Source organism: Chryseosolibacter histidinae (assembly GCF_018598225.1).
Taxonomy (GTDB): Bacteria; Bacteroidota; Bacteroidia; order Cytophagales; family Cyclobacteriaceae; genus Chryseosolibacter; species Chryseosolibacter histidini.
The window spans coordinates 1-57,671 of the sequence record NZ_JAHESF010000038.1 but is presented as its reverse complement, the minus strand read 5'-3'; the positions used below and the strand labels follow the sequence as shown (position 1 = coordinate 57,671).

The window sequence follows — 57,671 nt, the reverse complement described above, 5'->3', positions numbered from 1 at the left end:
GCGGCTGTGATCTCAGATTATCAGAACTACCTTGAAAAGCAATGGCTGGAGCAATTAAGAAAGAAGTATCCCGTTAAGATCAGCAAAAAAGGCAAACAATTCATTTTACAACAACTGGTAAAAAATTGATCGTTACAGCTCATTCATTCATGCTCAGGAACATTATCATCATGATTGTTGCGGCGTTTTCGCTGGCCGGCTGCGATTTTATCAAGATGCGCAGTGACAACTCCAAGGACGACGAGAACCGGCAGCCGATTGCGCGTGTCAATAACGCCTTTCTGTATAAGGATGAGCTCTCGGGCATTGTGCCGGTGAGCGCCGCCAAAGAAGACAGCGCCGCCTGGGTTGAAGCCTACATTGACAGCTGGATCAGGAAACAGCTGCTCATCCAGGAAGCCACCCGCAAGATCAATATCAACGAGGCCGAAGTGGAGCGCAAGATCCTCGACTATCGTTACAGCATTATCGCCTATGAGTATCAGAGCTACTACATCAAGCAGAACCTGGATACCATGGTGTCGGCACCGGAAATAGAGGCCTACTATAAAGCCAATATCGACAACTTCATTCTCAAGCAGAATATCATCAGGGCGTCATTCATCAAGGTGCCCAAAAATGCGCCCAATGCCAAAAAGATCAAGGAATGGCTCTTTTCCAGCAATGAGGAGAGCAAAACGGCGCTTAAAACCTTCTGCCTGAGCTTTTCGGTGGCCTACCACATCTCCGATTCAACCTGGATGATCTTCGACGAGCTGGTGCGCAATTCGCCCCTGGTGGAGATCCCCAACAAAGTGCAGTTTTTAAAGAGCTACAATTATTACGAAACGGAGGATGAGAGCTATCTTTATTACCTGAAAGTAGACGAATACCGCATTTCGGATAATGTTTCTCCCATGGAATTCGTTAGGGATGAGATCACAAACATTATTTTAAATAAAAGAAAAGTAGAACTTGCCAAGAAATTGGAAGATGAGGTTTATAATCATGCGCTGGAACGTAAGGAATTTGAAATCATCAGCCGTTAGACCGTCATGGATGGGCACAATGCTGCCTGTATTGGTCTTTCTGGCATCATTTTCGGGCTTGCAGGCCCAGGACGAGAATGAGAATGGGTTTGTGGTAGACGAGGTGATCTCCAAGGTTGATAACCATATCGTGCTGCGATCAGACCTCGACCGGGCTTACCAGGATTACCTCACCCAGGGCGGCAGCCAGTCGCAGGAGGCAAAATGCCAGTATCTGGCCATGCTGATCCGCAACAAGCTGATGATGGCCAAGGCAGAGATCGACTCCGTAATGGTGCTCGATGCCGAAGTTGATGCCAATACACAGCGCCGGATGGAGCTCATCCTGGCACAATCCGGAAGAACGGCCAACGAGCTGGAAGAGATCTATGGCAAGCCGCTGGAACAGATCAGGACCGAGCTGCGCGATCAGATCCGCGAGCAGATGATCGTAGGCAAGATGGAAGGTACCATCACCGAAGGCCTCACTGTGACCCCTGCCGAAGTGAAGAAGTTCTTCAACCGCATTCCCAAAGACAGTCTTCCTTACTTTTCTGCTTCCGTCGAGGTAGCACAGATCGTGAAGATCGCCAAGAGCAGTCCCAAGCAAAAAGAGGCGGCACGCAACCAGCTGCTCGACATCCGTTCGCGCATCCTGGCGGGTGAAGATTTTGCAACCCTCGCTAAAAAATATTCAGATGATCCCAGCGTGTTGTCGAACAACGGTGACATGGGCTGGGTTGGAAGGGGACGTATGGTGCCTGAGTTCGAGGCCATGGCCTTCAGGCTGAAACCCAACGAGATCTCCAACCCTTTTGAATCGGAGTTCGGTTTCCACATCATGCAGCTGCTGGAGCGCAGGGGAAATGAATATCACTCCCGTCATATCCTCATCTCGCCGAAACCTTCAAACGACGATCTCAAACGTGCGTCGAACTTCCTCGACAGCCTTCGTACGAGCATCAAGAACGATAGTATCAAGTTCGAACAGGCTGCCAAACAGTTCTCTGACGACACGGAGACCAAAGGCAACGGCGGATTCTTTGTTGATGCCGACGGCGGCCAGCGTATTCCTATCGATGAGCTTGATCCTGTGGTGTTCTTCAAGATCGACTCCATGCAGGTAGGTGATATCTCCAAGCCGCTGGTATACCGCACCAACGATCAGAAGGATGCGGTGAGGATCCTGTTGTATAAGTCCCGCATCCCTCCCCACCAGGCTTCGTTGCAGGAAGACTACCATCGTATTCAGGTAGCCACCCTCAACGAAAAGAAGAACAAGATCCTGCAGAAGTGGTTTGACAAAGCCCGCCAGGATGTGTTCATCAACATCGACAAGAACTACGAGTTCTGTGGCATATTGGAGTGAGTGATCACGCCAGTCGTTTTGCCACTTCGTCCCAGTTCACCACATTCCACCAACTGTTGATGTAGTCGGCGCGTTTGTTCTGGTACTTCAGGTAATAGGCATGTTCCCACACGTCGAGCGCCAGTACAGGTGTTCCTGTAAGCTCGCCCTTGAGGTTCATCAGCGGATTGTCCTGGTTGGCGGTTGATCCGATCTTCAGCTTACCGTTTTCGTTGACGAGCCACGCCCATCCGGAACCGAAGCGGGTTGTTGCAGCTTGTGTAAATTGTTCCTTGAATTTATCGAACGATCCGAATGCGCCGTTGATGGCATCGGCTACCTTGCCCTGCGGAGCGCCACCGGCTTCGGGCTTCATCACCTGCCAGAAGAAATTGTGATTCCATGCACCGCCACCGTTGTTCCGCGCTTTCGCCGATAACTTGGAAGCGTTGCTGAAGAAATCTTTTTCGGTTCCGTAAGTGATCTTCTCCGCGGCGATCGCATCGTTTACATTTTTGATGTAGGCGGTGTGATGTTTGGTGTAATGGATCTCCATGGTCTGCGCATCGATGTGAGGCTCGAGTGCGTTGTATGCGTAAGGCAGCGCCACCTGCGAAAATTGAAGGGCCGCTCCCGGCGCAGCAACGTGTGTTGCACCTGCTGCAGCCTTTACTTCCTGCATCACAAAAGGAACCCCCGCTGTTGTCACAACGGCTGCTTTTAAGGTTTTTCCGATAAAATCTCTTCTTGTTGTTTTCATAAACGATCTATTAATTTTCCCTTTCGGGCTTGATTTTTAAATATGGCGAATTTAACCAAAAAATTTTAGCTTGCACGGGTCAAATCATCCCCATCCGAACATGAAAGAGATCCTATACGATGAAATACCTTCTCTTGATCTGGCTTCATTTTACGGCAATGATAAAAAGAAGAAAGAGGAGTTTGTAGCAGCGCTCGGTGCAGCCTACCACAACATCGGTTTTGTGGCCATCCGCAATCACTTCCTCAGCGATGATCTTCAGCAGAAGCTCTATGTGGCCATTAAAAAATTCTTCGCGCTGAAGGATGAGACGAAACAGAAATACGAACGTGCAGACCTTGCAGGACAACGCGGATATATCGGAAAAGGGAAGGAGCACGCCAAAGGAAGGAACACCGGCGACCTCAAGGAGTTTTATCATGTAGGCCAGGAGTTGGATGAGGCGGAGCTGCGCAAGGAGGGATATCCCGCCAATATCTGGCCCGATGAAGTGCCCGAGCTCAAACAGATCTCCGTTGATGTTTACAGGGCGCTGGAGAAGACCGGCACGTACATGCTGCGGGCCATAGCGTTGTACCTGGAGTTGCCTGAAAATTATTTCGACGACAAGATCAAAAATGGCAACAGCATTCTGCGGCCCATTCACTATTACCCCATTGAAAATCCCGATGCTGTTCCTGCCGATGCAGTGCGTGCGGCGGAGCATGGCGACATCAACCTGATCACCCTGCTGATGGGTGCCAGCGCCGATGGATTGCAGGTGCTGCGCCGCGATGGCAAGTGGATCCCCATTACAGCGTTGCCTGATCAGCTCGTGGTGAATGTAGGCGACATGCTGGAGCGCCTCACCAACAAAACGCTCAAATCGACTATCCACCGCGTTGTGAACCCGCCACGGCACCTGATGAACACACCGCGTTATTCGATACCGTTCTTCATGCACCCACGATCGGAGATGAGCCTGGCTGCCTTGCCGGGAACCGTGAACAAAGAGAATCCGAAAAAGTGGGATGACATCACCGCCGGAGAATTCCTGGATCAACGCCTCGCCGAGATCGGGCTGAAGAAAAAATAAATATCCATCAACAGGTCTTGATCAAACACGTCAGATATTACCTGTTTCTGAAGGATGTCCTGATGCTGGCCGTTACTACGTTCGGAGGGCCACAGGCACATCTCTCGCACTTTCAGAAAGTGCTGGTAGACAAACGTAAATACCTGTCGTCAGAAGACCTGATGGAGATCAACTCATTGTGCCAGATCCTTCCCGGGCCAGCCTCCACACAAACACTCACTGCCATCGGGTTCAAGATCGGCGGACCCAACCTTGCGTATCTGACTTTACTGGCCTGGATCATTCCTGCTGTAGCGGTGATGACTGGCGCGGCCATCGGCCTCTCTTACATGGATGAGAAGCTCATCATCGAGCTCACACGTTTCATCAGGCCCATGGCGGTAGGTTTTGTGAGCTACGGCGCCTATATGATCAGCCTCAAAACGGTGACCACCCGAACGGGAATTGCGCTGATGATCCTGGCTGCGGTGATCTCGTACTTCGCACAAACGCCTTTTATATTTCCCATCATCCTGATCATCGCCGGTCTCATCACGTCACTGAAGTTCAGGTCACAGCCCAGGGAAGAGAAGCAAAAGCTCACGATCGACTGGTCTAACTTTCTGCTGTGGGCGGGTGTGCTTATCTTCGCCGCGGCACTCGGTGGCATTACCAAGGCGCTGCCAGTGAAGTTGTTCGAGAACTTCTATCGAAACGGAAGCCTCGTGTTTGGCGGAGGACAGGTGCTGGCGCCGTTGCTCTATACCGAGTTTGTACAGTACGCCAAGCCTTTGCATCACCCTACTTCGCATGACGAGTTCCTTTCGGGATACGCTCTTGCGCAAGCCATCCCAGGGCCGGTGTTCTCTTTCAGCGCTTATATCGGGGCCCTTTCAATGCGCGACTATGGCATCGGTGGCGAGATCCTCGGGGCCATTGTATCGGCGCTCGGTATTTTTCTGCCGGGCACGTTCTTGATCTTTTTTGTGATCCGTTTCTGGGAGAGCCTGAAGAAGTACCGTGCCGTGCGCGCATCGCTGGAAGGCATCACCGCAGCCAGTGCGGGGCTGGTAGCAGCGTCAGCCATCATCATGTTCCAACCCCTCGAAAATACATTCCTGAATTTTGGCGTCACCATCGGCACCTTCGCCCTCCTGGTCTTCACGAAGATACCTTCGCCCGTGATTATTTTGCTGGGACTCGTTTTGGGGTTCGTGTTCGGAAAATAGTTGACAGTTGACAACCCCGATATTCATCGGGGGCAATTGACAATGCTTAGAGTCAACGTCTCAAATTCGAATTAGAAAACAGAAGTGAAAGTCGACACCATCCGTTGTCAACTGTTCATTTGTCAATTGTCAACTTACTTCCTGCTTCCGTAAAAGAGCGTGAAGAACAACGTGGGATAGATGGCGTAGTTCTCGGCGGTGGGTACCATCACTATTTTGCTTGTATAGGCATCGAGCAGGAACCCGGCTTCAAATCCGGTAACCTGGCTCTTGATAGTGCCCAGCTCAAAGTTGATGGCTGCTTTGGCGTTGGCGCCGAGTTTGATCTTGGATTCGCCGAGGCCTTCGAACAGCCTGCCGGGTCCATAGATGTCAGAGGGTTGTGTGTGTTTTTTAGGATCGTATTGCTCACGAATGGTGACAAAGTCAGATGATCCGCGAAGCTCGATGTAGTACGGAGCAACGATACCGATTGTGGGGCCAATGGCAGATACAAACTTGATCTCAACGCCCTGTTGTGGCGCCTTTTTGAACAGGATCAGGTCCCTGCCGTACTGCAGCCTTATGGCATACAGGTAGTTACTTTTGCCATAAAGGAAAAAATTGCCTGTGCTGGTGGAATTTTCGCGTGATTCCTGCGGGTGCTTCACGTTCATGAGCTCGAGACCGTAAGTTTCCAGAAGGCGATCGTTGATCTTGCGTGCTTTTTTGAACACAAATCCTCCGATCAGTCCTCCGTAGGTATTTTTATTGATACCCCACGTGAACTCGGATTCATAGTCGTAGCTGTCTTGTGTTTGCGCAGATGCGCTGAGCGCAAAGGCACTTAAGAGCACAAAAATTGCGGAAATCCTGATTTGACCCTTCATCCTGGCCTGAAACTTAGAAGACTAAATTTAAATTTTTTTACTTCGGTAACACAAGGATATAACGTAAAAAGTTATTCCCGTGGTTCTGCGAAACGGGCTTTATTGTTAGGGATCCTGTGTATAACGGATACTTACTTTTCAATTATTTAATAGCGGATCTGATCTCCTGGTAATCGATCTCAAAATGAGAAAGATGCAAGACAGATCGCCCTTTGTCGATCAGCAGGATCTGGGGAGATTCGTGCTCAACCTCGAACTGCGTTGCCAGGGAATTCGAGATCTCGCGGTGGTTGAGCAGGTCGAGAAAATAAGGTTTTACGCGGGCCATCTCCTGGTCGTTCCAATGGCGTTCGAGCCGGTCAAGGGTGGTACGGCTGATGTTGCACCGGGTGCTGTGTTTGAATATTAAAACGGGCCTTTCGATAGATTCTTCCTTGATCACCTGCAGCTGATCCAGCGCCTTCAGTTCATGCCATTTCATTCTCAAAATCCAATTAATCGTACCACAATCCCTGCTCGCCCCTGTCGTAGCGGGGTTTGCCACGCTTATCCTTCAGGTGATCAGGCAGGGTTTCATTTTTCCTGAATAAACGCGACCACCAAAGCTTAAAGTTCGTCAGCATGTCTTTTTCTTCATCAACATTGTTTTTGTTGATCTTGACAAACTGCGCGTCCGGGTGAAGTTGTCGCTTCCCGAACAGCTCGAACTTGCGCATTTTAATGTTGCCCTGGTAGTCGGTGGCCCGGGCAAATGCTTTGCCCACCTCCCTTACTTTCAGCGCACCCTCAGCGCTGCCGGGATTTTTAACATACTTGTAGGCCCTCATGCCCAGCGCGTACTGGCTGGCTTCCCTGGTGGCTTTGCTCGGCTTCAGGCCCGGTATACTTCCTTCAGGGGCATTCTTGCGGGTGCCGTACTCCGGTCTTTTCACTTTCACCTGCAGGCCGTCTACATCATAGGTTGTGCGCGGTCTCATTTTCAGCGGTGCATCTTCTGCCGCATTGGGATTCTGCACGTACTTCCGCTTCAGCTTGATGGCGCCCGTATATTCTTCACCCTGGTCGTTCATCACCTTCATACCACCGCGAAGGTTGCCCGTGTAATTCCCCGCTTTTGCAGCAGCGGGTGAAGGTGTGCGCACGGCAATAGGTGTTTCACGGTTATTCCAGAGCTTCCCGCTCACGCTTCCGCCGCCTTTCAACGGCCTACGCGTTTTGATATTCCCCGTGTATTCTTCGCCCTGGTCGTTCATCACCCTGGTGCCAGCCCTTATGAAGCCGGTGTAATTGATATGCCATCCACCCATGCCTGGCTGACGCGCTGGTAGCGGTGTCTGCCGGTTGTTCCAGAGCTTTCCGCTCACGCTTCCACCGCCTTTCAGTGGCCTGCGTGTTTTGATGTGCCCGGTGTACTCTTCACCCTGGTCGTTCATTACCTTCACGCCCCTGATGTTGCCGGAGTAGCCGATGCCTCTTCCGCCGATACCCGGGGTGCGTGCCGGTATCGGTGTTTGCCTGTTGTTCCAGAGTCTACCGCTCACACTTCCACCGCCTTTCAACGGTCTCCTGGCCCTGAAGTGTCCTGTATATTCTTCACCCTGGTCGTTCATCACCTTTACGCCACCCCTGATGTCTCCGGGGTACTCTTCACCCTGGTTGTTGAATCCCCTTCTGCCAGCCCTGATGTTACCAGAATAGTTGACACCTCTTCCACCAATACCTGGTGTTCTCGCAGGAATGGGCTGTCGTCCGTTATTCCAGAGTCTGCCACTCACACTTCCGCCACCTTTCAGAGGCCTTCTGGTTTTAAGATTTCCGGTGTACTCCTCGCCCTGGTTGTTAAATCCTTTTCGCCCAGCCTTGAGGTTGCCGGAGTAGCCAACACCTTTTCCACCGATGCCGGGCGTCCTTGCCGGGATGGCCTGTCGTTTGTTGTTCCAGAGTCTGCCGCTCACACTTCCGCCACCTTTCAGAGGTCTTCTGGTTTTGAGGTTTCCGGTGTATTCTTCGCCCTGGTTGTTAAATCCTTTTCGTCCGGCCCTGAGGTTGCCGGAATAGCCGACACCTTTTCCGCCAATGCCGGGTCCTCTTGCGGGGATGGCTTGCCGCTTGTTATTCCAAAGTCTGCCACTCACACTTCCGCCACCTTTCAGCGCCCTCCTGCTTTTGAGCGCGCCTGTAAATCCTTCGCCCTGATCGCCCGGGAACCGCCTGCCCTGGATGTTGCCCGGGAACCGCTCGCCCTGGTAACGCATGCCCACCCTTCTTTTTTCAGGCGTCTGAATAGGCCTGCCTTCAAATCCTTTTTTGCTGGTATAATTCTTTCTGATCCGCCTTCCGCTCACATCGCCCGTCCAGGCTTTTCCGGATCGTGATCTTGTCGCAAATCCTCCACCGCCGCCCTGATAGGCACGATCACCCACCTGCTTCCTGACTTTGTGAGGCCTGGCTGTGGGATTGATCATTACGCGGGGCCGCTCGGTCTCAAAATTTTTCGTGCGCAGGGGATGGCCCGCAATATCGGTGGTAATGGCACGCTCGCCTTTTTTCTTCGGCCTTGGAAATCGCGCCCACATGTTGGTGCTTCTCCGGGCCATGAACGGTTTCGAAGCCGTACGCGGCGCGATCCTTCTTTTTTTACCGGGTCCTTTGTCGGCACTGCCCTGAGACAAGAAACCTCCGCCGCCACTGATACGGTTTGACCGCGCGCTTTTCGGCCGCCGTGCATAGTTGCCTACATAACGGTTTGATTGACTATAAACACCTCTGCCTGGTTGTGCGGAGATCCTTCCGGAAGAAGGAGAGATGTTGCGTCTTCTGTTACTGCGTGACAGTACGGAGCCGCCCGGCGATTGTGTGATGCCAGGCCGTTTGGTCTCAAAGTTCTTCGTGCGAAGCCTGCGCCCTGCGATATCTTTGGTATATGCCCTTTCACTTTTTTGTCTCGACTTGGGGAAGATAGCCCAGGCGTTGACACTCCGGCGTGCCGTGAACGATCGCGAGGCAGACCGTGTCACAACCCTTCTTTTTCTTCCCGGCTGGCGGTCTGCCGGTCGGGTAGGAGCGCGGCTTACAAACCGGCCCGACTGCGGGTAAACATTGCTTACCCTGCCCGTGGCCGATCGCGGTGTGATCCTGGCGGTGGTTTTGCTGACCCGTTTTCGCTCCGGGTCACCCTTGGTTTTTCGGGTGCTGTTATTATTCACATACCGGTCTGACTGCGGAAATACATTGCGCCGCCCTTCACCTTTGGGAGTTTTGGTGTGATTGTTCACGAACGGGCCCGACTGTGGGTACACATTGCGCGGTCTTTCGCTGGGGCGCGACCGGTAAACAGTACCCAAAGCACTGCCGGCACGTTCGCCTCCTTTTGATTTTTTGCGTGGCTTATAAGCTCTCAGGCTCGAGGTGGTGCCCCGTTTGGATTTGATACGTTTCGACTTCTGTTTGCCTGGCGTTTTGAACCTGGTTTCGCGGTTGGTGGTTGGCTTGTCACCCTTGGTATTCTGGGCAAGCGCGGGAATAGCCAGCACCAGCACAAGAATGCTTAAGCTGATGATCCTGATTGCCCGGTTTGCCATAGGGATATTAATAACGCTGCAAGCGACTCAAACTATATGCAGATAAACAGGCTAAGATAGCTAAAATTTCAGCAACTGCTCAATTCTTGCTTTAAGGCGTTCTTTGGGCAGGAAATTCTGTTCTAATGTGGGGGCAAAAGGGATCGGTGTATCCAGACTTGCTTCCCGCAGTACAGGGGCATCCAGATCGGTGAAACAATGCTCATTGATCCACGCGCTGATCTCCGCGCCGATGCCGCCCGTCAGTGTGTCTTCATGCAGGATCAGCACACGGTTGGTCTTCTTCACCGTGGTGGCAACCGCTTCCTGATCCCAGGGCAGCAATGTTCTCAGGTCAAGGATGTCGGCCTTAATGTGAGGCATGGTGCTCAATACCTCCGCAGCCCAGTGCACGCCCATGCCATAGGTGATGATGGAAAGGTCGTTGCCTTCTGTCACCAGGTTTGCCTTGCCTATTTCAACCGTGTAGTAGTCGTCCGGGATCACATCCTTGATGGAGCGGTACAGGAGCTTGTGCTCGAAATAGAGGTAAGGGTTGGGATCTTCCAGCGCGGCACAAAGCAGACCTTTGGCGTCATACGGGTTTGAAGGATAAACGATCTTCAGGCCTGGCGTATGGAAGAACCACGCTTCGTTGCTCTGTGAGTGAAAGGGACCCGCGGCGGTGCCTGCGCCTGTGGGCATGCGCACAACAACATCGGCATGCTGCCCCCAGCGCCAGTGTGCCTTTGCCAGGTTGTTCACGATCTGGTTGAAACCTTCCGTTACAAAATCAGCAAACTGCATCTCCACCATCGCCTTCATACCTTTGATGGAGAGGCCAAGCCCTGCACCTACAATGGCAGATTCACAGATGGGTGTGTTCCGCACGCGTGCTTTGCCGAACTTCTCAACAAATCCTTCGGTGATCTTGAAAACACCACCGTATTCGGCAATGTCCTGGCCCATCAGCACAAGGTTATCGAAACGTTCCATGCTCTGGCGAAGGCCGTCGCTGATGGCATCGATAAAACGTTTTTCGGTTTTTTTATCTGCCGCGGGTGTCACCACCTGTTGTGTGAACGGTGCATACACATCGTTGAACTCGCGCGCGGTGTCGGCCACCGGATGGGTTTCCTGGAAAGCGATATCGAGACCCGCTTCGATCTCCTGTTTTATTTTTTTGCGCACCGCTTCCACGTAAGCCTCGTCGATCACCTTCTCTTTCAACAGATACTGCTCGTAGTTTTCGAGAGGATCTTTTTTGGCCCACTGTTCCATCAGCTCTTTAGGAACGTATTTGGTGCCTGACGCCTCTTCGTGTCCGCGCATGCGGAATGTTCGGCACTCCACCAGCACCGGCCTCGGGTTCGCGCGGATGTTCTCCGTGAGCAGCCTGATGGTGTCGTATACTTCCAGGATATTGTTTCCGTCGATGCTGACAGCTTCAATGCCATAGCCGATGCCTTTGTCAGCGAAGCTCTCGCAGCGGAACTGCTCGTTGCTGGGGGTGGAGAGTCCGTAGCCGTTGTTTTCGATGATGAAGAGCACGGGCAGATCCCAGACGGCGGCCACGTTCACCGCTTCATGGAAATCGCCTTCGCTGGTGCCACCGTCGCCATTGAACACGGCGGTCACCTTCTTCTCATCTTTCAGTTTATAGGCCAGTGCTATACCGTCAGCCACACCGTTCTGGGGGCCGAGGTGTGAGATCATACCCACAATGTGGTGCTCGTTGTTGCCGAAATGGAAAGAGCGGTCGCGCCCTTTGGTATATCCCATCATGGTTCCCTGCCACTGGGCGAACAGCCTGTCGAAAGGCATGTTGCGCGACGTGAAAACACCCAGGTTGCGGTGCATGGGCAGGATGTACTCGTCAGGCTGCAGGGCATGGGTAAGGCCCACCGAAATAGCCTCCTGGCCGATGCCGCTGAACCACTTGCTGATGCGGTTCTGGCGCAGCAGGATCAGCATTTTTTCCTCGATCATCCTCGGCCTTAATAGTCCTTCGTAAAGCTGCTTCAGGAGCGCGTCGTTGTATTGTTTCCGGTTAAAAACCATATCCATAAAATTGCGCGGCAAGTTAAAATGTTTACCGATGCCAGCAGTATGGAAGATGCTGAAAAACCTTTCTATAAAGTGGAAAAAAGTGGCGTTATTTGAGGCCTTTATGATCCAGTTTGAAGAATTCACCCTTGATAACGGCCTGAAGGTCATTGTGCATGAAGACCCCACCGTGCAGATCGCCGTTCTGAATATTTTATACGATGTTGGCTCCCGCGACGAGCGCCCCGACAAAACGGGGTTCGCACACCTGTTCGAGCACCTGATGTTCGGAGGTTCGGTGAACATTCCCAACTATGACGAGCCGCTGCAGAAGGTGGGAGGAGAGAACAACGCGTTCACCAACACAGACATCACCAACTATTACCTCACGGTGCCGGCCGCCAATATCGAAACGGGGTTCTGGCTTGAGTCTGACCGTATGCTGAGCCTTTCGTTCGATCCGCAGGTGCTGGAAGTGCAGCGCAAGGTAGTGATCGAAGAATTCAAGCAGCGCTATCTCAATCAGCCTTACGGCGATGTGTGGCTCCGTCTTCGTCCGTTGTCTTACGCCGTGCATCCCTATCAGTGGGCAACCATCGGCAAGGAGATCAGCCACATCGAGAACGCCACCATGGACGACGTCAGGAATTTCTTCTTCAATCACTACGTGCCCAACAATGCCATTCTGGTGGTGGCCGGAAACGTGACCACAAGCCAGGTGAAGAAGCTTGCTGAAAAATGGTTCGGCCCCATTCCGGCGCAGCAGATCGCAAAACGTTCGCTGCCCGTGGAGCCGCAGCAGAAAACAAAACGTTTTCTGGAAGTGGACGCCAACGTGCCGGCCAGTGCATTTTACAAAGCTTACCACATGCCCGGCCGTTTTCACCAGGACTACTATGCCTCCGATCTGCTGAGCGACATCCTCAGCCGGGGCCAGTCGAGCCGGTTGTACCAGAAGCTGGTGAAGGAGAAGGAGATCTTCACCTCGATATCATCTTTTGTCATGGGCACTATAGACCCGGGATTGCTGGTGGTGAACGGCCGCGTGAAGAATGGCGTGAAGCTCAGCGACGCCGAAGCGGAAGTGAACGCCGTGATCAACGAGGTGGTGGCGAATGGTACAACGGAAGAAGAGCTGGAGAAGGTGAAGAACCAGGCGTATTCCACCATCGAGTTCGGTGAAGTTGAGGTGATGAACCGCGCTATGAACCTGGCTTTCGCCAAACTTTCTGGCGATGCCGGCATGGTGAACCGCGAAGGCTCAGACATCCAGGCGGTGACACTCGCTGACATCAAACGTGTTGCGCAGCAAACCCTGCGCGAAGAGAACTCGAATGTGATGTACTATCACGCAAAACGTTAAGCAAAAATGAAGATACGGGTAGGCATGGGCTTCGATGTGCATCAGCTGGAGAATGGCCGTGATTTTTTCCTTGGCGGGATCAAGCTGGTATCCGAAAAAGGTGCTGTGGGCCATTCAGATGCCGACGTGCTGATCCATGCCATCTGCGATGCGTTGCTGGGTGCCGCCAACATGCGCGACATCGGCTTCCACTTTTCCAACAAAGACGATCGCTGGAAAGGAATGGACAGTAAATTCTTCTTAAAAGAGGTTACACGCATGCTGCACGACAAAGGCTGGAAGATCGAGAACGTGGATTGTACACTCACGCTCGAGAAGCCGAAAGTGAACCCGCACATCGACGCCATGAAAAAAGTGCTCGCACCGCTGATGCAGATCACCGAAGAAGATGTTTCCATCAAGGCCACCACCAATGAAACATTGGGTTACGTTGGCCGCGAAGAAGGTGTGAACGCTTACGCTGTGGCCCTGATCTCGAAAGGATGAGCCAGGTCAGCATCATCACCACCACCGATGGCTCGCACTCGCTGCTGAACACTTCACTCAACGAGACCTATCACTCTGTCCACGGTGCGTTGCAGGAGTCGAAGCACGTGTTCGTCAGGCATGGACTGGACTTTTTTTGTGAGCGTTCATCCGTTGACTCCATCCATATTTTCGAAATGGGTTTCGGCACAGGTCTCAATGCGCTGCTCACGGCACAACGTGCGGCAGAAACGCAACGACACATTCACTACACTACGCTCGAAACTTTTCCCCTGGATCAGTCCATCTGGAAGCAGTTGAACTATGCAGATACCGATGAGGCGAAAGATCTTTTTCAGAGGATTCACGAGGCCGATTGGAATAAAGAGTCAGTAGTGACTCCGTTCTTCACACAATTGAAAATGGAAACCTCGCTGCAGCAGGCCACACTGACTCCAGCATTTTTTGATGTGGTGTACTACGATGCGTTTGCGCCCAACAAGCAGCCCGAGCTATGGGAAATGGAATTGCTCAGGAAAGTAGTGGAAGCCATGAAGACGGGCGGTATATTTGTGACCTATTGCGCCAAGGGGCAGCTGAAACGTGACCTGAAAAGCCTGCAACTGTCGGTTGAGACACTCGCCGGCCCGCCTGGAAAGAAAGAAATGGTCAGAGCGTTAAAAATTTGACTTGTGAACTTTAAAACAGTTGTAAAAATTTCAATCGTTTTCGCTTTAATTGAAAAATTTCAAAATCACGTTAACTGCAAACGTTGACGTTTTTTAAATTTTAAACTATTTTGAATCATTTCTGAAAAGATTCGAAAAATTCTGCTAAACTGGCAACTCGCCCCAATTTCCTTCTGTTTCTTTCCTAACTTCAAAAAATTGTTTGGTGACAAAAGACGCCTATTTTATCACCTATTCCCATTTTAAGAAGTAAAATGCAAACAACCACCACCAAAAGCTTGTACACGCCGGAGCTTGAGCACGATGCATGTGGTATCGGGTTCGTAGCCAATGTGAATGGTACAAAGTCTAACAACGTACTGCGAGATGCGCTGTCCATGCTCGAGAACATGGAACACCGTGGGGGCAGGGGCTGTAACGCCAAGACTGGAGACGGAGCCGGTGTGCTCATTCAGCTGCCTCATGATTTTTTTGTTGAAGAAGCCTTTCGCCTGGGCTTCGAGTTGCCCGCCGTAGGTAAGTACGGTGTGGGTATGGTATTCTTCCCACGCGATAAAAAGGTGCTCAATGCCTGCCGCGAAGCGCTGAAGAAGAACATCACCGCCCTCGGCCTCGAGCTGATCGGTTTCAGGGGCGTTCCCGTTGACCACAGCATACCAGGTCCCGGCGCCGCCGAAGTTGAACCTGTGATCGAACAGGTTTTTGTGAAAGCCAAGAACGATCTCTTTACTGAAGATGTGCTCGAAAGAAAACTCTTCGTGTTGCGCAATTCGGCTTCGCACAAGATCGCCAAAGATGTAAAAGGCAGCAACAGGGAGTTTTACATCACCAGCTTTTCTGCCAAGACCATCGTATACAAAGGGCAGCTTCGTACTGAACAGCTGCGCAAATATTTCTTCGACCTTCAGGATCCGCGTTTGCGCACGGCACTGGCCCTGGTGCACTCAAGGTTCTCTACCAATACTTTCCCCAACTGGAAACTTGCCCAGCCCTTCCGTTACATCGCGCATAATGGTGAGATCAACACCATTCGTGGTAACGTGAACAAAATGAAATCGAAGGAGGCCATGTTCAAATCCACACTCTTTACCGACGAGGAATTGAAGATGCTGCTGCCGATCACTGTTCCGGATGGATCTGACTCGGCCAACCTCGATGCGATGGTGGAGATGCTGGTGCTTTCGGGCCGCAGCATTCCCCACGTGATGATGATGCTTGTTCCCGAAGCATGGCAGGATAACAAGCTGATGGATCCGCACCGCAAGGCATTTTATAAATACCACGCTTCCATGATGGAACCCTGGGATGGTCCGGCCGCCCTGGTGTTTACCGATGGCATGCGCATTGGTGCCACGCTCGATCGTAACGGTCTGCGTCCGCTGAGATATTATGTAACCCGTTCGGGTCGTATGGTGATGGCCTCCGAAGCCGGCGCGTTGCCTGTTGATCCGAAAGATATTCTCGAAAAAGGCCGGATCACACCGGGTAAGATGATGCTGGTGGACCTGGAGCAGGGCAAAGTGTTTGACGACGAAAAAGTAAAACGCTCTGTTTACGAAGGCAAGCCCTACTTTAACTGGATCATCCAGAACCGCCTCAAGCTCAGGCTCGAGCCCGAGCAGGAGTGGTTTGAAGATAACTTCGATGAAAAAACGCTGGCACAACGCCAGAATGCTTACGGCTTTACGGACGAAGATATCAAAACCGTTCTCACGCCGCTGGCAGAAAAAGGATACGAGGCCATCGGTTCGATGGGTGACGATACGCCGCTGGCGGTGCTTTCAAAAGAGAGCCGTCACATCTCGAACTACTTCAAGCAGCACTTTGCACAGGTAAGCAATCCGCCGATCGATCCGATCCGCGAGCGCCTGGTGATGTCGCTCTTTACCAGGATAGGGCAAAGCCTGAACGTGCTGGAAGAAACACCGCAGCATACCGCGCAGATCCACATCTCGCAACCGGTGCTGCTCAACAGCGACCTCGAGAAACTGAAACATTTACCGGCTCACGGTTACGAATACGCCATCATCCGTTGTGCGTTCCTCGCCGACGGACAACCCGGCAGGCTCGAAGAAAGCCTGAACAGGATCTGTGCTGAAGCTGAAAAAGCAATCCGCGCAGGCAAAAAGATCATCGTGCTCTCTGACCGGAAGATCGGTCCTGAGTATGCACCGATCCCGTCGCTGCTTTCTATCGGAGCCGTGCATCAATCGCTCGTTGAAAAAAGGATCCGCACACATGCAGGCTTGCTCGTGGAAGCTGGCGATGTATGGGAAGTGCATCACTTCGCCACCATCATCGGGTTCGGCGCAAGTGCTATCAATCCGTACATGGCGTTGGAGACTATCCACTTCCTCAACAAGAGCGGTGCGCTGGGCACAGGTTTGACCGACGAAGATGCTTACCACAATTACCAGAAAGGTATCGGCAACGGTTTGCTCAAGGTAATGTCGAAGATGGGTATCAGCACACTGCAGTCATACCAGTCGGCACAGATCTTCGAGGCCCTGGGTCTTGGAAGCGAAGTGATCGACAAGTGTTTCCGCGGAACCATCAGCCGCATCGAAGGTTTGTCTTTCGACGACCTGGCCCGCGAAGTGCTGGTGCGTCACAACCTGGCATTCAAACAGGAAAGCAACTCACTTCCCGTGGGTGGTGTGTATCAGTGGAAGAGAAGGGGTGAGAAACACCTGTTCAGCCCTGAAGTGATCCACCTGCTGCAGCATTCTACGAAATCAAAGAACTACGCGCTATTCAAAAAATATACGGAGAAGATCAACGATCAGACCAAAGATTCATTTACCATCCGCGGACTGTTCGAGTTCAAGAAACGCAACTCCGTGCCCATCGAGGAGGTAGAGCCTGTTGAAGAGATCTTCAAACGTTTCGCCACGGGCGCGATGTCTTTCGGATCGATCTCGCACGAGGCGCACACCACATTGGCCATTGCCATGAACCGCATTGGCGGCAAGAGCAACAGCGGTGAAGGTGGAGAAGATGAAGTGCGTTTCGAGAAGAAAGCAAACGGCGACTGGGAGCGCTCTGCCATCAAGCAGGTTGCCTCCGGAAGGTTTGGTGTTACCAGCTACTACCTGAGCAATGCCGACGAGCTGCAGATCAAGATGGCGCAGGGTGCCAAGCCCGGCGAAGGTGGTCAGCTGCCAGGGCATAAAGTTGACGAGTGGATCGGACGTGTGCGTCACTCTACACCGGGTGTAGGATTGATCTCGCCGCCGCCACACCACGATATCTATTCGATCGAAGATCTTGCCCAGCTGATCTTTGACCTGAAAAATGCTAACCGCCAGGCGCGCATCAACGTGAAGCTCGTGTCGCAGGCCGGTGTCGGTACCGTTGCCGCAGGTGTTGCCAAAGCCAAGGCCGACGCCATCCTCATCTCCGGTGCAGACGGCGGAACGGGTGCATCGCCGATCAGCTCCATGCGCCACGCAGGTTTGCCGTGGGAGCTTGGGCTCGCAGAAGCACATCAGACACTGGTAAAAAATAACCTGAGAAGCCGCGTGGTAGTACAGACCGACGGACAGATCCGTACAGGTCGTGATATTGCCATCGCTGCATTGCTCGGTGCAGAAGAGTGGGGTGTTGCTACCGCAGCGCTTGTTGTGGAAGGTTGTATCATGATGCGCAAGTGTCACCTGAACACCTGCCCTGTAGGTATCGCCACACAAGATCCTGATCTGCGCAAGTTGTTCACCGGCGACCCTGATCACGTTGTGAATTTCTTCCACATGCTGGCCCAGGACCTGCGCGAGACTATGGCCGAGCTCGGCTTCCGCACCGTGAATGAAATGGTGGGGCGCACGGACGTGCTGCGCATGCGCCAGGACATCGACCACTGGAAGATCAAGAAGCTCGACCTTTCACCGGTTCTTCACCGCGAACCTGCCCGTGAGCACATCGGTGTTTACAAGCAGATCGAGCAGGATTTCGAGCTCGAAAAAGTGCTCGACTGGAAGCTGGTGGAAGCAGCGAAGGCAGCGCTCGAAGAAGGCGAGCCTGTGCAGGAGAAGTTCATTATCCGAAACACAGACCGTACTACCGGTGCACTGCTGTCGAACGAAATATCGAAACGATACAAAGGCAAAGGATTGCCTGAAGATACCATCCACTTCAACTTTAAAGGCTCCGCAGGCCAGAGCTTCGGTGCGTTTGTTGCGCCCGGCGTTCGCTTCGAGCTGGAGGGTGAAGCCAACGACTACTTCGGAAAAGGTCTCTCCGGTGGCAAGCTGATCGTTTATCCCGATAAGGAAGCAACCTTCAAGCCTGAAGACAACATCATCATCGGCAACGTGGCCTTCTATGGTGCTACCTCCGGTGAAGCTTACATCCGCGGCCAGGCCGGCGAACGTTTCTGCGTACGCAACTCGGGCATCAAGGCTGTGGTGGAAGGTGTTGGCGATCACGCCTGCGAATACATGACCGGTGGCCGCGTGGTAATTCTGGGTAAGACCGGAAGGAACTTCGCCGCGGGCATGAGCGGTGGTATCGCTTATGTTTTTGATCCGGAACATGCGCTCGAGAAACTCTGCAACAAAGACATGGTTGAGCTCGAGACGATGGCCGATGAAGACAAGGCCGAAGTGAGATCCATGATCGAGCGTCATTTCAACTACACTGGCAGCGACCCTGCCGAGTGGGTGCTCGAGAACTGGGACATCGCCGCCGAGCTTTTCGTAAAAGTGATGCCGAAAGATTACAAGGCTGTGCTGCAAAAGCAGAAAGCCCTCAACGGCACCGCTGTGAAAACGGAGAAGAAAGTAGCAGTTAAAGTCAGTTAAATCAGTTGACAATTGACAAATCCGATAGAAAGCTATCGGGCAATTGACAACCGTGAACAGTACACAACAAGTGATTTTAACACCCACCCATTGTTAACTGTTCATTTGTCTACTGTCAACTTAAAATTAGATAACGACGCAATAAAAATATCAGACACGCCTAATAAAACTAAACAACAATGGGCCAGATAGACGGGTTTATGAAATTTGAGCGGGAGATGCCTAAATCCCGCGATCCGAAAGAAAGATTAAAAGATTATAAAGAGATCTATACTCCGCTGGAGAAGGAGAAGGTAAAGAACAATGCCGCGCGTTGTATGGACTGCGGTGTTCCGTTCTGCCACAACGGTTGCCCGCTGGGAAATAACATTCCCGACTTCAACGATGCCGTTTACACGGGTAAGTGGGAGGAGGCGATCAAGATCCTGAGCAGCACCAACAACTTCCCCGAGTTCACGGGCAGGATCTGTCCTGCACCCTGTGAGGCAAGTTGTGTGCTCAGCATCAACAACAATCCTGTTACCATCGAGTACATCGAAAAGACCATTGCTGAAACGGCTTTCGAAAAAGGATACATCAAGGCCAATCCACCGAAGACAAGAACCGGCAAGCGTGTAGCCATCGTTGGCTCCGGACCGGCAGGCCTGGCGGCAGCGGCGCAGCTGAACAAGGCGGGTCACTGGGTTACTGTGTTCGAGCGCAGCGACCGGATCGGTGGACTGCTTCGTTACGGCATCCCTGACTTCAAGCTTGAAAAATCTGTGATCGACCGCAGGATCAGGCTCATGGAGCAGGAAGGCATCATCTTCAGGACCAACGCGCACGTTGGTGTGAACATCAGCGCGCAGCACCTGCAGAAAGAGTTTGATGCTGTGGTGATCTGTGGTGGTGCATCAGCCCCGCGCGATCTGCCCATTCCCGGAAGACATTTCAAAGGTGTTCACTTCGCCATGGATTTCCTGCCGCAGCAGAACAAACGCGTTGCCGGAGACAGGATCTTTTCAGGCGACATCCTGGCCACCAATAAAAATGTGCTCGTGATCGGCGGCGGTGACACCGGCTCCGACTGTGTTGGAACCTCTAACCGTCAGGAGGCGAAGACTGTTACACAGATCGAGCTGCTGGCCAAACCTCCCCTGAAGCGTTCGGAAAACAACCCATGGCCGCTGTGGCCGATGGTGCTCATGACCTCATCGTCGCACGACGAAGGTGTAGACCGCCAGTGGGCCATCCTCACCAAAGAATTCCTCGGCGACAACAACGGCCGTCTTACAGGCCTGAAGGTAGTGGATATCAAATGGGGCGTAAATGCACAGGGCAAGATGGGCTTCGAAGAGATTGCCGGTACAGAAAGGGTTCTGCCGTGTGAGCTGGCACTGCTGGCCATCGGTTTCACTGGCGCTGAAAAAGGCGGCATGGTAGACGAGCTTCAAGTAGCCCTCGATGAACGCGGCAACATCAAAACAGAAAATTATATGACCACCCAGGAAGGCATCTTTGCTGCCGGTGACATCCGCAGGGGCCAGTCGCTGGTGGTATGGGCCATCTCCGAAGGCCGTGAGGCTGCCAGGGCTGTAGATACGTGGCTGATGGGCAGTTCGGACCTCGAGGCGAAGGATGAGTCTTTTGTCAACCTCACCCCGGCCCTCTCCTAGGAGGAGAGGGTGCGGGACCTGCTGGGATCGTGCTTATTGAATAATTTTGTACCTGTTTCAAATAAGAAAGGTGTCCCCCTGGGGCACCTTTTGCATTTAATTCTGTTTAATCCTGAAAATCCTTTAAAATCCTGGTCCACTGAACTAATTTTGCGCGACTTTTATTTATAAGACGTGTCAAATAAAACAGTTAAAGTTGGAATGGTGCAGATGTCGTGCACTGCCAACCCGGATGAGAATCTGAAAAAAGCGATTGAGAAGGTGCGTGAAGCTGCGGCCAAGGGTGCGCAGATCGTTTGCCTGCAGGAGCTTTTTCGTTCCCTGTACTTCTGCGATGTGGAAGATTACGAGAACTTCAAACTGGCGGAACCTGTTCCGGGGCCGTCTACCGAAGCTTTGTCGAAAGTGGCAAAAGAGCTGGGTGTGGTGATCATTGCTTCGCTGTTCGAAAAACGGACCAATGGCATCTACCACAACACTACGGCCGTTCTGGATGCCGATGGTGCTTACCTGGGCAAATACCGGAAGATGCACATCCCTGACGACCCGTCTTATTACGAGAAATTCTACTTCACGCCGGGTGACCTCGGTTACAAGGTGTTCAATACCAAATTTGCTACCATCGGCGTGCTCATCTGCTGGGATCAGTGGTATCCGGAAGCTGCCCGCATCACCGCGCTCATGGGTGCGGAGATCCTGTTCTACCCTACGGCTATCGGCTGGGCAACGTCACAGGATGAGGAGACAAACTCCGAACAATACAATGCATGGCAGACCATCCAGCGCAGTCATGCTGTAGCCAACGGTGTGCACGTGGTGAGCGTGAACCGCGTAGGCTTCGAGCAGAACGGCGCCATGAAATTCTGGGGTGGCTCATTTGTTGCCAATCCCTTCGGCCGCGTGCTCTACCTCGCTTCGCACGATAAGGAAGAAGTGCATGTGATGGACCTCGACCTGCAGAAGACAGATCGTTACCGTACGCACTGGCCTTTCCTGCGCGACAGAAGGATCGACTCGTATCAGCCGATCACCAAACGGTACATCGACGAATGACCTCCCCCTGGCCCCCTCCTTGTGGAGGGGGAAATTGATCCTGTAAATCTTCAAATCTGCAATCCTGACTATGAACCCGAAACAGCTCGGTTACTATTTTCCTGCCGAATTTGCGAAACACACGGCCACCTGGTTAAGCTGGCCACACAAGGAAGCTTCGTGGCCGGGCAAGATCGAAACCATTTATCCCGTCTACGCCCAGTTCATCAAGCTGGTGGCGGAAGGAGAAAAGGTGAACATCAACGTGGTTGACGAGGCGATGAAACAAAAAGCGCTTCGTTACCTGCAGCAGGCCGGCGCGGATCTGAATAATGTTCAGTTCTTCCTTCATCCCACCAACGATGCGTGGTGCCGCGATCACGGTCCCGCGTTCCTCATCAACCCGAAGGCGGCACAGAAGAAAATGATCGTAGACTGGGGCTACAACGCCTGGGGTGGAAAATATCCGCCGTTCGACCTTGATGATAATATTCCCACACTGATCTCGAAACACTACAACATTCCCGTGGTGTATCCGGGCATTGTGATGGAGGGAGGCTCTGTTGAGTTCAACGGTACCGGTACTGTGCTCACCACCACCTCATGCCTGCTCAATGAGAACCGGAACCCGCACCTGAACCAGCAAGAGATCGAAGCGTACCTGCACAATTACTATGGTGTGGAAAACATCCTCTGGCTTGGCGATGGCATTGTGGGTGACGATACCGATGGCCACATCGATGACCTCACACGGTTTGTGAACCAGGATACCGTGGTGACAGTAGTAGAGCGCAGCAAACAGGACGAGAACTATGAGCCGTTGCAAGAGAACCTGAAGATGCTGAAGAAGCTGCGCCTCGAGAATGGCAAACAGATGAACATCGTGGAGCTGCCCATGCCCGCCGCCATTGTCTACGAAGACATGCGGTTGCCGGCTTCCTATGCCAACTTCTACATCAGCAATAAATACGTTGTAGTGCCTACGTTCAGAGACAAGAACGATGACAACGCCCTAAGCATCCTTCAACAATGTTTCCCCGATAGAAAAGTAGTAGGCCTTGATTCCTGGGATATTATCTGGGGACTTGGTTCGTTTCACTGTTTGAGTCAGCAGGAACCTGAGGTCAATTGACAGTTGACAACGTAACAATTGACAATGGTTGAGAATAGCGAAGCAACACACTGCTTTGAATCAGGCTATCTTGATTCTGTCATTCTGATAACTTATCCAGCAGAGCGCTGTAGTGATATAAGAATGACGTGTGCGTTTGTTTTCATTGCTTGCATTTAAAATTACGAATTCAGGAGGCTCCTATGGAGCCCTAGCGGATGAAATTGATCTTATTCTATAGACAGAACACTCATGCCGGAGTGAAATGCATTCTGCTCCGTTAGGAGCACCGGGCAGGTCTTCGAAGGAAGACTTCGCGTCAGCTCTTATTCAAAGTAAAAACTCCCTCCGGCGTTACAGCCACATCGATCGGAACATCCTGCGCGCTCATGCCTTCGATGGATTGTACGGGCGGGAAGAACGATAATCCGATCTTGCGACAAGTGATATTCGACAGGAACTTGTCGTAGAAACCCCTCCCGTAGCCTACACGGTTTCCTTTCCTGTCAAAGGCCAGCAACGGCACCAGCACAGCGTCGATCTTGTCGGTGGGTGTGGGAATACCCTGCTTCGGCTCCATGATGCCCCACGTATTTTTCTCGAGCTGGTCAGCATCTTCGAAGTAAAAACTTTCGATGGTGGAGGTCTGATTGTTGATCTTCGGAACGGAAAGCCGTATTTGTGGATGCTCGCGTTTGATGCGGTCAATGATCATCCAGGTGTTGATCTCCTTTTGCTTTTCAATGGGCAGAAAGGTATGCAGCACTTTGATGGAAGAGAGGTCAAGCGAAGTAAAAAAGTTATCCGTGAGGCGTTTGCTCAAACGCTGGAACTCTGCGTCGGAAAGCCCCAGTCTTTTTTGCAAATAAAGTTTTCTGCTCTGCTCTTTGGTCATGAAGGCGTATAGATTAATACGTTGAACCTGAAATCTAACGGATCAAAATTGCTGAGCAGCCCGCTGATGAACGCCTGGTCCTGCTGATAGAAGTTCAGGAAGTTGTCAGTGCGCTCCTGCAGGCTGCCATTGGGAAACAAAGCGTCTTTTACCGACTCGATCTGACGCAGCTTGTCAGACTGAAGTCTCTTCTCTGCGCGCAGCAGCTTTCGTTCGATCTTCTCGAGGCTGTTGAGCGCTCTTTTGCCTTCGGCGCCAACGAACGGGCCGAGGGTTTTGTCGATGGCCTCCCCCCGGCGCTGAAGTGCGCTGAAGAGCTCGCTGATGGCGGTGCGCTCATGGCCTACCGTGAGGTTGTGCCTGGAATGCTTCAGCACCCAGTGGTTGAAGAGGAAATTCTTTTCTTCAAACAGGTTGCTGAGCTCGAGCTCCGTCTTTTCGAATTTTCTATAGATGTGCTGCTCGATCACCATGGCAAAATTACGGGGCATCAGCATGGGGAACGGAACTTTGTGATGATCGAACACCGCTTTTAGCTGGAGCCAGTAGACCACTTCTGCCGGGCCACCCACATATGCCAGGTTGGGCAGGATATACTCCTGGTAAAGCGGCCTGAGAATAACATTGGGGCTGAACTTCTCCGGCTCGTTTTCGATCTGCCTGCGGATCTCCTCTTCGCTGAAGCTGAGCGAAGTTTCCAGCACGTGATAACGGTCGCCCTGCTTTTCGATGCGGCTTCTCAGGTTCTCGTCGAGATAAAAGAAATTGATATCGCGGCAGAACACCTGCGTTTTGTAACCAGACTCTTCAAGCTGTTTGTTGGTGTTGTCCACAAGCTTCAACGTGTTGCACCCGATCACATCATCAACCATCACATCGCGAAAGAGCGATTTCAGCTCCCGGTTATCGGGGTCGATCACCACCAGTCCTTCCGCACTGAACAATGCATTCACATAATGACGCACGGCATCGCTGAGCTTTTTATTTTTCAGGTAGGCGTCCCTGAAAATGCTTACGTCGCCCGGAAGTTGCTCCAGCAGCGTATCGAGACCTTTTGTGCTGAACCTTCCCACTGCGCCTTTCTGCCCGGTTTCCCAGACGTACTTTTTACCGTACAGGCGGAAATATTTTATCTCGTCATAGTCGTGATCTTCAGACGCCATCCAGTATACCGGTATAAAATCGTACCCGGGAAATTTTGCTTTCAGCTCGCGGCAGGTGTTGATCACCGTAACGATCTTATAAATAAAATACAGCGGGCCGGTGAAGATATTCAGCTGATGGCCGGTTGTCACCGTAAAGGTTCGCTCATCGGATAATGAGTGGATATTTTTTTTAACGGCATCGGATGTGGTGAGGCCAGCGTATTGCTTCTGCAGCACCGATACCAGGACCTGTGTTTGATGAGCGGAAAAAGTTTTGGATTTGTCGGCGATCTGATCTTTGAAATTTTCGATCCGCGGAAAGCGGTTGTAAAAAGGCTGAAGGTTGTTTTTCTGATCGATGTAGTCTAAAAAAAAGGACGAGAAAGCTCTGGTATCGCCAAGCGGGATTTTCTTCAGCTGCATGTTAACAGGTATAGGTGGTGGAGATTCTGAAAACCATAAACCGAATAACGGTAAATTTATTGAGAAGGTTTAGAGAATTATACGGACGTTACTGCACCACAGTGCCTGTGAGATCGAACTCCGATGCACCCGTAATTTTGACGTTCACAAAATCACCGATCCTGAGGTAGTCCTGGCTCTCGATCATCACTTCGTTGTCAACTTCAGGTGAATCGAATTCTGTACGACCGATGAAGGTGCCGCCCTCTTTGCGGTCTACGATCACTTTCAGGGTTTGCCCGATGCGCGCGTGGTTGAGCTCATTCGAGATGTTCTCCTGAAGCTCCATCACCGCATCGGCGCGTTGCTGCTTCACTTCCTGCGGCACATCATCCGCCATGGTGTGAGAGTGTGTATTTTCTTCGTGTGAATAATTGAAGATGCCCAGCCTGTCGAACCTCGAGCGTTCGATGAAGGTCATGAGCTCGAGAAAATCATCTTCTGTTTCGCCGGGATGTCCCGCGATCATGGTGGTGCGGATGGCAATGCCCGGCACTTTTTCACGCATGGTGGCGAGAAGCTGTTCCGTTTTTTCGCGGGTGATGCCTCGCTTCATCAGCTGGAGCATGCGCGTTGAGCCGTGCTGCAGCGGTATGTCGAGGTACTTGCAGATGTTGGGGCGCTCGGCCATCACATCGAGCACATCGAGCGGGAAGCCGGAAGGGAATGCATAGTGCAGACGGATCCAGTCTACCCCTTCTACGTCAGACAACCTTTTCAGGAGGTCTGCCAGGTTGCGTTTCTTATACAGGTCGAGGCCGTAATAGGTCGAGTCCTGGGCGATGATCAGCAGCTCTTTTGTTCCGTTCTTCGCCAGGTTCTTCGCCTCCAGCACAAGCTCTTCCATAGGTCTTGAGATGTGCTTGCCCCGCATTAGTGGAATGGCGCAGAAAGAACACGGCCGGTCACAACCTTCCGATATTTTAAGATAGGCGAAATGACTGGGGTTGGTAAGGATGCGCTCGCCCACAAGCTCCTGCTTATAGTCGGCTTTGAAAACTTTCAGCAGGCGCGAAAGGTCACGTGTGCCGAACCAGGCGTCTACTTCAGGGATCTCTTTTTCGAGGTCGTCTTTGTAGCGCTGCGAGAGGCAGCCCGTTACATATACTTTATCAACCACACCTTCTTCCTTGGCATCCACATACCGGAGAATGGTATCGATGGATTCCTGCTTGGCATTGTCGATGAAACCGCAGGTATTGATCACCACTACGTTGGAATCGTCCTGTGCCGATTCGTGCACGGCGTCAATACCGTTGCCTTTGAGTTGGGTCAGCAGCACTTCAGAATCAACCAGGTTTTTAGAGCAACCGAGTGTTACGATATTGACTTTTGTCTTTCTGTTACCTTTTGTTTTCATCGCTCAGGATCCGCCGGGGTTTTTATCATCTCCCAACAAGGATCGAATCGTTATAATTCAATTTTTGAGGCCGTTTTCCCGTTTTTAGCGTGCTCTACGGGCCATCAACCCGCAAAGGTAATCCCATTCTGCCTGTGCCGGAAATACAGGGTCAAAAATAAACTGGCCTGGAATTTGGGCTTTCGCGGCATGCTTTATCTTTACGGCCGGAATTGATCATGGTAAAAAAGACTGGGTGGTTTTTGTTTTTTGTGGCGATGGCCGCCGCGTGTCTGGAAGAGCCGGAATGCTTCAGCCTCAACAATAACTTTGTTGGTATTGCCTTCAAAAAGCTTTCGAACAATACCCGGGATACCGTGGTTTTTACGGGCATTACTGCCGATGGAACCGACTTCGTCTGGCTGGCGGATACGGCGGCCATGACGGGCATTGACAGCCTCCGGTTGAATTACTTCAAGGACAGCACCGTCTTTCACTTCCAGAGCGGAAATGTTGCCTCCGAGCTTCACCTGAGCTACCTCACCCAGGCCCAGTTTGTATCCGAAGATTGCGGCCAGCGATTTGTGCTCTCCAATCTTAAAGTAACGAAAAGCAGCGGCTTTGATTCAGTGCGGGTGGTGGGCACTGTTCCCAAGAAGAAAGGGACTTCAGGCACCAACATCGAGATCTATCGTTGCCCTCTTACCAATCTTGCAAAGTTTACTTTTGTGTCGCCGGTGCAATTGAAGCAGATCACGGCCAATTACGCCCCGGGTGCGATCACCTATTCGGAAGAAGAACGCAGCGACGTCTATGTTCCGCTTGACAGCACGGCACAGACCTCCACCTTTGTGTTCAATTTCTTAGATGGATCCACCAGGACGCTGAAGGTTGACTATACGCGTACAGGAAGAAAACTCTTTAATGCCTGCGGCTGGCAAACCGTATTGTCAGGCCTCAAGGTCGATACCGTGGCGACAACGTTCACCGAGGCAACAGTAGGCAAAACCAATATCCAGGACCCACCCCTTACTAACATTGCGATCACTTTTTAGCATATTGATCCTGCTCACGGCTTTTGCAGCAACGGCGCAGCAAACGAAACCTGTTAAGCCGGTGCCTGCCGGCAAGCCCGCACCTGCCAAGCCTGCTGCCGATACCGTGAAACGCGATACAGTGAAGAACCGGTATCTGCCCACGGGTATTCGCTTCGGCACCGATGTGCTGGCCCTCGTGAAATCGAACGTGCAGGATGATTTTCAAGGCTGGGAAGTGAATGCCGATGTAGACTTCCATCGCTATTTCCTCGCTGTCGACTATGGTTCATGGGCCAGAACGTATCCTGAGGATTCTTCCAACTACAGCAACGATGGCACCTACTGGCGCGTGGGCGCGGATGTGAATTTTCTGACCAAGGATGTAGAGCGAAACATGTTCTTTCTTGGCCTGCGTTACGGACACTCCAAGTTCTCAGAGAGCCTGGGCGTGATCACAGCCGATCCGATCTATGGTCCTCTGACGAGGGATTATGTGAACACCGATATCACCGCGCGGTGGTACGAGCTCACTACCGGCTTGCGGGTAAAGATCTGGCAGATGATCTGGATGGGATATACAGCGCGTTTCAAGTTCGGCCTCAAGAGCAACGGTGCCACTGACATGCTTCCGCACGATGTGCCCGGCTATGGAAGAACAGACCGCGAAAGTTACTGGGGCTTCAATTATCAGATCTTCATCAGGCTTCCTTTTAGAAAGATGCCACCACTGCCTCCGGCAAAAAAGAAAAAATAGTTACCGGTTGCCGGTTGCCTGTTGCCGGTTCGATTCGGTGTAAAACTCTTTACGGTGTTATGTTCCTTAAGTGAATTGAAACTGTACGCTGAATACAAGGCACTGCACCAACCGGCCATCCGGTAACTGGCAACCGGCAACCCACTCAGTTTTTCTTAAACAACGAGTCTACAAATTCACTCTTGCTGAATACTTGCAGATCCTCCGCCTTTTCTCCCACGCCGATGTATTTTACGGGGATCTTGAATTCGTCGGAGATGCCTATTACAACGCCACCTTTGGCGGTGCCATCGAGCTTGGTGATGGCCAGGGCGGTAACTTCAGTGGCTTTGGTAAACTCTCTTGCCTGGATGGAAGCGTTTTGGCCCGTGCTTCCGTCGAGCACCAGCAGCACTTCATGCGGCGCATCGGGTACTACCTTTTGCATCACTCGTTTGATCTTGGTGAGCTCGTTCATGAGGTTCACCTTGGTGTGCAGGCGGCCCGCGGTGTCAACGATCACGATATCGGCATTGCGGTCAACACCTTCTTTCACGGCATCGAAAGCCACGGCTGAAGGATCGGTGTTCATACCTTTTGCAATTACCGGTACACCTACCCGCTCGCCCCACAGCTTGAGCTGATCTACGGCGGCAGCCCTGAAAGTATCGGCGGCACCCAACACTACATTTTTGCCTTTCTTTTTGAATTGTGACGACAGCTTGCCGATGGTGGTGGTTTTGCCTACACCATTGACGCCTACTACCATGATTACGTAAGGTTTAATGCCGGCGGGTGTATCGAAATCCTGTGCTTCGTCGGGGTTGCCCTCGTTGAGCAGGCTGGCTACTTCTTCTTTCAGGATGCGGTCGAGCTCGGAGGTGCTCATGTATTTGTCGCGTGCCACCCGCTGCTGTATGCGCTCGATGATCTTCAGGGTGGTTTCCACGCCAACATCCGAAGATACGAGCACTTCTTCGAGGTTGTCGAGCACTTCGTCATCCACCGTAGATTTTCCTACGAGCGCCTTGCCCAGCTTGGAAAAGAAACTGTCTTTTGACTTTTCGAGGCCCTTATCCAGGGTCTCCTTCTTCTCTTTGGAAAACAGTCCGAACAGTGCCATAGGAAATTGTCGATTAGATTTCAGATCTCAGATTTCTGACCTCATGATCTCAGATCGAGGGTCGAATCAAAGATCAGGAATTGTAAATCATAAAATTGTGCCACGCAGATATGAAAAAAGTCCCGCGGAGGGACTTTTCAAAATCTTTCTGGCCGGATAGACCGATTATTTTTTAGCCAGCGTATCTTTTACAAGTTCAGCAGGCACGATCTCTTCCCGGAAGGTGTAAGCACCGGTTTTTTCAGATTTTACGGCACGGATCACTTTTGCAAAGCTTTTTCCGTCACCTTTTTTCAGTGTAGCAACAACTTTCTTTGCCATGATTATTTAATTTCTTTGTGAACTGTATATTTCTTCAAAATAGAGTTGTACTTCTTCAGTTCCAACCTTTCTGTGGTGTTTTTACGGTTCTTGGTAGTGATGTAGCGGCTCATGCCGGGCTGGCCGGTAGCTTTGTGCTCCGTACATTCTAAGATCACCTGAACCCTGTTGCCTTTCTTTGCCATGATTCTTGAAATTTTTATTACAGTACCAGGTTGCCGTTGGCTCTGGCTTCTTTTAACACTGCAGTGATGCCATGCTTATTGATGGTCTTGATTGCCTTGGTAGACACTTTAAGAGTGATCCATTTATCTTCCTCAGGCACAAAAAAGCGCTTTTTCTGAAGGTTTGGATAGAATCTTCTCTTGGTCTTGTTGTTTGCGTGTGAAACCTTGTGACCAACCTGCGGCTTTTTTCCGGTAATTTGACAAACTCTCGCCATATCAGCTTAATTTTAGCCCTTCCGAAAAGGGACTGCAAATATCGATAAAATGCCCCCAATTATCCAACACAGGATCAGGATTTTTAGGATTTTCTGGATTCGCAGGATTGAAATACCTGATTTCAGGGCAAACGAGACGGGTTCCAAGACCTAAAATACTACTAAAACAGCTTTTTGATCAGTTCCTGGGGGTCGAGGTTGGTGAAATCATCTATTACCAGGTCGGTTTCGTGGAGCTCTTCGCGAGTGTGGGTGGTGGTGATGCCCACAACCTTGCAGCCTGCGCTTTTGCCGGCCTTCACGCCTGAAAGCGAATCTTCGAACACGATACAGTTGGCCGGTTCAAATTTTAAGGCAGCCGCTGTTCTCAGGTAGATCTCCGGGTCGGGTTTGCCTTTCGATACAAAAGACTCGTCCAGGATCACGGGAAAATATTTTCCGGTGCCCGTCTTCGACAACGTGAAATCCACGTTGGCCCGCGGGGCGGAGGTTGCGATAGCCCGCGGCAGCCCGAGCGCTTCGAGCTTTTGTAAAAAAGCCACCAGGCCGTCTACCGGTTTGATGTCATTCTTATAGATCTCCCGGAACAACGCTTCCTTCTCATCCGCATAAGCGCGCAACTTCTGCTCGTCAAGCGGCCCGAAAACATTCACGATCCAGTCTTTATTGGTGCGGCCATAAATCTTCTCACGCAGCTGCTCTTCGGTGAGATCGTAGCCGTACTTTTTGCAGAATTGTTTGAGGGAGATCTTATGAAATGGATTGCTGTCGATGATGACGCCGTCCATGTCGAAAATAAAACCAGGATCAGGATTTACAGGATTCAAGGATTAACAGGATTAAATACAAAGGCCGCAAACATAAATCAATTCAATTGGATTTTATCCTGCTCATCCTGTAAATCCTTTTAATCCTGGTCAATTAATCCTGCCCATCCAATAAATCCTTTAATCCCGGTCATTAATCCTGGCCACTGATTACCGATTACCGTTTACCTATTACCATTTACCTGTCACCACCTTAGTTCGTAATAACCAGTCGCTTTACCTGTGTGTTGTTGCCGACGGTGAACTTTAGCAGGTAGAGGCCGGCGGAGAGGGATGGGAGTTGATACTGGTAACGTTGGTGTGCTTGCAGGCGGGTGGGTTGGCTCAGCTGTTGCCCGAGGGGTGAAAGGATCTGAACGATGGCAGTTCTGTCTACTTTGATATTGAGAGTTTGCGTCTTTGATACGGGATTGGGATAGATCTCAACGACTGGCTCTTTGGGCAGGGCCTGTCCTTCGTCATTCTTCAGCACTGTGACGCCCCCCATCACATTTCCTGTAACGATGGCCGGCTTGGTTGAATTGAAAAGGTTGACAACGGTAGGCCATATACGCCCGCCCAGGTCTTGCTCCATGTAGGGATTCTGGTCCGTGATCAGGGGATTGAACACAACGCTGGTAGTGGCATCTTCTGCATCCGCATCGGAAGCGTTTCTGAAATCGCGCACGATCTTCAGTATGCCCGTCTGGTCTCCATATATAAGGTCCAGCGTTCCATCGGCATCCAGGTCGGCCACAGCGCACGCCGGGTTTTGCCGTAGCACCGATGAGGTGAGCCCGAGATAGGTGTCATCAACGAGCGTGAACCCGAACTGCCCCGGTGTGCCGTTGTTCTTCCAGTACTGAAGCGCGCCGTTGCCCCGCCCCACAAGCAGGTCTTCATATCCGTCTGAGTCGATGTCTACCACATTAATGTTCTCGCTGAACGTAAGGTCGAAGTTCATGTTCACAATGGGCTGATCGTTGAAATCAAAAACATCGCGGCCTTTGTTGAGGATGGCATACAGGTCAGTGACATTGTTGTTGAGCAGCGTTGCTGTGAACACAAGGTCTTGCGCGTTGTCGTTATTCACGTCGGCGAACTGCACCTTCATGTTGTAGAAGCTGGAGAAAGAAAGGAACAGGTAGTCTTTGGTGACGAGCCTGAACGCAGGCTCCGCGGGAGTTCCGATGTTCTCATAGAGGAAGATCGATGACCGCAGGGTTCCTGAGGTGTAGGAGCTGATGATCATATCAAAGTCGCCGTCACCGTCAAGATCAGCGAACGCGGGCACGGCATTGTCACCCACGTCGATCATGTGCTCCTGCAGGAAATTCCGCTTCACCAGACTGAATGCCGGGTTTGCCGTTGTGCCCGTGTTTTTGTAGAACAGGTTCGACTGTGTGTAATCCGCGGAGAGAAACTCCCGTGTAAAACCGTTGGGTGTTGCTATGAGATCTTTCGCGCCATCGAAATCAACATCCTCATAGTAGGCTCCGGGGTACACCACGATGTTCGCGGGCTGGATGGCAGGAAAAGTGGAGTACTTGTTGATGGCAGGGTTCTCAAGTGTGCCTTCGTTCACCAGCTGGAACAACTGTGTGCAGGTAGCTTCGGAGAAGATGAGGTCCAGCTGCTTGTCGCCATTAAGGTCGATGGACAGCAGGCTTTTGCCGCCAGCGTGTTTTACCCGACCGGCAGCGGGACAATCTTCGCCGTGGAGCGCTATCACACCGCAGCCACATTCCCTGAAATTGCCCCAGGTGCGCGTCTGCCGTTCAAAGTCGAGCGAGTCGCAGCTCCAGCCTTTTTCGATGCTCAGGTTCTTGTGAAATTCAACACCACTGCTGGCGTACTGGATGTTAAAAATATCGAGGTCGCCGTCGCCATCAGCGTCGATAATGGCGGGAACATCGTCAGACTGGATCTGAAGATTCACTTTCAGCACGCTGAAACCTTTAGAGAGCAGCACTTCCGTTTTGGAAGCACCGGGTCCGGCGTGGAACAGAAATTCTTTCCATGCGGGTGCGCCACCTTCAGGCGTTACATTGGTGTATACCCGCATGCCCAGCTGGTGGCCGGTGAAGATATCTTTTTTACCGTCGCAGTTGTGGTCGCGCAGCTGCAGCCAGTTGGAAATCTCTGCCGGAAAGAATACCTCGTATTCGGGCGCGTAGTGATATTGATTGTTCTGGTTGAGGAAGGTGATCACCTTGTCGGCCATGCGGTCGAAGAGCACAAGGTCGTCTTTGCCGTCATGGTTCAGGTCCATGGCGTTGTACTGGGCTGCGTTAAGGCCGCCAGCCCAGGGCATGGCCAGGGCATTCCCGTCGGTGCCCTGAACAACGATCTGCTGGTCCATCGTGTAGGTGAACTGTGCATGAGCCATCAGTGGCATAAGCAGAAAAACCAGAAGCGAAGATCTGATCATTAAAATTTTTCTTTCTTCGATAACGTTCACCGGGACCGAGCTGTTATCTTGCCTTAAAGATACGTGCCGGCGGCAATAATATTGTACCGGACTTCCATCTTATACTGCCATTTATGATAGAAATCGAAAAATTATACCAGAAATATTCCGAGCACAAAAAAATTTCTACCGACACACGCCAGATCACCCCTGATTCGGTATTCTTCGCCCTTCGTGGCGACAAGTTCAACGCCAACGAGTTTGCCGCAGAAGCCCTGAGCAAAGGCGCCCGGTATGCAGTGATAGACGAAGAGAAGTATCAGAAAGACGACCGCTTCATTCTTGTGCCCGATGTGCTGCAGGCACTTCAGAAGCTGGCCCGCTTTCACCGCGACCAGCTGACGATACCCGTGGTGGCACTCACCGGCTCTAACGGCAAAACCACGAGCAAGGAATTGCTCAACGCCGTGCTCAGCAAAAAATTCAGGACCTACGCCACCCGCGGCAACCTGAACAACCACATCGGTGTGCCGCTCACCATCCTGGCCATCGACACCACCGTTGAGGTTGCTGTGGTTGAAATGGGCGCCAACCACCTGGGCGAGATCGCGCTGCTGTGTGAGATCGCTAATCCCACGCATGGATTCATCACCAACATCGGCAAAGCACACATCGGAACTTTCGGTGGGTTCGACAACATTGTGCGGGGAAAGTCTGAGATCTTCCAGCACCTGATCACCCACAACGGCACCGCCTTCATCAACTCGCAGAATCCGCTGCTGGCCAACATGGCGAAGCGATTCAAGGAGCCGGTTTTTTATCCTGCGAAAGGAGACTACTATCAGGCGGAATTTATCAGCGCCGACCCGATGGTGAAGTTCAGGGCCGATAACGGAGACGTTGTGCAGACCAACCTCATCGGCGCTTATAATTTCGAGAACATGGCCGCGGCACTGTGCATCGGCAAATACTTCGGCGTTGAGGCGAAGCTCGCCAACCAGGCCGTGGCCGAATACGTGCCCGGCAATATGCGCTCACAGGTGGTGCAGAAGGGAAGCAACACCATCATCCTCGACGCCTACAATGCAAATCCCAGCTCGATGCAGGCCGCCATCGAGAACCTTGCTGCAATGAAGGCTTCAAAAAAAGTGCTCATCCTCGGCGATATGTTCGAGCTTGAAGGCGAAGCAGATAAAGAGCACCGGGCCATCGGAAAATTGATAAAGGAAAAAGGCTTCGAACATGTTTACTTATGCGGAACCCTCTTCAAATCGGCGCTGCATGAGATCCCCAACGCAAAATACTTCCCCAAGAAAGACGAGCTGGTGCAGGAGCTGAAGCAATATCCCGTGAGTGGCGCCACGGTTCTCGTCAAGGCGTCGCGTGGCATCGGTCTCGAGACCGTTGTAGAATATCTTTAAAATAACCCCACATATGAACTTCGAATTCATTTTAAAATTCCTCAAGGATCTCAGCAAGAACAACGACCGCACGTGGTTCGAAAAGAACAAGCCGCGTTACCTCGAAGCCAAGCAGGGCTTTGAAGACTTTATCACCGGGCTCCTGAAAGAGATGACAAAATTTGACGAAGGGCTTGCGGGTCTCGATCCCAAAAAACTTCCGTTCAGAATTTATCGCGACGTGCGTTTCAGCAAAGACAAAAGTCCATACAAGGTGAACATGGGGGCGGGCTTTTCGCCCAATGGCAAGCTGGTGCAGGAACCGGGCTATTACATTCACATCGAGCCCGGTAAAAGTTTTGTGGCCGGCGGTATCTATATGCCCGATGCAGCCAACCTTGCCAAGGTGCGCCAGGAGATCGACTACAATGCAGACAAGCTCATGAAGGTAATGAACAGCAAATCATTCAAGAAGCTGTTCAAGGGCTTCGATGATTTCGACAAGCTCAAAACCATGCCCAAGGGATACGCCAAAGACCATCCGCACATCGAGCTGCTGAAGCACAAAAGTTTTATTGTGTCGTATAATTACAGCGACAAAGATGTGACTGATAAAAAGTTCATGAAAACGGTGGCGGCCCATGCCAAAGAGATCAAACCGCTGAATGATTTTATAAGAGAGGCGATAGCTTGAGGAGTCCACGGTCCACAGTCGACGGTCCACGGCCGTTCAGTGCTCCCACTCTTGAGACCGGTATTCTGAGCGAAGCATGTGCGTAAGGCTGGCGCGCGCGAAGAATCCCCATATAAACAAAGTGCACAGCTTGAAACAGGTGTACGAATTAAGTACGCACTAACGTCCGGGGGATCCTTCGTTCACATGTTTTCCGTTGTATGAGATTCAGCTCAGGATACGGGTTCCAGAAGGGGGTACTGCTGTGGACTGTGACCGTGGTCTGTGGACTATTCAACGAATTCTCTTAACTCATTCGCCGAAAGAGGTTTACTCAACAGCTTTCTCACGTACTGATGCTCTCTTGCGCGGGTGATGTCGTGGTGGTCTAGCGTGGAGGAAAGCATCACGATGGTGGTTTTTTCCTTCAGCGGACTGTCAAGCTTTTCGAACTGTTCCAGGAACTCGAAGCCGTTCATTTGCGGCATCATGATATCGAGCAGGATGATGAGGTTATTTTCCTTTTTGTAAGCGTGTGAGCGCAGCCACTCCAGCGCCTGTTTTCCACCACTGACCTCGTGCACGTCTGTAATATCGAACGTCCGTTTGATCAGCATGCCTGACACGAGCCTGTCTATGTAGCTGTCGTCAATTACCAGAAAAGTCTTCTCAGCCTGCATAGGAGATCGAAAGCATGATATAAATTACAAAAAAGACAGAAAGTTGCCGGCAAGAAAAATAAAATCGACTAATCGCACAAATCGAGCTATATGGTAGGCGAAACGTTGTGATCATTGCTGGTCCCAGTCGAAATATTCGTCCTTTTGTAGCTCTACTTCCTTCTGTTTCTTCTTGCCTTTGGTCCTGAAGGCATCTTTCAGCTCCTGTACTTCTTTTTTCAGGTCGCTGATGATCTTTTTCTTCACGGCCTCCGTGTCGTAAGCGATGCGGTAATCATCGGTGGTGCCGGTGATCTTCAGGAACAGCCTGGTTTGCCCTTTCTGGTCGTCTTCCATGGCCAGCTCCGCTTCAGAATCTTTCGGTTTCTTCTTACGGAGGGGCGTCACGAGCCTGTAATCGATGTGCTGATCGAACGTGTGCGTGCCGCTGATGGTGATGTCGGTAACATTGCTGCGTACCGCCATCTGCGGGATATAGATGGTTTTGTTTTCGATGTGGATGTCGTTCTTAATGTCAGAAAAACGCAGCTTGCTCAATCCTTCATCGTCAAGGTAGCGGCTCAGTTTTTTCATAGGCTCGAAGTTGTTGAGCTCACCCTTGCGGATGGTGGCGCCGATGTCGGCGATCAGGGTCTCCGGGAACATTTTCAGGTGCTGATCTACCGTTACCTCCAGGTTCACATCGGCGGAAGCCTGGCCTTTCAGGTGTTTATCCTGGATGAAATCCTGTTTAAAATTTTCGAACACATAAAAGACGCTGTCTACATGGATGCCGTTGAATTTTGCCGTGGTAACAACGTCAATCGCCTTATTGTTCTGGGCGTCGATGATACCGGAGATCTGCAGGTCGCCACCCATGGTTCGCAGCGAAAGATTTCTTGACACGGCCATCTCGTTCTTCACAAGCAGATCGCCCTTTACCTGCCGTGCATGGAAGCGTTTGTATTGCAGCGACCGTACATCGCAGTTGAAGTTGAGGCTGATGTTCGGGGAGATGCTGAAGGTGTACTGCTGATCTTTGCCTTCTGTTGGATCGCCAAAGCTAATGGCAAACAATTGGTCGAGGTCTATGAAGTCAGCTTTCAAATCGGTCTCGATGCCGATGGGCTGGTTCTCGAAGAGCACAAAGGTGATGATGTTCTTGAAAAAACCATTCAGCATAAAGTCGGACCTGCCGAGCTTGCCCGAAACGTTGCTCAGCGCCAGGTCGTTGTTGCTGAACTGGAGATCGCCCGTAAGGTGCTGCAATGGAATTTTTTCTTTCCCGTAATCGAGATTGATATCCTGAAGCGCTACGGTTCCCTGGGTGGAAACACGCTGTGCGGTGGCCTTGTTCTTGAGCAGGCCGATCTTTCCTTCGAAGGCTACATCCACCAGCAGCGATCCGGTCACATTCTTCAGCGTTTCAATGGGGTAGAAGCTCAGCACAGCAGGCGCATCGACCTTGCCCTTGAAGTTGCAGATCACTTCCGGATCGACAAAGTCATTGATCACGAAGTTGGCCTTGAAGCTCTCGTCGTTGAGCTTGCCCGAAATGTTTTTCAGCACCAGCGACGCCTGCCTTACGTTGCCCAGGTCGCCACTGGCAAAAGAGCCTTCGATGCTTGCTTCTTCGATCCGCGATTTGTACTCAGGATGATAAAGCGTGGCGTTGTTAAATCCGAAATCGACGGAAACACCCGGACTTTTTGTTTTGCTGATCTCGCCCCTGAGCCGGCCGTTGAAGTATATAGCGCCTTTGCTCTGATACTTCTCAAGCTTTTCTGATAAAGCGCCTGGCAGCAGTGAGATCAGCGTCTGGATGTCGGTGTTCTCTCCCTTAGCCTGCAGGTTGATGAGGTTCTTCTCTTTCCAGGAATAGTCGCCCGTGATGGAGAAGGAAGCGCTTTTCAGCTTGAGCGACGAGGGCCTGATGGTGAGCGATTTGTTTTGATCGTCGTATGTAAGCTCGCTGGCGATGATGAACGACTTTCCGCCGAGGAAAGAATTTTGCTCAACCTGGATCTTTTCGGTAGTCAGTTGTCCGTCGGCCCGGATGTCGTAAAGATTGTCATGCGAATGGATGGAAGCCACCATGTTGGTGCTGGTGAAGGTGAAATCCTGCTTGAGGCGCATATCGAGATAGTGCACCCTGGTGTCGGTGAGGTCAACGTTCTTCAGCTCAAAGCTGATGCTGCTCTTGCCGGTAGTCTCACTTTTTTTTACGACCGTATAATTATTCTCTCCTTTGGCATTGATCTTCAGGTTGGTTTCGCTGCCGGTGATCTTCAGGCCGCTGATGGCATAAGTGCCTTGCCATACTTCGATGGGATTCATCTGGAAGGCGATGCGCCGCGCGGTGAGCAGCGGGTATTGCCCCTCGTGGCTGTCTTCCACATGCACGTCGGTGAGCACAATAGACATGAGCGGAAACTGCTGGAATACGGATACATCGATCTTGCCGATCTTCACGGGAGTGCTGAGCTGCTTGTTGGCTTCGCGGATAAAATGATTGATGATCCGCTCTTTGAACAGGAAAACAGATGCGACAAGGGCAACCACCAGCACGCCGGCAGTCAGCAATGTGTAAAAAAGTACCCTTCGAAGTGTTTTCAAGCTTAGCTAATGGTTTGGCAAAAATACAGGCAAAATTCAAACCAGCAGGGATTTGCCCGAAAAAACCCGCAGTCGGGGCAAACCGGCAGCCGAACAAGGGAATCCGGACTTTCGTATTATCTTTGTCAGGGCACCTTTGAAAGCCGCGATTTGAAAAAACTGGTTTCATCGTTATTCGTTGCACTCATTCTGCTGAATGTGATGGGGTATTACGGACTGTTTCTCGGTCTGCAATACAAGAACACCCGTGACCTGATCAGCCAGTTCGATGCCGGCACCTATAACGCTGACGAGGCCGAGGTGCTCAAGATCCCGTTTCGCGCGCCCAATGGCTATTCTTCAGAAACCTTTGAACGTGTGGATGGCGACTTCAAACGCAACGGCAAAGTATACCGCCTCATCAAACAACGCCTTTTCCGCGATACCTTTCACATCGTTTACATCAAAGACAAAGTGGGCACGGCCCTTAACGATGCCCTGGTTGATTATGTAAAAACCTTTAGCGACGAAACCTCCGACCAGGGCCAGCACGCCACGATCCTTCCGCTGTTCATCAAAGAATATTTTATACGCCCGTTCTCGTTGCAATCGTGGTCGCCGGGTTATGAACAGGCTGTGCGCAAGGAAAGCCACGTCTGTGTGCTCATCGACACATTCGAGACGTCCATCGTCCATCCGCCTGAGCGCGCTTAGATCCCTTCTTAAGTCTGTACAGACAAACCATAAGTTGCCAGGGCAACTTATACATCATTCATTTTGAGTTGTGAAATATGAGCGGACCCGAGAAATATCTCGTGTCTTTTATCTCATGTCTAACATCTCACATCTCATATCTCACTAAAGAATCAATCATGATTAACTTTCAAAAATATAACAACCTTTCGGGCTGGGCGGTATTTGTCATTACGCTTATTGTATACTGGATTACCATGGAGCCTACGGCGAGCTTCTGGGATTGCGGGGAGTTCATTGCGGCATCGTATAAACTTCAGGTGCCACATCCGCCGGGTGCACCTTTCTTTCTGCTCATTGGCAGGCTGTTTTCTTTTCTCTCGTTCGGCGATGTAACGGCGGTGGCCTACTGGATCAATTTCAGCAGTGTGCTTGCCGGCGCTTTCACGTCCATGTTCCTGTTCTGGTCCATCACCTTGTTGGGTCGCAGGCTGATGAAGATCAATACGCCGGAGGCGCTTACCGCAGACCAGGCGTTGGTGCTGGTAGGGGCAGGGTTGACCGGCGCGCTAGCCTATACGTTTGCCGACTCAGCGTGGTTTTCGGCAGCGGAAGCAGAGGTCTACTCCATATCGTCGTTCTTCACTGCCTTCGTGGTGTGGGCCATGCTCAAGTGGCAGGCTATGGAAGACGAGTCGCGGGCAAACCGTTGGCTGATCTTCATCTTTTACATGATGGGCCTCTCCATCGGCGTGCACCTGCTCAACCTTGTGGCTGTTCCTGCCCTGGCACTCATCTATTATTTTAAAAAGTACAAACCAGGTACGTGGGGCGTTGTGGCAACCTTGCTTACAGGCCTGCTGATCATCTTCACCATTTTCGAGCTCATCATCCCTGGTCTTCCGTCTGTGGCTGGCAACTTTGAGATCTTCTTTGTGAATACACTTGGGCTTCCTTTCGGCTCGGGTGCTTCTTTCTTCGGCATCATCATCCTGGCGATGCTGATCTACGGTATTTATTATACACAGCAAAAGCGGAAACCGCTGCTCAATACGGCACTGCTGGCATTGTCGTTTATCCTCATCGGCTACTCTTCTTATGCCATGGTGGTGATCCGCTCCAACGCCGATACGCCCATCAATGAGAACGAACCTTCGGATGTGATGCGTGTGGTGCGATATCTTAAGCGTGAGCAGTATGGCACGCGTCCATTGCTGTATGGTCAGTATTTTACGGCGCAGATGGAAGGTATTGAAGAGGGGGCGCCGGTGTACGCGAAAGGCAAAGACAAGTATGAGGTGGTTGACCACAAGCTTTCGGTGAAGTACCCGGCGAAAGATCAAACCATATTGCCACGCATCTGGAGCACGGAAGAGAGTCACCGCAAGACCTACCAGGATCTGCTGGGATTGCGCGCCGGGGAGAAGCCGAGCTTCACCGATAACCTGCGCTTCATGTTCACCCACCAGATCGGATGGATGTATGTGCGGTACTTCTTTTTCAACTTTGCCGGGCGCGAAAGTGACGATCAGAACGCCACGTGGCTGAGTCCGCGCCAGTGGTTCGAAGCGCTTCCGCCATCGCTGGCAGAGAACAGGGGCAGAAATAATTTTTTTATGATTCCCTTTGTGCTTGGGCTTGTGGGCATGTATTACCAGTCGGTGAAGAACACTAAAAACTTTCTGGCCATCGCGCTTTTGTTTTTGCTCACGGGTGTGGCGTTGGTGATCTACCTGAACTCTCCGCCGGTAGAGCCGCGGGAGCGCGATTATATTTATGTGGGATCGTATTACGCTTACTGCTTCTGGATCGGGTTTGCCGTGATCGCACTATCGGAGTGGCTTACAAAACTTTTCAAGTCAAGAAGGACGGCCGGTATTGCTGCAACCCTGATCTGCCTCTCGGCACCGCTGCTGATGGTGAAGGACGGATGGGATGATCACAATCGTGCGAAACGTTATTTTTCGGTTGACACGGCCATCAACGACCTGCAATCATGCGCGCCTGACTCGATTCTTTTCACGGGTGGTGATAACGACACCTTTCCACAATGGTATGTGCAGGATGTGGAAGGCGTTCGCACCGATGTTCGTGTGATCGTGTCGAGTTATTTCAACAGCGACTGGTATGTAGGGCAAGCCATGCGGCAGCGATACGAATCGAAGCCATTTCCTTTCACGCTCACCAGGCACAACTACCGAGAGGGTGGCCCCAACAATCCGTACCTGCCTTACTATGACATGAAGATCCCGAGCATGGACCTGAAAGATTACCTGGAGCTGCTCAAAAAAGAGCACAAGGCATTGCTGGTATATCCGTCGGCCAACGTAGTGCCCACGCGCGACATTGTGCTGAAGGTTGATGTTGAGAAAGTGCGTTCACTGGGCGTGGTTCCGAAAACGCTGGAGCACCTGATCGTACCCGAAATACACCTGCGCCTGAAGGAGAATGGCCTCGAGCTTAAGGATCTGGCCATGCTCGACGTGCTGGCAACGGCCGATTGGCAACGCCCTGTCTATGTCACGAATACTTCGTTGGCTCAGTTCAACGTAGACCTGACACCGTATGCAGTGCGCGAGGGCAATACGTACCGCATCCTGCCCGTGCTGAACTCTGACCCGCAGAACGACCTGGTGAACACGGAAGCCAGCTATGAGAACATGACAAAGAAGTTCCAGTTCAGGGGCCTGAACGATCCCGACATCTATTTTACCGACGATTACCGTCGCGCCGTTCAGAATCACCGAAACAACTTCAACTCCCTGGCCACAGCGCTGCTGATGGAAGGTGATACCACAAAAGCGAAGGAAGTGATATTGTTCAGTCTTGACAAGATGCCCGACCGCGGCGTTCGTTACGACATTACTCACCTGCAAACCTCGCAGCTGCTATTTGAGCTTGGCGAACGGGAAAAGGCAGTGGGGATAGCCGATACGTTAGCGGAACGTGCCGATCAGCTCATCACGTATTACCTGAACACCGGGCAATATGGCCAGAAGCTTCAGCTACAGATGGCCATTGTGAGAGAGGTTGCGCGGATCTACTATATATACGATGAAGGAGACCGTGCCCGTGCCGTTGAAAACATCTTTAACCGGCACGCCAGCATTTTTGGAATGAAGCGGAGGGAGATGTGAGAATAGTCCACAGTCGACAGTCCACGGTCCACGGCCGTTCGGAGTCTTTTCCTTAAACGGGTTCTGAAAAAGGCTGACCCTGCCAGACACCTGGTATAAGGATGGATCAACGCATTCTCATTGGACGTGTTTCTGAATTGAAAGAGTGCTCACTCATTTCAGCCCTGAAAGGGCGTCAATAAAAAAGCGTAGGGTGCAAGCCCTACGCTTTTTATAACGAGGCACGCCCAAGCCCCAAAGGGGCGAAATAGACACGCCCATCTACAATAACGAAACGCTCAATTTTGACTCGCTTGTTTTTTTATCTCAACACCAATCCAACGTTTTGCATCAAACATGTTACTAAAACATACAACCTTGATACTTTCATCCGCGTAAGCGTTAGGGTTCGCCATTTTAACTCAAAGAGGAATATGAGACCGAATGTTTACATCGCTACGGTAATCGCCGTATTGTTCACATGTAATCTGTTTTATATTCCTGTTTGGGCACAGGAGAAATGTGGCGCTGAAATACCCGCGCCGGCTCCGTTCGGGCAACGGTTGGTGCAGGCTTCGAAGATACAAGGCAACACCAGCCTGACAAGCAACACCTGGACGATCTATCGTATTCCTGTGGTAGTGCATGTGATCCACCTGGGCGAACCGTTAGGGCAAGGCTCCAACATTGCCGACGCCCAGATCTTCGAGCAGATACAGACCTTGAACGAAGACTTCCGCAGGCGAAATGCAGACACTATTCGCACCCCTGCCTTTTTCAAAGGTGTAGCCGCCGATGCCCGCATCGAGTTTGTGCTTGCCAAAGAAGACCCGGATGGCAGGCCTACCAATGGAATTGTGCGTGTAGATGCCAGCAATGCCAAAGAAGATGTGAAGAAGCTCAGCTACTGGCCCGCCGAAGATTATATGAACGTTTGGGTGATGGACATGGGACGCGGCGCTCCATATTATGCAGGATCAGCACAGTTTCCGGTGTCATCACTTCCCGGTCTTGAGAGCGCAAGCGACGACCGCCTCACGGATGGGGTGCTGCTGAACTACAAGTTCTTTGGCAAAGGATTCGAAACATGGGACTCCAGCCAGGGCAGAACCCTTACCCATGAGACCGGTCACTTTCTGGGATTGTTGCATACCTGGGGAAATGGCGGCTGTAGTTACACAGACTATTGTGAAGATACACCAGGCTCCGGCGCGGCTTCCTACTCCTGCACCGAAACGGCCTCTTGTAATGGCCCCCTTCGGGTCATGTACGAGAACTTTATGGATTACACCAGTGATGCCTGCATGAACATGTTCACCCGCAACCAGGTAATGCGCATGCGCACCGTTCTGGAGAACAGTCCCAGGCGGCTGAGCCTGTGGACATCTCATGGCCTTGGTCCTGAAGACGTTCCTTTGACCGAGGTGTTGTCATGTTATCCGAATCCCGGTAGGGAAAAGGTGACGTTGCTGTTTGATGTGGCCGCCTATCCCGGCGCCAGTGTTGAGGTAGTGAATGCCATGGGGCAGGTGTTATTGAAAGCCAACGTCAAAGAGCAGGAATCCATGCTCGACGTATCCCAATGGGAGGCAGGCATCTACACCATTAGGGTGAGGCATCAGGCATTCACCGGCTTGCAGAGGCTTGCAGTGCAAGGAAATTGACAGCCGACAAAAACGCTGACAAATTCCGTCGGGGCGAAACTTACAGGTCCAAAAATCATAAGATAGTCCATCTCAAGGCCCAAAAACATCAAAAAAGGCCAAAAGATGCTCTGAGTCTTCCCTGAGTCTTCTCTGAGTCTTTCCTGAGTCTTCCCTGTTGGACCCAAAAAACCGCAGAATAATCCATTAGGATTGCCAGGCAACACGACGCTTGCCGCCCCACTTTTCGACAGTGTGAACCAATTATATCACCCACACGGCCGTGGACTGTGGACCTTCGACAGTGGACTCATCAAAAATTTTCAACTTTTTTTGCAGAAATAGATTTCTCTTATACATTTGCAGTCCCAAAACAAGGGAGCAGCGTCAGAAGGAGCTGTTTAGAACGGAAATGGGAGCTTAGCTCAGCTGGTTCAGAGCATCTGCCTTACAAGCAGAGGGTCGGGGGTTCGAATCCCTCAGCTCCCACTTAGAAGTCGATATCATAATAGGGTATCGACTTTTTCATTTTACGCCAATGTGAGGGATGAGAACCGAAGGGTTGGCGGGGGTTCGAAATCCAGCGCGGCATGTGCGGTTGGGGATTCACGAGAGCAAGTGTGCATGGCTGAGCGTACGAGTAATCCCTCAGCTCCCACTTAGAAGTCGATACCATAATACGGTATCGACTTTTTTATTTTACGCCAATGTGAGGGATGAGAACCGAAGGGTTGGCGGGGGTTCGAAATCCAGCGCGGCATGTGCGGTTGGGGATTCACGAGAGCAAGTGTGCATGGCCTGAGCGTACGAGTAATCCCTCAGCTCCCACTTAGAAGTCGATATCATAATAGGGTATCGACTTTTTCATTTTACGCCAATGTGAGAGATGAGAACCGAAGGGTTGGCGGGGGTTCGAAATCCAGCGCGGCGTGTGCGGCTGGGGGATTCACTAGAGCAAGTGTGCATGGGCTGAGCGTACGAGTAATCCCTCAGCTCCCACTAAAAGCCACCTGCAGAGATGTGAGTGGCTTTTCTGTTGTAGGAGGAAATGCAAAACCGCGGAGGACGCGGAGAGGCGCAGAGGGCCGCGGAGGAATGTTGTTGCTGGTTGCTTTCATCTTCTGAGACTGGTATCCTGATTGTCTTTCTTCTTGAACCAGCAACCTAACCGGTATCCTGATCACCATCCCCTGAAACCCCTTTCTGAGCTTGAACTAAAAATGGCGCTGGTTGCGTCTGAACCTCCTCCTGAAACCGGTATCCTGAGCCCGAATCTTGAACAATGGAAGACACGTGAACGAAGGATCCCCTGACCGGTTAGGGTGTACTAATTCGTGAGCACGTCGTCACAGTGTCTCCCGTCTCCGGAATGCTGCGTGACTATGGGATACGTTCGAGAGCGCGGAGTCCCGGAAACTCCGTTTGGACCAATGTTGTATTTGATATTTAGTCCGACAAACCGCATAAAAACTCACGGACATCAAGGCTTGTGACCCTGCGTACCCACGCTGCATTCCTTCCAATCAGTATTCAATAATCCAATCGGAATAAGAAATGCTGATGCTTTTACAAGAAAATCAAGCAGTGAATTATCGAAGTTGCCGAATATCGCAACGCCTGCAAAAATCAATCCAATGAAAATAGCGCGGTCTAATGCTTTCATAAATTAAGGTGGGTTCCATTGTTCCAGCTTAGTCGAATCAAATTACATTTTCTAAGCGTGATTGTTTGTTCGGAATATCAACTTGATTCCAAGTGGGCTAGTGATCAGCGGATCAGGTGGGGCGTGGAATCGGTCACCGAAGATAAAAAAAAGCAGCCGTATTCAACAATAATCATCAAAATCCATAGATGATTTACTTTGGGCATCAGGCAAAATAAAATGACCGCCTCCAACCCTAGTCGCCGGCCAGGGTTGTTACTGTCCACCTAGACGAACTTACTCTATTAATTTTCCGGCCTTCATCGCCTTTGTTTGCAAATAATTAATAAAAGCACTGCAGGATACTAACATAAACAATGCATCCTCTTGGTCCAAATTAGATTCCTCTAACATTGCGTGTCGAATGCCATCTCCGTCACTCGTGTATCCATATATCTTTATGAAACCTTGTTCTAAGGCTCCATGAATTGTAATCGTTTCCTTTAGTTCTTTTAATGCCTTCCCCAACTCAGTTTTTTTGTCGCCAGCAATGAGTTGACATAGAGCCTCAACAGCAGAAATGGATTCTTTTATCGAGTTACGATAGTCAGGACTTTTCTTGTCAGACAACTTGTTTAAAGCTTCGGATAGGTGAATATTTACTCCTTTTAATCTAGGTTGAGAGGTTGATGAAATTGCTTTTTCTATCTCAAGAATTTCCCCTTCATTCGTAATAGGAGAAAGCTGTCCGTTTACAAATCTATATCCTGAAAACTCCCGTTTCAAAATGAAATTCATCGAGTCGGCGAATTCTCTGCCGTTAGGTATGTCAGACGCTACCAGGAAGTCAATAAAATCATACACTTCTAAATAGTCCCATTTAAAAAATCTTTTCCTCAGATTGTCAGCAATTATTTCGGTGAATCTTGGGATTTGATCCATGGGCTGTTTAAAAAATGAAAACCATAGATGTTCGATCAATCCTCGAAATTCTGAGTATTGAAGTTCGTGTCTCGTTTTCATCGGATCAATGATATATGCAGTCAAAACGTTCCATATCCCATTCCTTAACTCATCGTCCATTGAGTCGAGTTGAATGTTAACTCTAGGTTGTTTCTTTCCAATTCGTTCCGAGAATTTCATGTGGAGAATAGTTGTAACGTTTGACTACTTTACGTTGCGGCTTGGAAGGCAAACGACGGGGGAGAGACTGATTTGCTCGACTACTCCGAAAACTGTGCCATGCGAATGTTTTTTTTAAAACGTAAACTCCAACTTTGGACCACACCCCACAGAAGCACACAGCGTGTGTTGGCATTGTTTCATCTTAACCTCCGGCCGCCAACGATTACTGTTAGGCTTCTTGTCCTGTCATGCTTTTGACGAGACTTGTTGCTTCTGAAAGACCTTTCGCAGTTAGCGTGTATCCGCTTTCTTTATTTCCAGATACTTCGGCAGACATTGTTTTGAAAATATTGGCGAAATTGGGTCCATCCCAAGCATCATAATGAAGACATGTCTCTTTTATTTGTTCGTGTGTAAATCTCGCAGCTCCAGTTCCCAGATAGGCAGACACGCCTTTCAAAAGAAAGACATTCCTCATCCGTTGAGCTTTCTTGCTCCCTGGAACGGATTTTGACACCAAGTCTATTTCATCAATGCCAAGACTGAAAATAGACCCTAAGGCTGAAGGTTTGATTCCATTTCTTGCAATCCACTTCTTTCCAGCCGGACTTATACCCTCAAGTTCATCATCAATTGCCACTGTAACTGCTTCAGGTTGGGTAACGGGAATTTCATGTGAGATTTCCTTCCCTGCACCGATCGTGTTTGTGATGCTGAACTTTCCAGCAACGTAAACTAACACACGAGAACGCGCATCTGCGTCCAAATCTTTTAGTGCGGCGTAGACTTGACTTATTGCGATAATTTCGGGGTCGTCAATTGCTTTGCCTTGTTTTGCCATGTTTATGAAGTTTCGATTTTATTAGGCCAAAGAGCAGTCCACTCATTCTTTAGGAACTGGAATGCAAACTCTGCCGCCGTAAATGCGGCATACTCTTGCCATGAATCCGTCTTTTCTGCAGCAAAATCACATACAGACTTGAAGGATACTACTCGCGGCTTCGGTTCAGGCGCTTCGTGCACCGCTCGATAGACACCGTAAGTCTCCATTTCTACTCCTATTAACTTACGCCAATTTTTTTGTATTTCAATAATTCGAGTTGCATCGTCAATGACTTGGTCTGCAGCTCCGAGTGGGCCGACGTGGAGGTGATTTGATTTTGGTGGAGGTGTTCCGTTCCATCTGCTTCGAATCTTATCAAATATTGAATGATTTCCGCGATATCGAGCAAGTACGCTCCGAAGGCGTGGATTAAGGCCAATGGGATAAGGATCTGGTTGAAATCCTCTAATTCCATCCTCGTCCACCACTTTACCAGAATTATAATCGATGCTTGGATCTGCCGTGAGAATATCGCCAAATTCCTTACCCCCCGAACGAGTGCCTGCTGCTATTCCTATCATAACCACAATTCGAGGTTTGAATTGCATGATTAATTGGGTTGTTGCAATCGCAGCTGCGGTAAGCCCCATTGACGTTGAAGTAGTGGCAATCACCCTCAGTGATACACCTTCCTTTGTTTTAATGCTGGATTCTCTGTAGACGTGAGTATACTGAGGATTCGGCAGCTCTTTCCATTCCGTCTCGCTAAATGTATTTATTACCGCTGCGAGTTCCGGAAATTCTAATGCGCAAATAATTCCAATATCAGTTTCAAATTCCTTGGAGTCCGCCTCTGATTTGAGTTGGAGACCACTTAACAGTCGCAGTCTACTTAATCCAAGTGGTGTTAGTGACCAAGGTATTGGTGAGCCGTTGTGAGTCGGTGCGACAAGGCCTTCGTATTTCCTAAGACTCGCAGACACATTTGAAGGGGTGTTAGAACCAAGATGAAGTTTTAGAAGAGATGTTATTTGACTGGCGGTTATCGGCTGGGTATGAGCACCTAAGCAATACAAAGCCGCGAGAATCAAGTATTGATCTGTTCTCTCGCTCTTCTTAACTGCACCTAAAAAAGACGAGAACTCATTCATTAAACACACTTTTTGTCAAACATTCAATTACTGGCGTGTAAGATTTTTACCCATAACATACCACGGTCATCTTTTCACCCTTCATCGTAGTTACAGTCTTCGGATTACGCCGTTGAAGCCGGGTCTGTCAATTGTTTTCTTATTTATCATCCTCATCCTCGTCTTTTTGAGTATCAAGTTGTAGATTCTTTTCTAAAACTTCCTTTCGAACTTCCTTGAATATCAGCTTACCAAACGATGTCATTGTCCAATACTCATTGTCGTCACTTATTTTGTGCCTCTTTGCAGAGGGCTCAATCAGATCAAGCACATTTAAGTCAGCCAGTATTTTTCTGATTGTATTTGACGGTATCTCCCAAGGCTTTCTTAATTTTCTTGTTGTATCCGGATTCTTCGATATTCCTATTACCCTCGCAGATCCTTTGGTACTATTTTCAATCATTAACTCCGGTGCTAGTGCGTTGAAGATATCGAACAAAGTGTACACGCTTGTGTTTTCCCAATGCATTCCATATTGATAAAAGAAGGAAATTCGCCTTTGGTTATGCTTCAATACTTCGATAGTTTTTCTGTTTTTTTCCATTTCCTCTTCTCGTCTTTCCGCCTTAATGGCGCTGAGATTCGTACGCAAATCAGCGTTCTCTTTACTCAGTCGTGAGATTTCGGAAAGTACTTCTGGTCCGGTATGTTCATTTGCTCGAACCCAGCCAATTCTTGGATTTGTAGCAAACTGTTTCATTAGGGAAATTGAAACCTTTCCATATAGGTCCTCCTTGCTTGTCCAAAAGCGAATGAGTTTTCTTTTTATTTTCGTTTTAAAATCGTTTAGCTTAGTGACCTTCAATGCCTCTTTATCTACTTTGTCAGCCGGCCAGCTTACCGTATCGTCAATCAAGAATCCTAATGTGGGAACTCCTATTTGAGTTGCATAATCATATTCCTTTTCAGTATAGCTTATTTCTCCGTCCATTGAACCATATCTGAACGCTGCTATGACGACATAGTAATCGCAGTCATCTATCTGTTTTTTTATTAATTTCCATTGTTCTTCGTCATCAGCGCTAAACATCTCCATCCCAACAGGAATATGGCCCATTTCTAATATTGCTTTTATTACTAAATCTCTTTCGTCCTTCAGATCGCTATATGTGGAGCTGACAAAAATTTGGTACTTGCATCTCATGTTTTATTTGATCAGGTATCATTATTCTACGGTCAGGGGCATTGATGTCCAATTTTTTCATGGAATAATCCTAGTTGACGGGCGATCGCTTGCCAGACCGGTCCTATAGTTAAAATAAAAAGTAACCGTATGCTACAGTAATCATCCAAACCAGTTGCGTTTTTGGTTTTAGCACTAATAACTTAATAGATTAGAGACCATGGCGGAGTGCGTTATCGTCTCAAGTCATTTTTATTTTATTGAGCTCAACGCAGGTATGCCTTACTGCTCGAAATATTAGTCTTATACACTGAATAATTAGTGTTAGAATGTTACAAGAGTGATTCCGCGTGGGCTAGCGATCAGTGGATCAGGTGGGGCGTGGAATCTGTCACCGAAGATAAAAAAAGCAGCCGTATTCATCAAGAATCATAAAGGATTTACCTTGGAATCTGGAAAAATAAAATGATCGACTTCAATCCCTACGGCATTTCAATCTGCGTAAATTCATCTGAACAATAAATCATTTTACACTATGGCTAAAAGGAACAACAAGGCTACCGAATGGCCCAAGTACAACGGGCGATCCTTCGGGTGGAGGCAGGGGTAACAATCGGCCATCAACCCCAAAACCATCCGCGCCAAAAGGGAAATAACATTTAAGCCGTTCTATTTGGAACGGCTTTTATTTTTAATGGAAGTGCTCCTGCGGGAAGTCTTAGCGATACGCATCTTGGCACTGTCTGTAACTGCAATATCAAACTGTTGTTTTTGCCACGCGTGCGACTGGGAATCGAAAGCAGCGTACCTTCAAGGCAATTAATGAAGCACCACAATTACTCGAGCTGCTTCACAATCGAAGAGGGACTGACATTCAAAACCTCGGCAATTTTGAACAGTGTAGTAAGCGTTGGCTGACGAAGACCTCTTTCCAACATTGAAATATAAGTCCTGTCCAAACCACAATCCGTAGCAAGCTCTTCCTGAGTTAAGCCTTTTTTGTTTCTCAGCTCTTTAAGTAGTTCCCCAAATCTCGCTTCCAGACCTTTCATAAGCCTGTGAAGCTCTATAAGTTTGAAAAAATTGTTTGACGACTATAGTCTGAATGTGAAAAATTTTTTTACTTTTGAAATAGTAAGAGAAAAGTAAAATATTGCGAAATATTCGATAACACATCGAGGCATTCGCACTTAGCGTCCCGTCAAGAAAACTGGTAATTTTCAACAACCACGGGACAATAGGTGAAGGTGCTCACGTCAATATTGGCGTGGGCGCTCACTTATCCGTGGTTGGGTATACCAGTACCTCTTGGCGGTAAGTCGGGCACCACGCCATCTTTTTTGGCTTCCCTCGTCGTCTCGACTTATAGACGCTCATATTGATTCGTACTATTAACCGTACTCAACATGAGCTCTCAACAAATCTTCATTCTCTGCAAGCGCCCACCTTCCTGATCCTTTCGTAAGGAGCCCAACAGGCTGTGCCCGGCACTTTTCCATCCTAACCATGGCAATATCGGGGGATGGTTGTGCCGGTGCACTGGCCTGCCTTTTCTCATTTCTTAAACAAAACAAAAAAGACTCACAGTTATGATCAAATACAACAAAGCCAACAACCCCAGCAAGATCGTTATACCTGTATCAAGTCCAGAGGAAGTATTGAGATACCAACAGGGTATTGCCGGAGTACTGGCTACTATTGAGCTTCGCAGCATAACGCCTGCGCTCAAAGAAGACATTAAGGTTGTGTATAACCTGCTAGACCATATGCAGTGTAAGGATAATCTAAAGCAACTGCTTGAGGCAGCGAACATCGGCGCAGAGAAAATAGAGCGGTTTCGGAAAATACGCAACCGTGGAGAGCGCTGAAAAGCCACCTGTGATATATGTCATCCCTGACGGGATTTGAGTGTTTGTTCTCGATTTGTCTACCGATATGCCGTCTCTGACGAGACTGGTAAGAGGCCGCGATTGGAACATCGGTGTATTAATTAAACCAGTGCGTCACGTTGGTGGAATGAAAGTCCCGTGAGGGACGACATATTCGGTAGAATTAGATGATTCACACGCACAAAATCCCGTGAGGGATGACATATTTTCTCTGCCCTTTTATTACCACAAATCATGTTATGTCTAAGAACTCTCCCGATCTTCTCTCAGCGCTACACCAAAACCCGGAGATGGTAATCGATCGGAATTCAAAAACTCCTCTCCTCACGAGTGGCCGGCGTGTTGAGATCCTGGCGTCAAAGAAGGAGATTAGTCAGCGGCTATATATCGGGAATAGTGTGCTCCAAATTGAGATAGAAGTGGCTCTTACTTAATGCGGGCATGTCATCGCACTGTCTTCGGTCCCCGGATGCGGCGTGGCTACAAGAGGCTACGTTCGCGAGCGTGGGAGTCCGGAAAACCAGAGACCCGCTTGGGCCCATGACGCACTATTGCTGGTTTCTTTATGTATCTGTAGTAACGTCGTCCCAATTGTCTGCGTAGTAAGTCACCCAATTAATTGCATAGTGTCTTTCGTAAACTATGCTTGGATTTAGGTTCAAATCGTCTGCATTATCCAGTTGAGATTGTCTTGTCGCCAGTGAAGTCTATAAATCAAGTCCGATTGGTCAAGAATTTCACTCACACTCCTGATGGTGGATGATTTTATGAAATCAACAGAACTGTTCATGAATTCCGGAAGTCTATCTACAATGTCGGCAATATTCACTTCATCAGTCGGCAAGTCCAGTTGGTCAACCTTGTTAATTGTCCACAATAGTGCCCAGATTGATTCTGAACGCCACGAGATATTTATTTTGTCTTGGTCAGTTAGTCTATCTTTTTCAAAAAGTAATTTTTCTTCTCCTGACACGCTATCCCAAAGTCTTTCGGTTTTTAAAAAATCAATAATGTCTTGCTTTGAGTCTTCCTCAGCGGCATAGTTAAGATAGGTCAGAATTAAAATACGCTTGGCTATCTCTTCCGGCGTTCTGAGCCTGACTTCAAACTCTTCTTCAACTGTCGGTAAATGGTCGATATATGGAATGCCTGATTCCTTGAGTAAGGCCTCTGTTTTTTGCTTTCTTTCTAATGCTGTCATATTGTTTCGTCAGGTACTTTTGGTGCTTTCAGGGCGTAATGGATCAGAAATTTATCTAACCCCTCCTCAAATCGAATCCATAATGCATGGTTCTTTCACTGAAATTGTTTTTCACACAAGCCGGTAATTCGTGAATGGCTGCGCGATAATGCACGCCAAGGCCTCCACGGTCAGGGTCTCCGGCGTCCTCGACTATGTAGGCAATTACGGTTTCAGATTCAAATACAAGGTAGTCTTCAATTCGTACGTAGGGGCCGAGCGCTTTTGCGAATTCCTCTATTGTTTTCGAGCGGTTGGTAAGCGGAGTAAAATAGCCACCTGTACCGACAAACATATAGTGATAGTCCAGCAAGTATTTCAAAACGAATGACGTCAGGCGGTGGGCTTTCAGTTCGTGGTGAAGAAAATCGCCGGTGTCGCCTTCATAATCCAAGAGATAGCCATCGACCGGTGGATCTTCGAAGGAGAGGTTTTCAATTTTGACGGCCCAATAGTAATCCGCTTCTCCCTGGATCATCAGCGTCACTGCCTGGAATTTTTCTGAAAATGAAATGTCGTACGAGTCCCTGAAGATCCATTGATCCGTTTTCAGCATATGTTCGATAAAGCAAATCCATTCTTTTAAAGATGGCGGCAATGTTCTGCCTGCTTTTGCTTCGACTGAATTGATCTTTTCAATGTGATCATCCATTTTCCACGCAAGGGAAACGTTATGCCATTTGCTTATAAAGTTTCGGATCGTTTCCCAGGCGTCGGTGTACGACGACGGTGTATGGCTTATTGTGATCATGTTACCAGCTCAGTGTCAGGTTTTCTGATCAACCCTCCTCCACAACAGATACTTCGGTGGCAGCTTTAGCACTTTTGGCAATCATGGTGTCTCCGATTTTCTGCACAATAAAGATCAGTACAAAGGCAAACCTGCCTGTCAGGGGAGATACCATGGTGATGGCAATGCATAACAGAAAAATTGCAGGTACCGCAAGCGCTCTTCCTTGCAGCCAGTGAATCTGCTTTCCACTTAATGTTGATCTTAATTGCTGGGTGCTGATGATAGCCCGTGTCAGGAAGACATTAGTAATGCCAATGGCGACGAGGTTGAGGCAGTAAAACGTAAATGCTCCGTTATCTCCAAAATTTTCGGAATATAAAGCAGTTGAGAACGGCATCAGACCCACAAAGAGAAGCAGGATGATGTTTATCCAGATAAGCTTGGAATTGAACGATGTTACCAGCGTGCAAAGTTGAAGATGCGCTCTCCAGAACAACGCCGTAACGATGAAGCTGACACCGTAACCGATAAAGAGCGGAAGGAGATTACCCAGGGCTCCAAATACGCCGTGCTCATGGATCGCTTCATGCGTTGGCACCTTGATCTCGATTACCAGAAGTGTGATGGCAATAGCAAAGACTGCGTCACTGAAAAAAACGATCCTGTCGTGGGGGTACTTACCGAACATATTTATTGCTTTGATGAATGTTAAACAGACGTCCAAAATAAAAATTTACACGCAAATAAATCATCAAAATTCCGGTTTGGATAAACTTTATATTCTTTTTGTGATCCTGAAGCGGTATGCTGAGCCAGATCTTGAACAACAGAACACGTGTGCGAAGGTCTCCCGGCCTGTGCTGCTTAATTAGTGCGCGTGTAATCGCAATGTCTCCCGATCTGCGTGACAAGGGATTTCCGAGATGCTAACATGAGAGAAAGAAACCATATGTCTCGATCTTGACCTACATGAACTGATCTTAACCATGGCCTTTTCCGTCTTGTGATAGAATTTAAGAAAAGAATTAGTCAATAGCTTAATTTTCTTGTCTCTAAATTAAAGATGGGAATGCGCATCGGCTACTCCCGTACTTAGGTAAAAAAGTGTTCACTATTGACTAATAGTTGCCACCGCTATGGAGAATAAAGAAATAAAAACGAATCATCGATTCCTTGACGAAGCTGGTGATACTACATTTTATGGAACCGGAAAAATTCCAGTCATCGGTAATAACGGTGTGTCCCTGTCCTTTATTCTTGGTCTTGTGAAATTCCGTGATCCTCTTGAGGATGTAAGACAGAGAATTATAAAACTTCAGCAACAAGTACAAAATGATCCATACTATAAAGGAGTACCAAGCATTCAAAAAAAGATCTCAAAGGGTAATTTTTATTTCCACGCTACTGACGATCCGGCTGAGGTGCGTAAAACTTTTTTTGAGTTCATGAGGGAAATAGACTGCAGCTTTGAGGGAGTAGTGGCAAGAAAAATTCCTAGGTTATACGAAAGAAAGCATAATGGCAATGAAATTGAGTTTTATGCCGATATGCTTTCACATTTGTTAAAAAACAAATTTCAAAAACAGGGTAAGCTTGTACTGAATATTGCTCAACGTGGTAAGTCAACACGCAATGCCGTATTAGAAATGGCTAGACAGAAGGCAGAGAAGAGATTCACAGATAATAAGGAAGGCAGAGCGGTAAAGACTGAGATTGTTTTTAATATTCAGAACCATACTACCGAGCCATTGCTAAATATTGCTGACTACTTCTGTTGGGCGTTACAACGAGTATTTGAGCGCGGCGAAATAAGGTATTATGAATTCCTAATGGATAAAATACCAGTTGTGGTCGATTTATATGATCAAGAGAACTATGAGAAATGGGGGAACTATTATGGACCAAAAAGACCATTAACAGCTAAAAATAAAATAAGCCCGCCATTGCACTAAGCCCGATTACTCGGGCAACGACATGAAGTCGGAGTTCATACAGGGCAGACTTATTGCAAATATAACGTTTTTTTTAGGATAAATAGTTATCCAAGGATCAAAGCGGCAGTTCGGTTCTTTGACTCAAAAATGCCTCACTATCAGTGGCACTGAGTCTGTAGCTCAACTCACTCCATACAGCACCGCTCAGAATACCGGTTTACGCGGCAAGGTTGTGTTCTACCGGTTATACTTATTTCCCATACTCGATCGGCGACATCCCAGTTATCTTTAACACAGACCGGAAAGTTTGGTATCTGCGGCCCTCCACGATATCTCCGCGTCCTCTGTGGTTTCGCATTCACTAATCATCTCCTTTCACGATAGCCTGGTATCTGTCTTCGATCTTTTGCCAGTCATCGTTCACATCTTTATTAACCTTCAACAACGCCTTTAATTCGGCATCCTCCAACGGTTGTTTTAACGATCGCTGGATCTCGAGCATTACCAGCAGGTATTTCGCTTTATCGAGGTCATCGAGCTGGTCTTTTACGATACCGTATTTTGGCAATGTTTCCGCAGCCAGCTCAGGGGCTTCTTTAGAGTACACGATGTCATATAACACCGTGAATTTTTTAGCAAACGTTTCGTGTTGAAGCGTGCGGAAGAAATTTACGCTGCCGTCCTTTACCGGTGTGCCGATAAAAAGGGTATTGCCTCCCGGATCGGTCAACGTAAACCTGCGGTCGGCGACAAGATCTCGTACTTTGGTGATCTTCGGAATTCCTGAACGGGGAACTTTGCCGGTGTGAGCTTTCAAACTATTTGTAAAAGCATCGTTGATAGCATCCACATCGTCAACCAGGATAAAACACATCGATGAATTTTCAGCGGGGACGTTTTTCCTGTTTCCCCAAAAATGTAATTCGATGTTCCCGAGCTGCACTGCTGCATAGGGGTTGGGTGAGGTATACACACCTTTGATCTCGAAACCCAGCTGTTGATAAAATTCGATCTGCCCTCGTATGTCAGGACACGGTAATATTGGTATAACTTTATTCATGCTGTGAGTTAACCAAATAACAACCAGCTCAGCCAATGAAGAACGGATCGCAGGTAATGCAAAGCGGATTATTCACTGCCCCGGTATCTTAAAGTCAGGGTGACCTCTGCGGCCTCTGCGGTGTCTCTGCGGTTCTGCATTCAGTCTACTAAAGCAGCGCACTTAACTCTTTCGTCATGCTTTCCACCAATTCCGGACGACCATGAAATTGGGCAGGCGTATTCTGGAAAAGCGCGATCTTCCAGACGTTATTTTGCCTTAAGGCGACAAGGGATTGTATGGCATTGGTTGCTGGGTTTATGGCGTTTCCACCTGGCGGCACCATACCCACAACGGCCCGCAACAGCGCAATGTCGGCGGCTAAAAAACGGACTTCCCTGACTTTCCAAACGTCAGATGCCGTTTTATTACTGGCAAAACTGTGTTTAAGCTG

General features: G+C 49.8%; 47 protein-coding genes, 1 tRNA gene and 1 pseudogene (1 of these 49 running past the window's edge). 22 read left to right on the top strand and 27 right to left on the bottom strand.

Annotation, left to right across the window (positions count from 1 at the left end):
• The 3 genes in view from KK083_RS25780 to KK083_RS25770 are tightly spaced (at most 20 nt apart) and all read left to right on the top strand, a layout consistent with a single transcriptional unit that may run on beyond the window.
• Nucleotides 1-129 carry the 3' end of a peptidylprolyl isomerase gene (locus KK083_RS25780; protein WP_254168849.1) on the top strand. The gene continues 1,836 nt to the left of window position 1, outside the view, so 129 of the gene's 1,965 nt are visible here — the last part of the coding sequence; its start codon lies off the left edge, out of view; its stop codon occupies nt 127-129.
• Nucleotides 130-149: 20 nt separating this feature from the next.
• Nucleotides 150-1,028 (top strand): peptidyl-prolyl cis-trans isomerase, encoded by an 879-nt coding sequence (locus KK083_RS25775; RefSeq protein ID WP_254168847.1) that lies wholly within the window; start codon nt 150-152, stop codon nt 1,026-1,028.
• Between the two features lie 10 nt (nt 1,029-1,038).
• Nucleotides 1,039-2,376, top strand: a complete 1,338-nt coding sequence (locus KK083_RS25770; protein ID WP_254168845.1) for a peptidylprolyl isomerase — start codon at nt 1,039-1,041, stop codon at nt 2,374-2,376.
• Between the two features lie 4 nt (nt 2,377-2,380).
• On the opposite strand, the gene KK083_RS25765 is transcribed toward KK083_RS25770, so the two are convergent.
• Complete coding sequence (locus KK083_RS25765) at nt 2,381-3,115, bottom strand: superoxide dismutase (protein WP_254168843.1); 735 nt, start codon at nt 3,113-3,115, stop codon at nt 2,381-2,383.
• Between the two features lie 100 nt (nt 3,116-3,215).
• On the opposite strand from KK083_RS25765, the gene KK083_RS25760 reads away from it, so the two are divergent.
• A complete protein-coding gene (locus tag KK083_RS25760) occupies nt 3,216-4,190 on the top strand; it encodes an isopenicillin N synthase family dioxygenase (protein ID WP_254168842.1) in 975 nt (324 codons plus the stop codon).
• A 17-nt stretch (nt 4,191-4,207) separates the two neighbouring features.
• Nucleotides 4,208-5,398: a chromate efflux transporter gene (gene chrA, locus KK083_RS25755; protein ID WP_254168840.1), complete on the top strand. Its 1,191-nt coding sequence runs from the start codon at nt 4,208-4,210 to the stop codon at nt 5,396-5,398.
• A 134-nt stretch (nt 5,399-5,532) separates the two neighbouring features.
• Here the strand turns inward: chrA and KK083_RS25750 are convergent, their stop codons facing one another.
• From KK083_RS25750 to KK083_RS25735, 4 genes are all read right to left on the bottom strand, one after another.
• The gene (locus tag KK083_RS25750) at nt 5,533-6,267 is read right to left on the bottom strand and encodes a hypothetical protein (RefSeq protein ID WP_254168838.1); all 735 of its coding nucleotides are present in this window, start codon (nt 6,265-6,267) and stop codon (nt 5,533-5,535) included.
• 142 nt (nt 6,268-6,409) lie between these two features.
• Complete coding sequence (ytxJ, locus tag KK083_RS25745) at nt 6,410-6,748, bottom strand: bacillithiol system redox-active protein YtxJ (protein ID WP_254168836.1); 339 nt, start codon at nt 6,746-6,748, stop codon at nt 6,410-6,412.
• Nucleotides 6,749-6,761: 13 nt separating this feature from the next.
• Entirely contained in the window at nt 6,762-9,848 is a 3,087-nt protein-coding gene (locus KK083_RS25740; RefSeq protein WP_254168834.1) for a hypothetical protein, read from the bottom strand.
• 60 nt (nt 9,849-9,908) lie between these two features.
• Nucleotides 9,909-11,888, bottom strand: coding sequence for an alpha-ketoacid dehydrogenase subunit alpha/beta (locus KK083_RS25735; protein WP_254168858.1), 1,980 nt, complete (start codon nt 11,886-11,888; stop codon nt 9,909-9,911).
• Between the two features lie 109 nt (nt 11,889-11,997).
• Between KK083_RS25735 and KK083_RS25730 the strand changes: the two genes are divergently transcribed.
• The 7 genes from KK083_RS25730 (at nt 11,998) to KK083_RS25700 (ending at nt 23,008) form a co-directional block, all read left to right on the top strand.
• Nucleotides 11,998-13,236: a M16 family metallopeptidase gene (locus tag KK083_RS25730; protein ID WP_254168857.1), complete on the top strand. Its 1,239-nt coding sequence runs from the start codon at nt 11,998-12,000 to the stop codon at nt 13,234-13,236.
• Nucleotides 13,237-13,242: 6 nt separating this feature from the next.
• Nucleotides 13,243-13,722 carry a 2-C-methyl-D-erythritol 2,4-cyclodiphosphate synthase gene (gene ispF, locus KK083_RS25725; RefSeq protein WP_254168832.1) on the top strand — a complete coding sequence of 160 codons (480 nt, stop codon included), beginning with the start codon at nt 13,243-13,245 and terminating at the stop codon, nt 13,720-13,722.
• Nucleotides 13,719-14,390, top strand: coding sequence for a tRNA (5-methylaminomethyl-2-thiouridine)(34)-methyltransferase MnmC2 (gene mnmC2, locus KK083_RS25720; protein ID WP_254168830.1), 672 nt, complete (start codon nt 13,719-13,721; stop codon nt 14,388-14,390). The genes ispF and mnmC2 overlap by 4 nt, the downstream gene beginning before the upstream one ends.
• A gap of 254 nt (nt 14,391-14,644) precedes the next feature.
• Nucleotides 14,645-19,189, top strand: a complete 4,545-nt coding sequence (gene gltB, locus KK083_RS25715; protein ID WP_254168828.1) for a glutamate synthase large subunit — start codon at nt 14,645-14,647, stop codon at nt 19,187-19,189.
• Between the two features lie 179 nt (nt 19,190-19,368).
• Nucleotides 19,369-20,844 (top strand): glutamate synthase subunit beta, encoded by a 1,476-nt coding sequence (locus KK083_RS25710; RefSeq protein WP_254168826.1) that lies wholly within the window; start codon nt 19,369-19,371, stop codon nt 20,842-20,844.
• A gap of 201 nt (nt 20,845-21,045) precedes the next feature.
• The gene (locus KK083_RS25705; protein WP_254168824.1) at nt 21,046-21,897 is read left to right on the top strand and encodes a carbon-nitrogen hydrolase; all 852 of its coding nucleotides are present in this window, start codon (nt 21,046-21,048) and stop codon (nt 21,895-21,897) included.
• Between the two features lie 70 nt (nt 21,898-21,967).
• Complete coding sequence (locus KK083_RS25700) at nt 21,968-23,008, top strand: agmatine deiminase family protein (protein ID WP_254168823.1); 1,041 nt, start codon at nt 21,968-21,970, stop codon at nt 23,006-23,008.
• A gap of 298 nt (nt 23,009-23,306) precedes the next feature.
• Here KK083_RS25700 and KK083_RS25695 read toward each other — a convergent pair whose 3' ends face one another.
• From KK083_RS25695 to rimO, 3 genes are all read right to left on the bottom strand, one after another.
• On the bottom strand, nt 23,307-23,882 hold the full coding sequence (locus KK083_RS25695; RefSeq protein WP_254168821.1) for a 5-formyltetrahydrofolate cyclo-ligase: 576 nt from the start codon (nt 23,880-23,882) through the stop codon (nt 23,307-23,309).
• Nucleotides 23,879-25,450 carry a bacillithiol biosynthesis cysteine-adding enzyme BshC gene (bshC, locus tag KK083_RS25690; protein WP_254168819.1) on the bottom strand — a complete coding sequence of 524 codons (1,572 nt, stop codon included), beginning with the start codon at nt 25,448-25,450 and terminating at the stop codon, nt 23,879-23,881. Before bshC ends, KK083_RS25695 begins: the two co-directional genes overlap by 4 nt.
• Before the next feature lie 88 nt (nt 25,451-25,538).
• A complete protein-coding gene (gene rimO / locus KK083_RS25685; RefSeq protein ID WP_254168817.1) occupies nt 25,539-26,849 on the bottom strand; it encodes a 30S ribosomal protein S12 methylthiotransferase RimO in 1,311 nt (436 codons plus the stop codon).
• Nucleotides 26,850-27,067: 218 nt separating this feature from the next.
• On the opposite strand from rimO, the gene KK083_RS25680 reads away from it, so the two are divergent.
• Nucleotides 27,068-27,883, top strand: a complete 816-nt coding sequence (locus KK083_RS25680) for a DUF6452 family protein (protein WP_254168816.1) — start codon at nt 27,068-27,070, stop codon at nt 27,881-27,883.
• Entirely contained in the window at nt 27,867-28,619 is a 753-nt protein-coding gene (locus KK083_RS25675) for a DUF6048 family protein (protein WP_254168815.1), read from the top strand. Before KK083_RS25680 ends, KK083_RS25675 begins: the two co-directional genes overlap by 17 nt.
• A gap of 145 nt (nt 28,620-28,764) precedes the next feature.
• Here the strand turns inward: KK083_RS25675 and ftsY are convergent, their stop codons facing one another.
• The 6 genes from ftsY to KK083_RS25645 all read right to left on the bottom strand — a co-directional run bounded on the left by ftsY (nt 28,765) and on the right by KK083_RS25645 (nt 33,721).
• Entirely contained in the window at nt 28,765-29,721 is a 957-nt protein-coding gene (gene ftsY / locus KK083_RS25670; RefSeq protein ID WP_254168814.1) for a signal recognition particle-docking protein FtsY, read from the bottom strand.
• Nucleotides 29,722-29,886: 165 nt separating this feature from the next.
• Nucleotides 29,887-30,042, bottom strand: a complete 156-nt coding sequence (locus KK083_RS25665; RefSeq protein ID WP_254168813.1) for a DUF4295 domain-containing protein — start codon at nt 30,040-30,042, stop codon at nt 29,887-29,889.
• 2 nt (nt 30,043-30,044) lie between these two features.
• A complete protein-coding gene (gene rpmG / locus KK083_RS25660; protein WP_254168812.1) occupies nt 30,045-30,227 on the bottom strand; it encodes a 50S ribosomal protein L33 in 183 nt (60 codons plus the stop codon).
• 17 nt (nt 30,228-30,244) lie between these two features.
• Complete coding sequence (rpmB, locus tag KK083_RS25655; RefSeq protein WP_254168811.1) at nt 30,245-30,484, bottom strand: 50S ribosomal protein L28; 240 nt, start codon at nt 30,482-30,484, stop codon at nt 30,245-30,247.
• A 161-nt stretch (nt 30,485-30,645) separates the two neighbouring features.
• Entirely contained in the window at nt 30,646-31,311 is a 666-nt protein-coding gene (locus tag KK083_RS25650) for an HAD family hydrolase (RefSeq protein ID WP_254168809.1), read from the bottom strand.
• A 193-nt stretch (nt 31,312-31,504) separates the two neighbouring features.
• Entirely contained in the window at nt 31,505-33,721 is a 2,217-nt protein-coding gene (locus KK083_RS25645) for a T9SS type A sorting domain-containing protein (RefSeq protein WP_254168807.1), read from the bottom strand.
• A gap of 113 nt (nt 33,722-33,834) precedes the next feature.
• Here KK083_RS25645 and KK083_RS25640 point away from each other — a divergent pair, with 113 nt between their 5' ends.
• Together KK083_RS25640 and KK083_RS25635 are read left to right on the top strand one after the other, a co-directional pair.
• A complete protein-coding gene (locus KK083_RS25640) occupies nt 33,835-35,121 on the top strand; it encodes a UDP-N-acetylmuramoyl-tripeptide--D-alanyl-D-alanine ligase (RefSeq protein WP_254168805.1) in 1,287 nt (428 codons plus the stop codon).
• 13 nt (nt 35,122-35,134) lie between these two features.
• On the top strand, nt 35,135-35,794 hold the full coding sequence (locus KK083_RS25635) for a DUF2461 domain-containing protein (RefSeq protein WP_254168803.1): 660 nt from the start codon (nt 35,135-35,137) through the stop codon (nt 35,792-35,794).
• A 269-nt stretch (nt 35,795-36,063) separates the two neighbouring features.
• Here the strand turns inward: KK083_RS25635 and KK083_RS25630 are convergent, their stop codons facing one another.
• Entirely contained in the window at nt 36,064-36,453 is a 390-nt protein-coding gene (locus KK083_RS25630; protein ID WP_254168801.1) for a response regulator, read from the bottom strand.
• Between the two features lie 111 nt (nt 36,454-36,564).
• Nucleotides 36,565-39,048 carry a DUF3971 domain-containing protein gene (locus KK083_RS25625; protein ID WP_254168800.1) on the bottom strand — a complete coding sequence of 828 codons (2,484 nt, stop codon included), beginning with the start codon at nt 39,046-39,048 and terminating at the stop codon, nt 36,565-36,567.
• A gap of 150 nt (nt 39,049-39,198) precedes the next feature.
• Between KK083_RS25625 and KK083_RS25620 the strand changes: the two genes are divergently transcribed.
• The 4 genes from KK083_RS25620 (at nt 39,199) to KK083_RS25605 (ending at nt 44,968) form a co-directional block, all read left to right on the top strand.
• Nucleotides 39,199-39,741 carry a hypothetical protein gene (locus tag KK083_RS25620; protein ID WP_254168798.1) on the top strand — a complete coding sequence of 181 codons (543 nt, stop codon included), beginning with the start codon at nt 39,199-39,201 and terminating at the stop codon, nt 39,739-39,741.
• 158 nt (nt 39,742-39,899) lie between these two features.
• On the top strand, nt 39,900-42,857 hold the full coding sequence (locus tag KK083_RS25615; protein ID WP_254168796.1) for a glycosyltransferase family 117 protein: 2,958 nt from the start codon (nt 39,900-39,902) through the stop codon (nt 42,855-42,857).
• Nucleotides 42,858-43,270: 413 nt separating this feature from the next.
• On the top strand, nt 43,271-44,500 hold the full coding sequence (locus KK083_RS25610) for a M43 family zinc metalloprotease (protein WP_254168794.1): 1,230 nt from the start codon (nt 43,271-43,273) through the stop codon (nt 44,498-44,500).
• A 393-nt stretch (nt 44,501-44,893) separates the two neighbouring features.
• Nucleotides 44,894-44,968 (top strand) — tRNA-Val (locus KK083_RS25605).
• 991 nt (nt 44,969-45,959) lie between these two features.
• On the opposite strand, the gene KK083_RS25600 is transcribed toward KK083_RS25605, so the two are convergent.
• The 6 genes from KK083_RS25600 to KK083_RS25575 all read right to left on the bottom strand — a co-directional run bounded on the left by KK083_RS25600 (nt 45,960) and on the right by KK083_RS25575 (nt 51,434).
• Complete coding sequence (locus KK083_RS25600) at nt 45,960-46,142, bottom strand: hypothetical protein (RefSeq protein WP_254168792.1); 183 nt, start codon at nt 46,140-46,142, stop codon at nt 45,960-45,962.
• A gap of 276 nt (nt 46,143-46,418) precedes the next feature.
• On the bottom strand, nt 46,419-47,264 hold the full coding sequence (locus KK083_RS25595) for an AbiJ-NTD4 domain-containing protein (protein WP_254168790.1): 846 nt from the start codon (nt 47,262-47,264) through the stop codon (nt 46,419-46,421).
• Between the two features lie 211 nt (nt 47,265-47,475).
• The gene (locus KK083_RS25590) at nt 47,476-48,087 is read right to left on the bottom strand and encodes a hypothetical protein (protein WP_254168788.1); all 612 of its coding nucleotides are present in this window, start codon (nt 48,085-48,087) and stop codon (nt 47,476-47,478) included.
• A 2-nt stretch (nt 48,088-48,089) separates the two neighbouring features.
• Complete coding sequence (locus KK083_RS25585; protein ID WP_254168787.1) at nt 48,090-49,220, bottom strand: 5'-methylthioadenosine/S-adenosylhomocysteine nucleosidase family protein; 1,131 nt, start codon at nt 49,218-49,220, stop codon at nt 48,090-48,092.
• A 139-nt stretch (nt 49,221-49,359) separates the two neighbouring features.
• On the bottom strand, nt 49,360-50,403 hold the full coding sequence (locus KK083_RS25580; RefSeq protein WP_254168785.1) for a DUF4062 domain-containing protein: 1,044 nt from the start codon (nt 50,401-50,403) through the stop codon (nt 49,360-49,362).
• Nucleotides 50,404-51,218: 815 nt separating this feature from the next.
• Complete coding sequence (locus KK083_RS25575; protein ID WP_254168783.1) at nt 51,219-51,434, bottom strand: helix-turn-helix domain-containing protein; 216 nt, start codon at nt 51,432-51,434, stop codon at nt 51,219-51,221.
• Nucleotides 51,435-51,971: 537 nt separating this feature from the next.
• Between KK083_RS25575 and KK083_RS25570 the strand changes: the two genes are divergently transcribed.
• The gene (locus KK083_RS25570; protein ID WP_254168781.1) at nt 51,972-52,250 is read left to right on the top strand and encodes a hypothetical protein; all 279 of its coding nucleotides are present in this window, start codon (nt 51,972-51,974) and stop codon (nt 52,248-52,250) included.
• Between the two features lie 584 nt (nt 52,251-52,834).
• Here KK083_RS25570 and KK083_RS25565 read toward each other — a convergent pair.
• The 3 genes and pseudogenes from KK083_RS25565 to KK083_RS25555 all read right to left on the bottom strand — a co-directional run bounded on the left by KK083_RS25565 (nt 52,835) and on the right by KK083_RS25555 (nt 54,932).
• Nucleotides 52,835-53,472 (bottom strand): annotated as a pseudogene (locus KK083_RS25565) (DUF4272 domain-containing protein).
• A gap of 55 nt (nt 53,473-53,527) precedes the next feature.
• Complete coding sequence (locus KK083_RS25560; protein WP_254168776.1) at nt 53,528-54,163, bottom strand: hypothetical protein; 636 nt, start codon at nt 54,161-54,163, stop codon at nt 53,528-53,530.
• Nucleotides 54,164-54,290: 127 nt separating this feature from the next.
• Nucleotides 54,291-54,932: a TMEM175 family protein gene (locus KK083_RS25555; protein ID WP_254168774.1), complete on the bottom strand. Its 642-nt coding sequence runs from the start codon at nt 54,930-54,932 to the stop codon at nt 54,291-54,293.
• A gap of 448 nt (nt 54,933-55,380) precedes the next feature.
• Here KK083_RS25555 and KK083_RS25550 point away from each other — a divergent pair, with 448 nt between their 5' ends.
• On the top strand, nt 55,381-56,196 hold the full coding sequence (locus KK083_RS25550) for a DUF3800 domain-containing protein (RefSeq protein WP_254168772.1): 816 nt from the start codon (nt 55,381-55,383) through the stop codon (nt 56,194-56,196).
• Between the two features lie 343 nt (nt 56,197-56,539).
• Here KK083_RS25550 and KK083_RS25545 read toward each other — a convergent pair whose 3' ends face one another.
• Both KK083_RS25545 and KK083_RS25540 read right to left on the bottom strand, forming a co-directional pair.
• Entirely contained in the window at nt 56,540-57,238 is a 699-nt protein-coding gene (locus KK083_RS25545) for a bleomycin resistance protein (protein WP_254168771.1), read from the bottom strand.
• 148 nt (nt 57,239-57,386) lie between these two features.
• Nucleotides 57,387-57,671: SgcJ/EcaC family oxidoreductase (locus KK083_RS25540; protein ID WP_254168769.1), on the bottom strand; the 285-nt coding region annotated here is incomplete at its 5' end.

Coding starts and splice junctions, on each gene's coding strand:
- KK083_RS25770 (WP_254168845.1), top strand. CDS start 1,039: ATGGGCACAATGCTGCCTGTATTGGTCTTTCTGGCATCATTTTCGGGC.
- gltB (WP_254168828.1), top strand. CDS start 14,645: ATGCAAACAACCACCACCAAAAGCTTGTACACGCCGGAGCTTGAGCAC.
- KK083_RS25765 (WP_254168843.1), bottom strand. CDS start 3,115: ATGAAAACAACAAGAAGAGATTTTATCGGAAAAACCTTAAAAGCAGCC.
- KK083_RS25760 (WP_254168842.1), top strand. CDS start 3,216: ATGAAAGAGATCCTATACGATGAAATACCTTCTCTTGATCTGGCTTCA.
- KK083_RS25575 (WP_254168783.1), bottom strand. CDS start 51,434: ATGAAAGGTCTGGAAGCGAGATTTGGGGAACTACTTAAAGAGCTGAGA.
- KK083_RS25645 (WP_254168807.1), bottom strand. CDS start 33,721: ATGATCAGATCTTCGCTTCTGGTTTTTCTGCTTATGCCACTGATGGCT.
- KK083_RS25635 (WP_254168803.1), top strand. CDS start 35,135: ATGAACTTCGAATTCATTTTAAAATTCCTCAAGGATCTCAGCAAGAAC.
- KK083_RS25545 (WP_254168771.1), bottom strand. CDS start 57,238: ATGAATAAAGTTATACCAATATTACCGTGTCCTGACATACGAGGGCAG.
- KK083_RS25580 (WP_254168785.1), bottom strand. CDS start 50,403: ATGAGATGCAAGTACCAAATTTTTGTCAGCTCCACATATAGCGATCTG.
- KK083_RS25590 (WP_254168788.1), bottom strand. CDS start 48,087: ATGGCAAAACAAGGCAAAGCAATTGACGACCCCGAAATTATCGCAATA.
- KK083_RS25710 (WP_254168826.1), top strand. CDS start 19,369: ATGGGCCAGATAGACGGGTTTATGAAATTTGAGCGGGAGATGCCTAAA.
- rpmB (WP_254168811.1), bottom strand. CDS start 30,484: ATGGCGAGAGTTTGTCAAATTACCGGAAAAAAGCCGCAGGTTGGTCAC.
- rpmG (WP_254168812.1), bottom strand. CDS start 30,227: ATGGCAAAGAAAGGCAACAGGGTTCAGGTGATCTTAGAATGTACGGAG.
- KK083_RS25750 (WP_254168838.1), bottom strand. CDS start 6,267: ATGAAGGGTCAAATCAGGATTTCCGCAATTTTTGTGCTCTTAAGTGCC.
- KK083_RS25615 (WP_254168796.1), top strand. CDS start 39,900: ATGATTAACTTTCAAAAATATAACAACCTTTCGGGCTGGGCGGTATTT.
- KK083_RS25740 (WP_254168834.1), bottom strand. CDS start 9,848: ATGGCAAACCGGGCAATCAGGATCATCAGCTTAAGCATTCTTGTGCTG.
- ytxJ (WP_254168836.1), bottom strand. CDS start 6,748: ATGAAATGGCATGAACTGAAGGCGCTGGATCAGCTGCAGGTGATCAAG.
- mnmC2 (WP_254168830.1), top strand. CDS start 13,719: ATGAGCCAGGTCAGCATCATCACCACCACCGATGGCTCGCACTCGCTG.
- KK083_RS25585 (WP_254168787.1), bottom strand. CDS start 49,220: ATGAATGAGTTCTCGTCTTTTTTAGGTGCAGTTAAGAAGAGCGAGAGA.
- ftsY (WP_254168814.1), bottom strand. CDS start 29,721: ATGGCACTGTTCGGACTGTTTTCCAAAGAGAAGAAGGAGACCCTGGAT.
- KK083_RS25700 (WP_254168823.1), top strand. CDS start 21,968: ATGAACCCGAAACAGCTCGGTTACTATTTTCCTGCCGAATTTGCGAAA.
- KK083_RS25630 (WP_254168801.1), bottom strand. CDS start 36,453: ATGCAGGCTGAGAAGACTTTTCTGGTAATTGACGACAGCTACATAGAC.
- KK083_RS25560 (WP_254168776.1), bottom strand. CDS start 54,163: ATGGATGATCACATTGAAAAGATCAATTCAGTCGAAGCAAAAGCAGGC.
- KK083_RS25680 (WP_254168816.1), top strand. CDS start 27,068: ATGGTAAAAAAGACTGGGTGGTTTTTGTTTTTTGTGGCGATGGCCGCC.
- KK083_RS25570 (WP_254168781.1), top strand. CDS start 51,972: ATGATCAAATACAACAAAGCCAACAACCCCAGCAAGATCGTTATACCT.
- KK083_RS25600 (WP_254168792.1), bottom strand. CDS start 46,142: ATGAAAGCATTAGACCGCGCTATTTTCATTGGATTGATTTTTGCAGGC.
- KK083_RS25595 (WP_254168790.1), bottom strand. CDS start 47,264: ATGAAATTCTCGGAACGAATTGGAAAGAAACAACCTAGAGTTAACATT.
- KK083_RS25735 (WP_254168858.1), bottom strand. CDS start 11,888: ATGGTTTTTAACCGGAAACAATACAACGACGCGCTCCTGAAGCAGCTT.
- KK083_RS25550 (WP_254168772.1), top strand. CDS start 55,381: ATGGAGAATAAAGAAATAAAAACGAATCATCGATTCCTTGACGAAGCT.
- KK083_RS25705 (WP_254168824.1), top strand. CDS start 21,046: ATGGTGCAGATGTCGTGCACTGCCAACCCGGATGAGAATCTGAAAAAA.
- KK083_RS25775 (WP_254168847.1), top strand. CDS start 150: ATGCTCAGGAACATTATCATCATGATTGTTGCGGCGTTTTCGCTGGCC.
- KK083_RS25695 (WP_254168821.1), bottom strand. CDS start 23,882: ATGACCAAAGAGCAGAGCAGAAAACTTTATTTGCAAAAAAGACTGGGG.
- rimO (WP_254168817.1), bottom strand. CDS start 26,849: ATGAAAACAAAAGGTAACAGAAAGACAAAAGTCAATATCGTAACACTC.
- KK083_RS25665 (WP_254168813.1), bottom strand. CDS start 30,042: ATGGCAAAGAAAGTTGTTGCTACACTGAAAAAAGGTGACGGAAAAAGC.
- KK083_RS25730 (WP_254168857.1), top strand. CDS start 11,998: ATGATCCAGTTTGAAGAATTCACCCTTGATAACGGCCTGAAGGTCATT.
- bshC (WP_254168819.1), bottom strand. CDS start 25,450: ATGCAGCTGAAGAAAATCCCGCTTGGCGATACCAGAGCTTTCTCGTCC.
- ispF (WP_254168832.1), top strand. CDS start 13,243: ATGAAGATACGGGTAGGCATGGGCTTCGATGTGCATCAGCTGGAGAAT.
- KK083_RS25555 (WP_254168774.1), bottom strand. CDS start 54,932: ATGTTCGGTAAGTACCCCCACGACAGGATCGTTTTTTTCAGTGACGCA.
- KK083_RS25610 (WP_254168794.1), top strand. CDS start 43,271: ATGAGACCGAATGTTTACATCGCTACGGTAATCGCCGTATTGTTCACA.
- KK083_RS25640 (WP_254168805.1), top strand. CDS start 33,835: ATGATAGAAATCGAAAAATTATACCAGAAATATTCCGAGCACAAAAAA.